This window comes from Inconstantimicrobium porci (assembly GCF_009696465.1).
In the GTDB taxonomy this organism is placed as follows: domain Bacteria; phylum Bacillota; class Clostridia; order Clostridiales; family Clostridiaceae; genus Inconstantimicrobium; species Inconstantimicrobium porci.
On the sequence record NZ_VULX01000004.1, the window covers coordinates 115343 to 165087 of the forward strand.

Annotated in this window: 36 protein-coding genes, 8 tRNA genes, 1 rRNA gene, 3 pseudogenes and 1 other annotated feature (1 of these 49 cut by a window edge); of the genes and pseudogenes, 44 read left to right on the forward strand and 4 right to left on the reverse strand. The window is 32.8% G+C overall.

All coding sequences use genetic code 11. From position 1 onward, the window contains the following. A protein-coding gene (locus FYJ33_RS05050; RefSeq protein WP_154530679.1) for an ABC transporter ATP-binding protein crosses the window boundary here: on the reverse strand, window positions 1-1613 show its 5' portion. It extends 127 nt beyond the left edge of the window; 1613 of the gene's 1740 nt are visible here — the first part of the coding sequence; it begins with the start codon at window positions 1611-1613; the stop codon falls past the left edge of the window. Between the two features lie 517 nt (window positions 1614-2130). On the opposite strand from FYJ33_RS05050, the gene FYJ33_RS05055 reads away from it, so the two are divergent. After that, window positions 2131-2703 carry a YdcF family protein gene (locus FYJ33_RS05055; protein ID WP_154530680.1) on the forward strand — a complete coding sequence of 191 codons (573 nt, stop codon included), beginning with the start codon at window positions 2131-2133 and terminating at the stop codon, window positions 2701-2703. 215 nt (window positions 2704-2918) lie between these two features. Here the strand turns inward: FYJ33_RS05055 and murC are convergent, their stop codons facing one another. Next, window positions 2919-4292: a UDP-N-acetylmuramate--L-alanine ligase gene (murC, locus tag FYJ33_RS05060; protein ID WP_154530681.1), complete on the reverse strand. Its 1374-nt coding sequence runs from the start codon at window positions 4290-4292 to the stop codon at window positions 2919-2921. 96 nt (window positions 4293-4388) lie between these two features. Beyond that, entirely contained in the window at window positions 4389-5438 is a 1050-nt protein-coding gene (locus FYJ33_RS05065; protein ID WP_154530682.1) for an HD-GYP domain-containing protein, read from the reverse strand. A 207-nt stretch (window positions 5439-5645) separates the two neighbouring features. Here FYJ33_RS05065 and purR point away from each other — a divergent pair. The 42 genes and pseudogenes from purR to tnpA form a co-directional block, all read left to right on the forward strand. After that, window positions 5646-6463: pseudogene (gene purR / locus FYJ33_RS05070) on the forward strand (pur operon repressor). A 153-nt stretch (window positions 6464-6616) separates the two neighbouring features. Further along, the gene (gene spoVG, locus FYJ33_RS05075; protein ID WP_154530683.1) at window positions 6617-6895 is read left to right on the forward strand and encodes a septation regulator SpoVG; all 279 of its coding nucleotides are present in this window, start codon (window positions 6617-6619) and stop codon (window positions 6893-6895) included. A 150-nt stretch (window positions 6896-7045) separates the two neighbouring features. After that, window positions 7046-8413 (forward strand): bifunctional UDP-N-acetylglucosamine diphosphorylase/glucosamine-1-phosphate N-acetyltransferase GlmU, encoded by a 1368-nt coding sequence (glmU, locus tag FYJ33_RS05080; RefSeq protein WP_154530684.1) that lies wholly within the window; start codon window positions 7046-7048, stop codon window positions 8411-8413. 48 nt (window positions 8414-8461) lie between these two features. Beyond that, complete coding sequence (locus FYJ33_RS05085; protein WP_154530685.1) at window positions 8462-9424, forward strand: ribose-phosphate diphosphokinase; 963 nt, start codon at window positions 8462-8464, stop codon at window positions 9422-9424. A gap of 410 nt (window positions 9425-9834) precedes the next feature. After that, a complete protein-coding gene (locus FYJ33_RS05090; RefSeq protein ID WP_154530686.1) occupies window positions 9835-10521 on the forward strand; it encodes a response regulator transcription factor in 687 nt (228 codons plus the stop codon). Continuing rightward, a complete protein-coding gene (locus FYJ33_RS05095) occupies window positions 10522-11946 on the forward strand; it encodes a HAMP domain-containing sensor histidine kinase (protein ID WP_154530687.1) in 1425 nt (474 codons plus the stop codon). 27 nt (window positions 11947-11973) lie between these two features. Continuing rightward, window positions 11974-13116, forward strand: a complete 1143-nt coding sequence (locus tag FYJ33_RS05100) for a S1C family serine protease (RefSeq protein ID WP_154530688.1) — start codon at window positions 11974-11976, stop codon at window positions 13114-13116. Between the two features lie 266 nt (window positions 13117-13382). Next, window positions 13383-13952 carry an aminoacyl-tRNA hydrolase gene (pth, locus tag FYJ33_RS05105; RefSeq protein WP_154530689.1) on the forward strand — a complete coding sequence of 190 codons (570 nt, stop codon included), beginning with the start codon at window positions 13383-13385 and terminating at the stop codon, window positions 13950-13952. Window positions 13953-13970: 18 nt separating this feature from the next. Then, window positions 13971-17492 carry a transcription-repair coupling factor gene (gene mfd, locus FYJ33_RS05110; RefSeq protein WP_277643199.1) on the forward strand — a complete coding sequence of 1174 codons (3522 nt, stop codon included), beginning with the start codon at window positions 13971-13973 and terminating at the stop codon, window positions 17490-17492. Between the two features lie 234 nt (window positions 17493-17726). Continuing rightward, window positions 17727-18740, forward strand: a complete 1014-nt coding sequence (locus tag FYJ33_RS05115) for a peptidylprolyl isomerase (protein WP_154530690.1) — start codon at window positions 17727-17729, stop codon at window positions 18738-18740. 372 nt (window positions 18741-19112) lie between these two features. Beyond that, a complete protein-coding gene (locus tag FYJ33_RS05120) occupies window positions 19113-20126 on the forward strand; it encodes a peptidylprolyl isomerase (protein ID WP_154530691.1) in 1014 nt (337 codons plus the stop codon). 415 nt (window positions 20127-20541) lie between these two features. Next, window positions 20542-21096: a stage V sporulation protein T gene (spoVT, locus tag FYJ33_RS05125; RefSeq protein WP_154530692.1), complete on the forward strand. Its 555-nt coding sequence runs from the start codon at window positions 20542-20544 to the stop codon at window positions 21094-21096. A gap of 82 nt (window positions 21097-21178) precedes the next feature. Continuing rightward, the gene (locus FYJ33_RS05130; RefSeq protein WP_154530693.1) at window positions 21179-22714 is read left to right on the forward strand and encodes a putative polysaccharide biosynthesis protein; all 1536 of its coding nucleotides are present in this window, start codon (window positions 21179-21181) and stop codon (window positions 22712-22714) included. Window positions 22715-22881: 167 nt separating this feature from the next. Next, the gene (gene yabN / locus FYJ33_RS05135; protein ID WP_277643202.1) at window positions 22882-24330 is read left to right on the forward strand and encodes a bifunctional methyltransferase/pyrophosphohydrolase YabN; all 1449 of its coding nucleotides are present in this window, start codon (window positions 22882-22884) and stop codon (window positions 24328-24330) included. A 182-nt stretch (window positions 24331-24512) separates the two neighbouring features. Then, on the forward strand, window positions 24513-24788 hold the full coding sequence (locus FYJ33_RS05140; protein WP_277643203.1) for an HU family DNA-binding protein: 276 nt from the start codon (window positions 24513-24515) through the stop codon (window positions 24786-24788). Window positions 24789-24865: 77 nt separating this feature from the next. Then, complete coding sequence (locus tag FYJ33_RS05145; RefSeq protein WP_154530694.1) at window positions 24866-25126, forward strand: RNA-binding S4 domain-containing protein; 261 nt, start codon at window positions 24866-24868, stop codon at window positions 25124-25126. 123 nt (window positions 25127-25249) lie between these two features. Further along, entirely contained in the window at window positions 25250-25543 is a 294-nt protein-coding gene (gene yabP / locus FYJ33_RS05150; protein WP_154530695.1) for a sporulation protein YabP, read from the forward strand. Between the two features lie 10 nt (window positions 25544-25553). Next, on the forward strand, window positions 25554-25946 hold the full coding sequence (gene yabQ / locus FYJ33_RS05155; protein WP_154530696.1) for a spore cortex biosynthesis protein YabQ: 393 nt from the start codon (window positions 25554-25556) through the stop codon (window positions 25944-25946). A 65-nt stretch (window positions 25947-26011) separates the two neighbouring features. Further along, the gene (gene ftsL, locus FYJ33_RS05160) at window positions 26012-26293 is read left to right on the forward strand and encodes a cell division protein FtsL (RefSeq protein WP_154530697.1); all 282 of its coding nucleotides are present in this window, start codon (window positions 26012-26014) and stop codon (window positions 26291-26293) included. 80 nt (window positions 26294-26373) lie between these two features. Continuing rightward, a complete protein-coding gene (locus FYJ33_RS05165) occupies window positions 26374-26781 on the forward strand; it encodes a S1 domain-containing RNA-binding protein (RefSeq protein WP_154530698.1) in 408 nt (135 codons plus the stop codon). Between the two features lie 173 nt (window positions 26782-26954). Beyond that, a tRNA-Leu gene (locus FYJ33_RS05170) sits at window positions 26955-27043 on the forward strand. A gap of 7 nt (window positions 27044-27050) precedes the next feature. After that, window positions 27051-27126 (forward strand) — tRNA-Met (locus tag FYJ33_RS05175). Window positions 27127-27129: 3 nt separating this feature from the next. After that, window positions 27130-27206: transfer RNA gene (locus FYJ33_RS05180), tRNA-Met, on the forward strand. 18 nt (window positions 27207-27224) lie between these two features. Beyond that, window positions 27225-27313, forward strand: a tRNA-Leu gene (locus tag FYJ33_RS05185). 7 nt (window positions 27314-27320) lie between these two features. Beyond that, a tRNA-Met gene (locus tag FYJ33_RS05190) sits at window positions 27321-27396 on the forward strand. 3 nt (window positions 27397-27399) lie between these two features. After that, window positions 27400-27476 (forward strand) — tRNA-Met (locus FYJ33_RS05195). Window positions 27477-27494: 18 nt separating this feature from the next. Continuing rightward, window positions 27495-27583: transfer RNA gene (locus FYJ33_RS05200), tRNA-Leu, on the forward strand. A 447-nt stretch (window positions 27584-28030) separates the two neighbouring features. After that, the gene (spoIIE, locus tag FYJ33_RS05205; protein ID WP_206046614.1) at window positions 28031-30424 is read left to right on the forward strand and encodes a stage II sporulation protein E; all 2394 of its coding nucleotides are present in this window, start codon (window positions 28031-28033) and stop codon (window positions 30422-30424) included. Window positions 30425-30765: 341 nt separating this feature from the next. Beyond that, window positions 30766-32169: a tRNA lysidine(34) synthetase TilS gene (gene tilS, locus FYJ33_RS05210; RefSeq protein ID WP_154530700.1), complete on the forward strand. Its 1404-nt coding sequence runs from the start codon at window positions 30766-30768 to the stop codon at window positions 32167-32169. A 4-nt stretch (window positions 32170-32173) separates the two neighbouring features. Further along, on the forward strand, window positions 32174-32713 hold the full coding sequence (gene hpt / locus FYJ33_RS05215) for a hypoxanthine phosphoribosyltransferase (RefSeq protein WP_154530701.1): 540 nt from the start codon (window positions 32174-32176) through the stop codon (window positions 32711-32713). A gap of 45 nt (window positions 32714-32758) precedes the next feature. Further along, window positions 32759-34560 (forward strand): annotated as a pseudogene (gene ftsH / locus FYJ33_RS05220) (ATP-dependent zinc metalloprotease FtsH). A gap of 303 nt (window positions 34561-34863) precedes the next feature. Continuing rightward, window positions 34864-36534 carry a formate--tetrahydrofolate ligase gene (locus tag FYJ33_RS05225; RefSeq protein WP_154530717.1) on the forward strand — a complete coding sequence of 557 codons (1671 nt, stop codon included), beginning with the start codon at window positions 34864-34866 and terminating at the stop codon, window positions 36532-36534. Window positions 36535-36650: 116 nt separating this feature from the next. Then, window positions 36651-37430, forward strand: coding sequence for a type III pantothenate kinase (locus FYJ33_RS05230; RefSeq protein ID WP_277643206.1), 780 nt, complete (start codon window positions 36651-36653; stop codon window positions 37428-37430). An 8-nt stretch (window positions 37431-37438) separates the two neighbouring features. After that, complete coding sequence (dusB, locus tag FYJ33_RS05235) at window positions 37439-38425, forward strand: tRNA dihydrouridine synthase DusB (RefSeq protein ID WP_154530702.1); 987 nt, start codon at window positions 37439-37441, stop codon at window positions 38423-38425. Window positions 38426-38596: 171 nt separating this feature from the next. Next, window positions 38597-39079, forward strand: a complete 483-nt coding sequence (gene greA / locus FYJ33_RS05240; protein WP_154530703.1) for a transcription elongation factor GreA — start codon at window positions 38597-38599, stop codon at window positions 39077-39079. 21 nt (window positions 39080-39100) lie between these two features. Next, window positions 39101-40609, forward strand: a complete 1509-nt coding sequence (gene lysS / locus FYJ33_RS05245; RefSeq protein WP_154530704.1) for a lysine--tRNA ligase — start codon at window positions 39101-39103, stop codon at window positions 40607-40609. A gap of 143 nt (window positions 40610-40752) precedes the next feature. Continuing rightward, a complete protein-coding gene (locus FYJ33_RS05250; RefSeq protein ID WP_154530705.1) occupies window positions 40753-40941 on the forward strand; it encodes a hypothetical protein in 189 nt (62 codons plus the stop codon). A gap of 147 nt (window positions 40942-41088) precedes the next feature. After that, window positions 41089-41163 (forward strand) — tRNA-Asn (locus tag FYJ33_RS05255). 234 nt (window positions 41164-41397) lie between these two features. Then, on the forward strand, window positions 41398-42474 hold the full coding sequence (locus tag FYJ33_RS05260) for an NAD/NADP octopine/nopaline dehydrogenase family protein (protein WP_206046615.1): 1077 nt from the start codon (window positions 41398-41400) through the stop codon (window positions 42472-42474). Window positions 42475-42642: 168 nt separating this feature from the next. Next, window positions 42643-42810 (forward strand) — a binding site (T-box leader). 91 nt (window positions 42811-42901) lie between these two features. Then, on the forward strand, window positions 42902-44293 hold the full coding sequence (locus FYJ33_RS05265; protein WP_154530707.1) for a glycine--tRNA ligase: 1392 nt from the start codon (window positions 42902-42904) through the stop codon (window positions 44291-44293). A 208-nt stretch (window positions 44294-44501) separates the two neighbouring features. After that, window positions 44502-45875 carry a UDP-N-acetylmuramoyl-L-alanine--D-glutamate ligase gene (murD, locus tag FYJ33_RS05270; protein WP_154530708.1) on the forward strand — a complete coding sequence of 458 codons (1374 nt, stop codon included), beginning with the start codon at window positions 44502-44504 and terminating at the stop codon, window positions 45873-45875. 140 nt (window positions 45876-46015) lie between these two features. Further along, window positions 46016-46428, forward strand: a pseudogene (tnpA, locus tag FYJ33_RS05275) (IS200/IS605 family transposase); the annotation flags it as partial. Window positions 46429-46555: 127 nt separating this feature from the next. On the opposite strand, the gene FYJ33_RS05280 reads toward tnpA, so the two are convergent. After that, window positions 46556-47596, reverse strand: coding sequence for a DUF5050 domain-containing protein (locus tag FYJ33_RS05280; protein WP_206046616.1), 1041 nt, complete (start codon window positions 47594-47596; stop codon window positions 46556-46558). A 729-nt stretch (window positions 47597-48325) separates the two neighbouring features. On the opposite strand from FYJ33_RS05280, the gene FYJ33_RS05285 reads away from it, so the two are divergent. Continuing rightward, window positions 48326-49745, forward strand: a 16S ribosomal RNA gene (locus FYJ33_RS05285); the annotation flags it as partial.

Here is a 49745-nt window from a genome sequence, read left to right on the forward strand (position 1 = left end):
AAAAGAATTATATCAGCATCTTTGACAGCTGAAATTCTATGTCCAACTATGAAAGTAGTAGCTTCTGAGTTCTTATTCTCTTTAAGGTTTTTAAGCAGTGTAAATTCTGTTTCCATATCAAGTGCTGAAGTTGCATCATCAAGAATAAGAATATTAGACTTTCTTGCAAGAGCTCTTGCTATGGCAAGTCTTTGTTTCTGTCCTCCTGAAAGACCAAGTCCTCTTTCGCCTATAAGAGTATCGAAGCCGTCATTTAAGGATGTGATAAAGTTATAAGCACAGGCCTCTTTGCTGACTTTAACAAGCTCTTCATCAGAAATTTCTTCATTTGAAAATCTGATATTGTTGGCTATTGTATCAGAGAATAGGAAAGTATCCTGGAAGACAACAGACATATTGCTTCTAAGAGTGTTAAGATCCCATTTTTTGATGTTTACTCCGTCAACAAGAACTTCACCATCAAGAACATCATAATATCTGCCTATAAGATTTAGTAATGAAGTCTTTCCTGATCCTGTTGTACCCATAATGGCGACAGTACTACCAGCAGGAATATCAATATTTATATTGTTAAGAACAACTTCATTATTATATTTAAGACTGACATTCTTAAATTCTATATGACCTTTAACTGTTTTAGGTTTATAACAGTCGTTATTAGATACTATATTTGAATCTCTGTTTAATATAGTAAATATCTTCTTTGCAGAGGCTTTGTTCTGAGCAAGAAGAGTTGTAAGGTTTCCAAACATTTTCATACATCCTACAAGAGTAAGAATGTAGCTGCTAAATGCAAGCAGTGTACCTAAAGTGATATCTCCAACAATAGCAAGATATCCTCCGAAAATTACCATTACAGCAAGTGACAGATTAGTAAGGAAATCTATTAGAGGAAGAAAGTTGCTGTTTGTTCTGGCAAGCTTCATATTTAATGAGTAATACTCTTTGTTAGTGTTTAAAAATTTCAATATTTCATGTTTTTCACGTGCAAAAGCTTTTACAAGTCTTACACCAGCTATATTCTGCTGTGCAGTAGAGTTTATCTCTGCAGTCTGATCACTTAAAGCTTCGTAGTTAGGTGACAGCTTTTTCTGAAGAACTATTGTCAGATAAGCAATAGGAATAAGAGCAACGATGCAAGCAAGTGCTAACTTCCAGCTTAAATAAAACATTACTATGGAGCTTAATAGGAAATATATTAAGTTTTCAATAAAAAGCCTTAAGCCGAAAGAAATTGTCTGCCATACTATATCAGCATCTTCACTTATTCTTGACATAAGTTCTCCTGTATTCATGTTGTCGAAGTAGGAAAATTCAAAAGTCTGTATTTTTTTGAATAAGTCACTTCTTATTGAACGTGTAATATCTGCGGATATAATATCGAAAAGATATTCTTTATAGTATGCGAATATAGCTTTTACTGCAGATATTATAAAAAGTAATAATAAAAGTTTCCCAAGTAAAGAAGCATTTCCTTTTGAAAAGACATTATCAAGAAGTAATTTCTGAATATATGGCGATAAAGTATCGCCTATAATACAGATAATCATTGATAATATAGGAATTATAAAGGATTTATAATGTTTTCTTATATACTTGTTAAATAATTCCATTAAGATAACCCCCTTTGTTGTTTAATACCTTATATTTTCTGTAGATTCTTTGATTTAATAATAAGCCTTTGATAAATGAGTCTTCGTTCTCTATTCACTATTCGTTTCTCGAAAAGAGCACAAAAAAAGAGCATGTACATATATTTATGCCCATGCTCTGCTTAATCAAAATCAATCTTAGACATAAAAAAGCACTGAACGATAACGTTCAGTGCTTTTTCAATATCTTGTCGATAAATCAAAAGGAATCTAACGTTAAATCAGAGGTAGAGCCATAAATAAAAGCTGATTTAGTTTGTCTTAAAACCACACGGTTTTTAAATACATAATTAATCATTTTACTACCTCCTTTTCTAAAATAAGTATAATTAAAGTATAAATGGTAAATAATATATTGTCAATATGCAAAGATTAAAAGAATTAAATGAATTTTAATAAGTGTAATAAATTATTAATTTTACAATATAGTACAAGCATTATATAATAATGTTAACAAAGTGTAAAAAAGAGGTATATTATGATAAAGAAGAATATGAGGAAAAGAATATGTATGTTGCTATCTATAATAATTATCTTTATTGCAGCTTTCCAGGTGTATATTTGGACAGTGCCGGTTGATAATGTTAATAGAGCAGATGCGGCAGTTGTTTTAGGTTGTAGAATAAAAGGGAATTCTCCCACACCATTTCTTGAACAGAGGACTAAAAGAGCAGCGCAGCTGTATAAGGAGAATAAAGTAAGGTACATTATTGTTTCAGGTGGAAAAGGAAACGGAGAAGATATGTCAGAAGCACAGTGTATGAAGAATATACTTGTTGAAGAGGGAATTGAAGAAGATAAGATCCTGATGGAAGATAAATCTGAAAATACTCGTCAAAATATAAAGTTTTCAAATGATATTATTAAGAAAAATAATTTTAACAACGTAATAGTTGTTTCGAATTTATTCCATTTAAGAAGAGCATCAATTATTTGTAAGAAGAATGGTGTGAATGCATCATACTCAGGAACGTTCTCAAAAAAATATATGGAAACTGAAATATACGGAGGTCTTCGTGAAGTTCCAGCCATAATTAAAGATGTGTTTTAAAACTTAATAGATAAGAGATAAGAACTAAGAGAGAAGAGAAAAGGAAAAAACTCCCCTAAGGGAGTTTTAAAATAAGGGGACAAATTCCCCTTAAGATTTCTTTTTTGATAGAAGCAGAGATTTGGAGGTGAAACCTCCATTAGGATTTAGAAATTTATAAACTTAGTGAATAAATTTCGTCCAGTACTCATCTCTCTGATTTCATATCTCTTATCTTATTTTAGGAATAAATCTCCGACTTTAACTACGTCTCCAGCTCCGACTGTAAGAAGTAAGTCGCCTGCTTTGATATGTTCTTTTACGTAATTATATGCTTCTTCATGTGAGTGGACATTAACACATTTTTGTCCATTTGCACGGATTGCATCTCCAAGCTGATCTGAGCTTACAAGACCTGTGTCCTTTTCACGGGCAGCATAGATGTCCATAAGAATAAGTTCATCACAGTCATTAAAAGCACTAGCAAATTCATCGAACAATGATTTTGTTCTAGTATAAGTATGTGGTTGGAATACACAGAAAATCTTATCGTGCTTTGTATTCTTTGCTGTACTTAAAGTTGCTTTTATTTCTGTTGGGTGATGGGCATAGTCATCAATTACAGTAACTCCGTCTTTAACACCCTTGTATTCAAAACGTTTGTGAGCTCCTCTGAATTCAGATAATCCATTAATCATGTTGTTAGCATTTATATTAAAGATTAAGCCAACGCATACTGAGGCAAGAGCGTTTAATACGTTATGCTTTCCTGGTGTATTTAAAGAAAGAGTAAATAGCTTTTTCTCTTTTCTGTATACATCAAATGATGCGCAGCCTCTTTCATCATAAGTGATATCCTGAGCAGTAACATCAGCATTTTCGAAACCAAAGCTTAATACATGACATTTAGCAGATTTCATTACTCTTACTACACGTTCATCCTCTGCATTTCCTATTAAGAAGCCGTCTTCTGGAATAAGCATAGCAAACTTATGAAAAGCTTCTTCTATTGCATCTATATCTTTATAGTAATCAAGATGGTCAGCATCAATGTTTAAAATGATTCCTACATAAGGGAAGAACTTTAAGAATGATTCCTTATATTCGCATGCTTCTGTGATAAAATATTCACTGTTACCAATTTTGTAGTTTCCGCTAATTATATCAAGATCTCCACCAACAAGGATTGTAGGGTCAAGATTAGAATCAAGGGCTATATGTGAAACCATAGAAGTACATGTGGTTTTTCCATGAGTACCTGAGATTGCAACATTATATTTATGACCAAGCATTATTCTTCCTAAGAACTCAGCTCTGTTCATCATTGGAATATTCTGATTTTTTGCTGAGACAAGTTCAGGATTATCACTAGGTATTGCAGCTGTATATACTACAAGGTCAACATCTTTTAAATTTTCTGAGCGATGTCCTATGTATATTTCAGCACCTATTTTTTCTAATTTATCTGTAGTAGGAGATTGTTTGAAATCACTTCCAGATACTCTGTAGCCTTTATTTAGTAATACCGCAGCAAGTCCGCTCATACTTACGCCACCTATTCCGATAAAGTGGACCTTCTTGTGCTTATCTTTTATAAAATCAAAAGACAAAAATATCAACTCCTTTAAAGTCTAATAAATTCATATATCAATACATTATAATTATATACATTTTTTTTAAAATGAACACAATAAAAGAGATAATTATTATGAAAAATCTACAATTGATAGTTCATTCTGATTTGAAAGATCTATAACATCATTATCTAAACATATTATTGGCTTTGAATAATTATTCATATTCACCTTTAATATAGAAGCTGTTTTATCATTATTAAGAAGTACCTTCTGACCTTCATAAAATTTTGCAATGTTATGAATGAAGGTTGTACAAATTCTTGGATCAAGTTTTGAGAATGATTCCTCATAAACTTGCTTTAAAGCGTAAAGAGGACTTTCTTTAGTTGTGTAGCAGCGGTTTGAAGTTATTGCATCGAAGACATCTGCTACAGCGATTATTCTTGCAAATAGTGGAATTGTCTCCTCTTTTAAATGAGTAGGATAACCACTGCCGTCAAATCTTTCATGATGAAACAAGATTGCCTGAAGGACAGAAGAACTAATAAGAGAAATTCTTTTGGCTGTTTCGTAAGACATTAATGCATGATTCTTACATATTTTAAATTCATCAGATGTAAGATGACCTTTTTTATTGATAATTTTATCGGGTATATTCAGCTTGCCTATATCGTGCAGTATGCCTGCAGTAGCGAGATTGCTTAATGAGTTTTTAGGAATATTAAGCCATATACCAATCATCACTGATAAAATAGAAACATTCAAGCTGTGACCATACAGATATTCATCAGGTTTATATGAACGATTAAGTAGCTTTATTATATTTGTAGAATATTTTTTAGCATATTCAAGTATATTTGTAGTTATAGGACGTAAATCTGCAATGCTTACAGCATTTTTTTCTTTTAGTTTTGCGAATAAGTTCGTTATTAATGTTTGAGTAGATGCAAGATTTTTTTCTAATGCTTCAAGCTTGGAATTTTCTTGTTCGATAAAAGCTGTACCATCATTGTTATATATTGAAATGTAATACGAAGGATAGTTATCTTTAAGAGCATTTAAAATGCTTTCTGTAATAGTATAATCTTTATTAAGCAATTTTCTTCCGTTTATTACTAGGTCTTCGCTAGTAACCATATCTTTTTTTAAATTGTTAATGAGTATTTTTTTTGAGTACATAAGCAACACAACCCTTACTATAAGTGTAAAATATTGATTGTATTATATAATGTTTGCTATATAATGTGAAATAGAATTAAAAATATTATTAATGATTATTGCTATAAAAAAATATAGCTCTTTACTACAATATGAATAATATGTGATAATATTAATAATATAGTTCGTAAGATATTGGAATATTAAAATAAAAAGATAGGTGAAAATATGGAGAAGTTAACTAGAAATAACAGGATAGTTGTTGTAACCAAAATACTTACAGAAAACCCCAATAAAGTTATAGGGTTAAGTACATTTGCAGAAAAATTAAATGCTGCAAAGTCAACTATAAGCGAAGATATACTTATTGTAAGAAAAGTAATGGAAAAACTAAACTTAGGAAGCATAGAAACAATAGCAGGGGCTGCTGGAGGAATAAAGTTTATACCGGGTATGAGTATGGATGAAAAGAAATCTTTTGCACTTGAATTGTGTGAAATGCTTAAAGATAAGAAGAGAATTGTTCCTGGAAATTATATATATATATGACTGATGTAATGTTTGATCCTCATGTTATAAGCAAGGCAGGAGTAATACTTGCATCTTCTTTTGCAGATAAAGATATTGACTATGTTGTGACAGTGGAAACTAAGGGGATTCCTTTAGCATATGAAGTTGCTAAAAACTTAGGTGTTCAGCTTATCACAGCTAGAAGAGATACTAAAATAACTGAAGGTTCTACAGTGACAATAAATTATGTATCAGGAACATCAGGAAGAATACAACAGATGTCATTATCTAAGAAGACATTAAAGCCACACAGCAGATGTATCTTTATAGATGACTTTATGAAGGGCGGAGGAACTGCTAAGGGGATAGTAGACTTATTAGGCGAATTTGAATCCGAACTTATAGGTATCGGAATACTAATTGATAACATAGGAAGCGAAAAGAAGCTTGTTACAGATTATACAGCTATAGTTGATTTTTTAGGTGTAAATGATGATGGAGAAATTAGTATGATTCCATCAGAAAAATTTAGATAAGTTTATTGTATTTGATATTTTCTTGCCCAATATGCAATGTTATGCTTAATTCTGCAAAAAATCAAAAAAAATTATAAAAAAAATAATAAATAGAAGGAATTTCCTTTGTTGTGTAGAATATAGTATATAACAAGGCAACTGGAGGTGTGTCAAATGCAAATAACAGATGTAAGAATAAGAAAAATTACTGCAGAGGGAAAGATGAAAGCTATTGTTTCAGTAACTTTTGACAATGAATTTGTTGTTCATGATATAAAAGTTATTGAAGGACAAAATGGTCTTTTTATCGCTATGCCTAGCAGAAAAACACCAGATGGAGAGTTTAAAGATATAGCTCATCCAATTAATACTGAAACAAGAGAAAAAATTCAGAAAGCTATTTTAGGCGAGTATGAAAAAGTTAAAAACGAAGAACAACCAGTAGAAGAATAAGAAAAAGTAAAAGGAAGCTAGTCTTCCTTTTACTTTTTTCCTTGTTCAAATTTTTTAAAACGATTACCATGCTTGAAATAGTTCACTTAATAAAATATAATTAAATCTAGGTTTAAATTTATGAATTGTTTATCACAAAGAGGTGTTTAAATGGATAAGTGTGTTATCATCTTGGCTGCAGGCCAGGGAACAAGAATAAAGTCTAAATTTCCAAAAGTTACGCATAAAGTATGTGGAAAAGAAATGGTTAATCATGTAATAGATACAATGAGACAGGCAGAACTTAATGACATAAATGTAGTAATAGGTAAGGGAGCAGATATTGTAAAGAATATAACAGCATCAAGAAATGTATCTTATTCTATGCAAAATGAACAGCTTGGAACTGGTCATGCTGTTAAATGCGCAAAGGATTTTTTAAGAGGTAAAAAAGGTGTTGTGGCTATTTTTGCAGGTGATGCTCCTCTTATTATGCCAGAGACTGTAAAAAGTCTTATAGACACACATATTAATAATAAAAATATAGGAACAGTACTTACTGCAATGATCGATGATCCTACTGGCTATGGAAGAATAGTTAGAAAAGATGGCGAAGTTCTAAAGATTGTAGAACAAAAGGACTGCAATGCAGAAGAAAAAGAAATTAAAGAAGTAAATTCAGGAGTTTACTGCTTTGATATAGAAAATTTATTAGATGCATTAGACAAACTTACAAATGATAATGCACAGAATGAATATTATTTAACAGACGTAATAGAAATATTTAAATGTGAAAACAAAAAAGTTGGTGCATTTGTTACTGATTTTGAAGAAACAGTAGGCGTGAACTCAAGAATTCATCTTGCTGAAGCAGAAAAAATTATGAGACTTAGAACTAACAGAATTCATATGGCTAATGGTGTTACAATCATCAATCCCGAAAACACTTATATAGGAACTGATGTTAAGATAGGCAAGGATACCATAATTTATCCTGGAACTATTTTGGAAGGAAACACTGAAATAGGAGAAGACTGCATAATTTATGAAAATTGCAGAATAAAAAATGGTATTATAGGGAATAAATCTACAGTAGAGAGTTCTGTAATTATAGATAGTAGAGTTGGCTCTGATACTCATGTGGGTCCATTTGCATATATAAGACCAGAATCTTCTATTGGAGATAATGTTAAAATAGGAGATTTTGTAGAGGTTAAAAAATCTTCAATAGGTAATGGAACTAAAGTTGCGCATCTTACATACATAGGAGATGCAAAGGTAGGCGAACATTGTAATTTCGGATGTGGTACTGTTGTTGTTAATTATGACGGTAAGAAAAAACATCAGACTATTATAGGTAATCATTCATTTATAGGATGTAATACAAATCTTGTTTCTCCTGTAGAAGTTAAAGATAATACTTATATAGCTGCAGGTTCAACAATAACTAACGAAGTTCCAGAAAACAGTCTTGCAATAGCAAGAGCCAGACAGACTAACATAGAAAACTGGGTAATAAAGAAAAATTTTAATAAGTAAATATATTTATATATATTAGTCTAAAATTTTAAGGAGGTCTTCGACGACATGATAACTAATGGGAACAACATCAAGGTATTTGCTGGAAATTCAAATCCTAAATTAGCTCAGGAGATAGCTGATATCTTAGGAGTTAAAATGGGAAGTGCTAAGGTTTCAACTTTTAGTGATGGAGAAATTTCTATAGATATTAATGAAACAGTAAGAGGTGAAGATGTATTTATAGTACAATCTACATGTAGCCCTGTTAACAATAACTTAATGGAACTATTAATAATGATAGATGCATTTAAGAGAGCATCAGCAGGAAGCATTACAGCTGTAATACCTTACTATGGATATGCTAGACAGGACAGAAAAGTTAAATCAAGAGATCCAATAACTGCAAAACTTGTAGCAGATCTTATTACTGCAGCAGGTGCTGACAGAGTTCTTACAATGGATTTACATGCTGCTCAGATTCAAGGATACTTCAACATACCTGTTGATCATCTTTTAGGATCACCAATACTTGCAAAATACTTTGTAGACAAAGGATTAGCTGATCAGGAAGATGTAGTTGTAGTTTCACCAGACCTTGGAAGCGTAACTAGAGCTAGAAAATTTGCAGATAAATTAAATGCACCAATTGCAATTATCGATAAGAGAAGACCAAAGGCTAATGTTTCTGAAATAATGAACATAATAGGCGATATAAAAGATAAGAGATGTATCCTTATAGATGATATGATTGATACAGCAGGTACTATATCTAATGCAGCTAATGCATTAAGAGATTTAGGAGCTAAGAATGTTTATGCATGCTGTACTCACGGAGTGTTATCAGGTCCTGCGTTCGAGAGAATCCATAATTCAGCTATTGAAGAATTAGTAATGCTTAATACAATTGCTCTTCCAGAAGGTAAAGAAGATACTTCTAAATTTAAGTCTCTATCAGTAGCACAATTAATATCAGACGCTATAAAGAGAATCCACGAAGAAGAACCACTAAGCAAATTATTCGAAGTTTAATCTTAAATAATTTTTTAAAAAAGGTTTCTGCAGAGATGCAGGAGCCTTTTTTTATTGAGCAGGATATCAAAAATAATTCAAAATTTAGATTTTAAAATTTAAAATTATGGATTGAACTACCCGGAGGGAGTTCCCAAAAGAGAGCATATTTCTCTTTAAAACTTTCTATATTGAATAATTAAAGAGGTTTGGAGGCATAGCCTCCATTAATGATGTAGAAATCAGCTTGCTGATTTCATCATCAATTCTAAATTCTAAAGTTTAAATTCTAAATTATCTTAACAAATTCTCAATTTGGTATTATGAATTAAACGAAAAGTGAACTAATTGTAACATTTTGAAAAAAATATGTAATAGTGACTTAAGGTATGGTAAATTATAAATTAGATAGTAAGTTGGGAGTGATATGTATGGATGGTCAGTTAGGAAAGATACTCATCGTTGATGATGATGAAAATATATGTGAAGTTATAAAGATGTATCTGCAGAGTTCAAATTATGATACGAAAGTCGTAAATAACGGAAAAATTGCAGAGGAAGTATTCCTTGATTATAAACCTGATTTAGTGCTTCTTGATGTTATGCTTCCTGGAGTTGACGGAATAGATGTATTAAAGTGGATTAGAAAAGAGAAGGAAACACCAGTTATTATGCTAACAGCAAGAGGTGAAACCTTTGATAAGGTTCTTGCACTTGAACTTGGAGCGGATGATTATGTGGTAAAACCTTTTGAGCCCAAAGAACTAGTAGCAAGAGTAAAAGCAGTAATGAGAAGATATAATGCTGATACTGCTGTTAAGGAGACTTTGGTATTTTCGGATTTATCAATAGATGTAAATTCATATAAAGTAATATATAAAGATGAAGAGATAAAAATGCCACCTAAGGAATTTGAACTTCTTTATTATCTTGCTTCAAACAAAAACAGAGTCTTTACAAGAGAACAGCTTTTATGTGAAGTGTGGGGCTATGATTATCCAGGAGATTCAAGAACAGTTGATGTTCATGTTAAGAGACTTAGAGAAAAACTTCAAAATGGAGAAGGCTGGGATTTACAGACAGTCTGGGGTGTAGGATATAAGTTTGAGGTGAAATAGATGAAAAAAAGCAGCCTGGTTTCAAAATTATTATTAACATTCAGTGCTATAATTGGAGTAAGTTTTATAATAATAGCAGCAATAGTATCAGTGTGGCTTAACAGATATGTATTTCAGGAGAAGAGAAATTTATTTGATAAACAGGCAGAACTTATTTCAGAAGCAGCTATATCCCATCAAAATGTAGAGGATAATTCCAGAGATTTAAATGGTGTTATTGATATGGCTAGCAACTCCACAGATACACAGATAATTCTTACAGATTCTGTGGGGTATGTTTATAATATAAGTAATTCTGCAAATGATGAATATTCTAAGCTTTTGTATACTCAGTTAAATATTAAGAATGCAGATACTTTACGTCAGGGCTATGCAGTAGAAGACAAAAATGCTAAAAGCAGAGTGAGTGGAGAATCAAAGTATGTATATTATAAGCCGATTGTATCAAATGATATATTTAAAGGCGTAATAATTATGGAGACACCACTTGCGAACATAAAAAAGCCTCTTGATAAGATATATCTGATTATATGGCTTACAGCCATACTTGCACTTATCTTTTCTAATATAGTAATATATTATTTCTCTGAAAAAATTCTGATAAAACCTCTTGATAAGATTAATAACGGAGCAAAGAAGCTTACAAAAGGTGATATAGAAAACAGAGTAGAGATTCAATCTAATGATGAGATAGGAGAACTTGCGCAGTCTTTTAATATTATGGCTGATTCCCTTGAGGAGGTTGAAAAAAATAGAAGAGAATTTATATCAAATGTATCACATGAATTAAGATCACCGATAACATCAATAAGAGGATTTATTTCAGGAATACTTGATGGTGTAATTCCTAAAGATAAGGAAAATTATTATTTAAATATAGTTAATGATGAAATACAAAGACTTACACGACTTATAAATGATCTTCTTGATCTTTCTGTAATTCAGGCAGGAAAATTTAAGCTGAAAATTACTGAGGTAAATATAAATGAAATAATCAAAGTGTGTGTAATGAACTGCGAACAGAAAATTAAGGATAAAAATCTTAATGTAGAGGTTACTTTATCAGGTCAGCACTTAGATGTACTTGCAGATAGAGACAGAATGCTGCAGGTAGTTACAAACCTTCTTGATAATGCAGTGAAGTATTGCGGCGAGGGCGGCAATATTAAGATAAATACAAGATGGAGAGTTAACAAGGTATATGTAAGTATTTATAATGATGGACCGGCAATAGCAGAAAATGAGATTCCGTACATCTGGGATAGATTCTATAAGTCAGATAAATCAAGAACTAATAAAGTAAGTACTGGACTGGGACTGCCAATAGTAAGAAATATACTTGTTCAGCATGGCGAAGATATATGGGTTGAGAATAAGACGCCACAGAGGGGAGTTATGTTCACATTTACTTTAAAGAAGGCATAATGTTAGACAAATCTTTGGAGGTTAACAATGGACAAAAAAAGTATAGCTGATAAAAAATCAGAAGCTGCAAAGGGAGGAATAAAAATAAAGCAGTCCACAAAAAGAAGTAAGGCCATATTCTGTTGTAAGCTTGTTGTTGTTGCGGCAGTTTCTGCTTTTTTTGGTACTATGTCAGCAGCTTATTATATACGCAATGCATATGACAGTAAGGGAACAGGTCAGACTATATTAAAAGTTATTGATGATAATAACGATACTATAAGGCAGACTAGTATATCTAAAGTTTCAGGTTCTATTGTAAGTATAAGTGACGATAAAGATGGATTTAAAACAAGAAAATCATGTAATACTACAGGTGTAATATTACGCGAAAATGGATATATAGTTACAAGCTATAATGATATAGTGAAAATGAATAAGTATGTTGTTAAGATTCCATCACTTGGCATAAAGAGCACATTTGATGCCAAGCTTATAGGATATGATATACTTACTGATATAGCAGTGCTTAAAATAGATAAGAAAAATTTGCCTGTAATTGAATTCGGTAACTCTAATTCCTTGAAGGAGGGCGATAAAGTCATTAGCATCGGAAACTGTATAGGTGACGATTATGTTGGATTTGTTACTACAGGTATTGTAAATTCGTTAAATAATTATATTGAACTTCCGGCAGAAAAAGATGCTGATAAGATGAAGTATAGAGTTATCGAGACAAGTGCTCTTATCAATAATGAAAATTCAGGTGGGGTTTTGATTAATGTTAATGGAGAAGTGGTGGGCTTTAATAGTGCCTATATTGGGAAGAAATATTCAAAAGCTCCTCTTAACTATGTTATAGCAGTAAATGAAATTAAGAACATTGTGGATTCGATAATTAATTATGGTAGGGTTAAAAGGACTATACTTGGTTTTGATGGTGTTGACCTTGTATCAGCAGGTGATAGTTCAACAGCTGGTGTTTATGTTCAGAACATAACAGCAAATGCTACTGCAGCTAAAGCAGGAATAAGACCTACAGATATAATAATTGAGTTCGATAATTCAAAGGTAACATGTCTTGAAGATATAATGAAGCTTATGAAGGAGCATAAGACAGGTGATAAAATAAAGTGCAAGATCTTGAGAGATGGCAGAAAGAAAGATGTAGAACTTGTTCTTCAGGAATAAAAGTGAGTATTATATAAATAATAAATATTCGAAACTCCTGCAGGGGAGTTTCGAATTTTTTAAAGTTACAGAGAGTATAAGTATTCTTAATGCATACAAGCTAGTATATATAAATATTATCTATGCTTTATGCATTATTTGATTGTTGCTAAAATTATATCAATGTAATGGCTCTTGCATTGATGATTTAAGCTTAAAATATTATAATTAAAATAAGTTTGTGAAAAAATGGAACAATAGAAATAAAATATATTTTGGAGGCAGTAATGAGATTAGTAGTTGGGCTTGGAAATATAGGAAAGGAATATGATAATACAAGGCATAATATAGGTTTTGCCTTTATTGATTATATCTCAAAAAAGTATAACACAGAGGTAAACAGGGTAAAATTTAAAGGTGTATATGGCGAAATATTTATTAAAAATGAAAAGGTTATTTTATTGAAGCCGTCTACATATATGAACTTAAGCGGTGAAAGTATACGAGAAGCAATGGCATTCTATAAGCTTACTGAAGAAGATGTGATTGTTGTTTACGATGATATAAGTCTTCCAGTTGGTAGAATAAGAATCAGAGATAAAGGAAGTGCTGGTGGACATAATGGTATAAAAAGTATAATTCAAAATATAGGTACCGAAGTTTTTCCGAGAGTTAAAATTGGAGTTGGACAGCCTGCACATGACCTTGTATCTCATGTGCTTGGCAAGTTTTCGAAGGAAGACAGCGATGTTTTACAGAAGGTAATGCCTGCTGTAGAAGAAGCCGTTGAGACAATAATAAAAGTAGATTCAAAAGAAGCTATGAATAGATATAATGGTTTTAATGCTATTCAGTAGTAATAGGAGGAGAATTTTGTGAGACTAGATGGATTAATGACTCCATTACAAGAGTCTGATGAATTTAAAAAGACCCAGTCTAAAATAAAAGATGGTAGATTTCCAATAGGAGTTACAGGTTTATCAGAATCAGGAAAGTCATATTTTATTAATGCAGTTTATAATGAAAACAGCAGGTCTATAGTTGTTATAACTCATAGTGATATTGAAGCGAGAAATATATATGAAGATTTATCTCTTTATATAAATGATGTATATTATTTTCCGGCAAAAGAGGTTGTATTTTATAATATTGATGCTATTTCTGGAGATTTAAGATGGGCAAGACTTAAAGTCTTAAATGACATGTTTACCAACAGTGCAAAGAAGGTAGTTGTAACATCAATAGAAAGTTTTGTTAACAATTACATACCTGTAGAAATGATAAAATCTCATATATTTACTGTTTCCGTTGGACAGAGTGTTGATTTTAATAATATCACGCAGACACTTATGGAGTGTGGATATGAAAGAATGGAAATAGTAGATGGTAAAGGTCAGTTTTCATTAAGGGGAGGTATACTTGATATATATCCTCCTACAAGTGCGCTTCCATATAGAATAGAGCTTTTTGGTGATGAAGTAGATTCAATAAGAACATTTAATGTTGAATCACAGAGAAGTATTGAAAAAGTAAAAGAGTGCAATATATTCCCAGCTAAAGAAATGATTCTTGATGAGGAAAGTATTAAAGAAGCTGTAAGAAAAATGAATGATCAGATGGAAGAGTATATAGCTTCTAAGGGTAAATCTGAAACAGAAGCTATAAATAGAATTACATCTACAATTAAAGAAAATATAGAATCATTGAGAGAAACATGGACTTTTGAAACTATTGACAGCTATCTGCCATTTTTCTATAAAAAACTTTCTAACTTCTTTGAATACTGCAGTGATTATCTGTTTATAATCGATGATGCAGAAAGATGCAGAGGGAAAGTTGAAAGTGTTGAGCTTGAATTTAAAGAAAACTTTACTGCATTCCTTGAGAGAGGAAATATTCTTCCTGAGCAGGGAAGACTTATTATGAGTGCTGAAGAAGTTAAAGATAATTTAGCATCGAAGGACTGCATAGCATTAAGCGTATTTAATAAAGCAGGAAACTTTATAGAGGCTGATTATGACGTTGCATTTAATCAGAGCATCCTTAGTGATTATCATGGACAACTTGATATTCTTATTCAAGATATTAAGGAAAAGAAAGAAAAAGGATATAGGACAGTTATTTTATCAGGTACAAGACCTAGAGGAGAAAGACTTGTTGCTACTTTAAGAGACAGAGGCATTGAAAGCTCATATAAAGACGTGATTACTGAAATTCAATGTGGTGAGGTAGTAATAACTTTTGGTAATCAACTTAAAGGATTTGAGTATCCTGATTTAAAAGTATGTGTTATTTCAGATAAAGAAGTTTTTGGAGAAGCAAAGAGAAAGCTTTCAAGAGGAAAGGCATCTAATAGAAAAGGCGTAGCAAAGATAACAAGCTTTAGTGAACTTAAACCAGGTGATTATGTAGTTCATGCAAGTAATGGTATTGGTGTATATAAAGGTATAAAGCAAATTGAAATCAATGGTGCTAAGAAGGATTATCTTGACATAGAATATGCAAAATCTGATAAGCTTTATGTGCCAGTAGAACAGCTTGATCTTGTGCAGAAATATATTGGTGGAGAAGGAAAGTCACCTAAAGTCAACAAGCTGGGCAGTGCAGAGTGGCAGAAAGCAAAAGCAAAAGTTAGAAAGTCAATTAATGAAATTGCAAAGGAACTTGTTAAGCTTTATGCAATAAGAACAACAGTCAAAGGACATAAATACAGTAAGGATACTGAGTGGCAGAGACAGTTTGAAGATGAATTCCCTTATGAGGAAACTCCAGACCAGATTACTTCGCTTGAAGAAATAAAGTCAGACATGGAATCTGATAAGCCTATGGACAGACTATTATGTGGTGATGTTGGCTATGGTAAAACAGAAGTTGCATTAAGAGCTGCATTTAAAGCTGTCATGGACGGCAAGCAGGTTGCATTCCTTGTACCGACAACAATCTTAGCCGATCAGCATTACAAAACAATGAAATCAAGATTTTCTGATTTCCCTGTTACTATTGATATGATAAGCAGATTTAAGACTTCAAAGGAACAGAAAGCAACAATTCAGGCTGTTAAGGAAGGCAATGTAGATATTCTTATAGGAACACACAGACTTGTGTCTAAAGATATAAACTTTAAGGACTTGGGGCTTCTTATAATAGATGAGGAACAGCGTTTCGGCGTAACTCAGAAAGAAAAGATTAAAAACTTAAAAAAGAATGTTGATGTACTTACTTTAAGTGCAACTCCTATTCCAAGAACACTTCATATGTCGCTTACAGGTGTAAGAGATATATCAGTAATTGAAACTCCTCCTGAAGATAGATATCCTATTCAAACATATGTTATTGAACAGAACGATCAGCTAATCAGGGATGCAATACTAAGAGAGATGAACAGAGACGGACAGGTATTTTTTGTCTATAACAGGGTAGAGGATATTCAGAGCATCGGTGATTATATAAAGAATCTTGTGCCTGAATGCAGAGTTACTATTATTCATGGACAGATGACTGAAAGACAGCTTGAAGATGAAATGGTTGCCTTTATGAACAAGGAATATGATGTACTATTATGTACAACAATAATTGAAACAGGTATAGATCTTCCTAATGTAAATACTATGATTGTATATAATGCAGATAAGATGGGATTATCACAGCTTTATCAGCTTAGAGGAAGAGTTGGAAGGTCTAATAAGATAGCTTACGCTTATTTTGTTTATAAGAAGGATAAGATTCTTACAGAAGTTGCTGAAAAGAGACTTAAGGCTCTTAAGGACTTTACTGAACTTGGATCAGGATTCAAGATTGCCATGAGAGACCTTGAAATAAGAGGTGCAGGTAATATGATGGGTTCTGCACAGCATGGACATATGTCATCTGTAGGATATGATTTATACTGCAGAATGCTTGAAGACACTATAAAGCTTATCAAGGGAGATATTGACGAAGAACCAATAGAAACATCTATAGAAGTAAGAGTGGATGCTTATATTCCTGCAGAATACATTGAAGATGAGATTCAGAAGATTGCAATATATAAGAAGATTGCAAGTATTGAAAATCTTGATGAATATATGGATATTAAGGAAGAGCTTGAAGACAGGTTCGCTGAGATTCCACAGCCTGTATACAATCTTATGGATATAGCTTATATAAAGAGTATGGCTAACTCTGTCGGTATTGAAGAAATTAAAGAAAAGAATGAAGAGATAACATTCAGGTTTGCAAAGGATGACGATAGTAGAAAGTATGTAATTCTTAAGTTGATAGAAAAATATAAGAGAAAACTATACGTTTCATTTAATTCTAAGTCATCTCTTATTTATAGGATAAGAGATGTAAAAAGAGAAGAGTTATTACCATCCTTAAAAGAAATGCTGAAATTTGCAGTTGAAAGTAAAAGGTGATATTTTCTATAAATAATTGAAATTAAGATAGTAAAAAAGGGCATAAGCCCTTTTTTGCATTTGTAGAATAAAACTATTTAGTAATACGGATAAATTGTTAGAAAATATATTATTTAATAATATATTCTTAACAGGATGTATAATTGTTGAAAATTACATTTTTAGTTGATATACTTAAAATAGTGCATTCAAGGAAAAAATAATAATTAGATTTTATAAAGAGAGGTAACAACAATGGGAAAGGTTAAACGATTATTACAAATCTTAATTTGTGGAAGCTTGATTTTTAGTTTATCAGGTTGTGATATGATACAAAAAACACCAGAAGCAAAAAAGAAGACTGTTGTAGCAAAAGTTCAGAATGATGAAATAACATTAAAAGATGTTGATGCTCAGCTTGGAAGCTATATTTCACAGATTAAGCAACAATATAAGGTAGATGATATATCAAAGAGTGCAGAAGGTCTTAAGGCACTTCAGCAATATAGAGAAAATGTGCTTGATTCTCTTGTTCACCAGGAGATGTTTATTAAGAAAGCAAAAGAATTAAAGGTTATTCCCTCAGAAGCAGATCTTAAGAAAGAGATTGATGAGCAGTTAAAAACTATTAAATCTGCATATAGTAAAGAAGATGATTTTAAAGCTGCATTAAAGAAGGAAAATATGACTGAAAGCAAGCTTAATGAAGAAATTAAAAAGATGGTTATATCTAGGAAGGTAAGCGATTATATAATCAAGGATGTTAAAGTAACTGAAAAAGAACAAAAAGATTACTATAACAGTCATAAAAAGTCAAATTATACAAAGGCTGCTGGAGCAAATATGTATCACATTCTAGTTCCAACTGAAGACAAGGCAAAAGAAATAAAGACTAAGCTTAATGGTGGAGCTAAGTTTGAAGATTTAGCTAAGGAATATGGAACTGATGGAACTAAGACAACAGGTGGTTCATTAGGATATGTAGAATATACTACTACAAGTATGGATCAGGACTTTTTAAAGGCTGCTAAGGCTTTAAAAGATGGACAGATCTCAGATCCTGTTAAGACTCAGTTTGGATATCATATTATTATGGTTAAGAACGTTCAGAAGGACAATTATGTACAGCCGTTTGATGAGGTTAAAAAGGACATAGAATCTAATCTTCTTAAGACAAAACAACAGGATACTGTTAATAAGAAGATAGAAGAATGGAAGAAAGAATATAACGTAAAAGAAAATAAAGATAAGTTAACATTAACTTATTAATTTGCAAAGGGCTAATGGCCCTTTTTGTTTTATACGGAATTTTTGATTAAACAGAAATCTTAGACCTTTACTGACGAAACATCCATTTTGAAACTAATTATTAGTTTCAAAATGGATGTTTTGTGCTTTTGACTTATGACATTCTACGTATATATTTTTAATTTATCTAAAAGTATATCTGGATTTTATAAATAAACCTTATAAAACGAATTAAAATGGTTGCTTAAGGTAAAAATAGGATAGTGAAACAAAATAATAAAGAAAAAATAATATAAAAAAATATAAATTGAAAATGGTATATTTAGTTGATATACTTATTGCAGTGCATTCAAAAGATAAAAATTATATCATTTTATAAGAGAGGTAATCACAATGAAAAAATCAAAAAAATTACTTCAAGTCTTGATATGCGGAAGCATTATCTTCAGCTTATCAGGATGTAGTATGATTCAAAAAACACCAGAAGCAAAAAAGAAAACAGTTGTTGCTAAAGTGGGAGATGACAAGATAACTCTAAAAGATGTTGATGATCAGCTTGGAAGCTATATTACTCAAATAAAAGAGCAGTATGGTGTAAAAAATATTGCTGATAATGAAGAAGCTCTTTCAGCTCTTAAGCAATATAGGGAGAGCTTACTAGATGCTTTAGTACAACAGGCTGTATTTATAAAGAAGGCAGATCAGTTAAAGCTTAAGCCATCAGATGCAGAACTTAACAAAGAACTTGAAAGTAGAATGAAGACTATTAAAGGTATGTACAGTAGCGACAGCGATTATCAGTTAGCATTAAAGAACGAAAATATCACAGAAGATCAGTTAAAGAACGAAATAAAAAAGAGCATAATCACAGAAAAGGTTAAAGATTATATAACTAAAGATGTAAAAATTACAGAAGCTGATGCTAAGAAGTATTATGATGAAAATAAGGCAACCAGCTATACAAAGAATGCTGGAGCAGATATGTATCATATACTTGTGGCAGATGAAGCTAAGGCAAAGGAAATAAAGACTAAACTTGATAATGGTTCTAATTTCGGCGATTTAGCTAAGGAATATGGAACTGATGGAACTAAAACAACAGGTGGCTCATTAGGTTACGTCGAATATGATACACAAAATATGGATTCTGATTTCATGGCAGCTGCTAAGAAGCTTAAAGATGGTGAAATTTCAGGACCTGTAAAGACACAGTTTGGATATCACATAATAATGGTTAAAAACGTACATAATGACAAATATGTTCAACCGTTTGATGATGTTAAGAGCGAAATAGAAAGCACACTTGCTCAAACTAAGCAGCAGGAAGCTATCCAGAAAAAGACAGAAGAATGGGAAAAAGAATATAAAGTGAAAGAAAATAAAAAAGCGTTAGAGTTAACATATTAAAAAAAGGACCATATGGTCTTTTTTTTAATGTTTAGGAAATTGCATTGAAAAAGGTAAATTTTAAATACTGTAAGTCTTAGAAAACAAAGGATACACAGGTGATACAAAAAATGGTGCAGTTTTTCTTTTTAATCATAGTGAACACTTTTGCTCTGGCAGTTATACGCTTAATTTCCTCTTACCTCAATAAGTCCCATAGTAAACAGTTTTGTAATACAAGTTTGAGTAAATAAAAAGTTAAAATCAAGGGAAATAATATAAATAAATATATAAATAGTTAGTCATATATAACCCAAGAATGGCAGTACTAAATTATGTCTTCAAATTATAACCATGAAGTGAATAAAATATATATTTTGATAAATACTATTAGCGTGAAGTTAACTAATGATAATTTTAAGGAGGACTTAATAGAATGAAAGCAACAGGAATTGTTAGAAGAATTGATGACTTAGGAAGAGTGGTAATACCAAAAGAGATAAGAAGAACTTTGAGAATAAGAGAAGGAGATCCGTTAGAAATTTTTACTGATAGAGAAGGTGGCGTAATATTAAAGAAGTATTCACCAATAGGAGAACTTACAGATTTTTCAAAGGAATATGCAGAAAGTCTTCAGCAGTCAATAGGTCATACAATATTAATTGCAGATAAAGATACATTTGTTTCAGTAAGTGGTTCACCTAAGAAAGATTTCATAGATAAAAAGGTAAGCAATGAACTTGAAAAAATCATGGATGATAGAAAGACAGTAATTCTAGGTGAAGGCACAGAAAAAGTTATACCTTTATATGTAGAAGATATGGAAGAAGGAAAATATTCATGTCAGGTTATTGCTCCAATAATTGCAGAAGGTGATGCTATCGGCGCTGTAATAATATTATCAACAGAAAGTGGTCAAAGCTTTGGAGAACTTGAAATGAAGGTTATTGAGACTGCAGCTGCATTTCTTGGAAAGCAGATGGAACAGTAATTTAAGATTATTGAAAAATTATTGTAATAATACCTCTAAATTAGAAATAAAGATTAGTAAGTATTGTAATTTGGAGGTATTTATGAAAAAGCAGTCTTTAATTAAAGGTAGTATAGTATTAGGAGTGGCTGGGATATTTGCCAAGTTTTTGGGATTGTTTTTCAGATGGCCACTCATAATGTTGATTGGTGATGAAGGTGTAGGATATTATCAAATGTCATACCCTTTATATATGTTTTTTGTTGCATTTGCATCAGGAATGCCTATAGCAATATCTAAAATAGTCTCAGAAAGAATTGCCGTAGATGATATTGATGGGGCTTTTGAGACAAGCAGAACATCAATGAGATTTATGATTATTTTTGGCGCATGTATGTCAGCATTTCTTTTCATAGGAGCTCCATTCATAGTAAGACTTTTAAAATGGGACCCTAAGTCATATTATTCTGTTCTTGGTATATCATTTGCACCAATATCAGTATGTGTAATGTTTGCTCTAAGAGGATTCTTTCAAGGATTTCAGAATATGAATTCAACTGCTGTTTCTCAGATAATTGAACAGTTAGGACGAGTAGTAGTTGGAGTTGGACTAGCATTTCTTTTCTTTAGAAGAGGGATTGAATTCTCAGCAGGTGGAGCTGCATTTGGAGCAGCGGCTGGAGGAATTGCAGGTAGCATATATTTATTAATAAAGTATGATGGTATAAAAAGAGAATACCACATAAAAAAAATTAAAAAAAATCTGCAGGTTATGTCAAGATTCCTTGATATAGCATTCCCGATAGCCATAGGAACATCTGTAGGGTCTGTAATGAACCTTATAGATTCCATACTGGTGCCTCAGAAACTGCTTTTATGTGGGTTTGATTATAAGACGTCAACTATTCTATATGCACAGCTTACAGGCAAGGCTAGCGTACTTATAAATATACCAATGACATTATCAATGGCACTGGGCATGTCTTTAATTCCTATAATTTCAAGTAATTATGCAATTAAGAATATGGATGAGGTTAACAGTAAGATATCTCTTTCAATGAAACTGTCTGCTATGATAGCCTTGCCATGCTTTTTAGGATTTTATTTTATGTCTGAACCTATTATGAAACTTATTTTTCCAGGCAAGTATGATGGATTTGTTATTTTAAAATATCTTTCCATAGCTATACCATTTATAATCTTTACACAGACTACAACTTCAATTCTGCAGGCATTAGATCACTATAAGATACCTGTAGTTAATATGCTTATAGGCTGCCTGGTTAAAATCTTTCTTACAAGCACACTTGTTCCGTTAAAGCAGTTTAATATATATGGAGCTGTTATTGCTTCAATATCTGCTTATGTTATATCAGCTTTACTTAATTATATTTATCTGCTGATAAAAACAAGCTACAGGCCATCTGTATTTGATAATATAATCAAACCATGTTTATCTTCTGTGGTAATGATTATAGTGGTGTTATTTGTGTATTTTAGAATGATGGTGTGTATTAGAATAAACTCATTAAGTTGCTTGATTTCTATATTTGCAGGTATTATTATATATGTATTACTATTACTGGCTTTAGGAGTTGTCAGCGTAGATTTCATTAAAGAAAAGTTAGTAAAGAAATAAAAAATAAGATAGAACTGTATGATGCTTAAGAGAATATACAAACTGCAGACCGTACATGTGAGAATTGTCAGTGATAATTGGTGACTGATCATTGATCCTGCAGGCTGTTTGAGTCTATTAAGTTAATGTTTATTTGTAGGTTCTATTAAAAATCGGGAGGATTACAGGTGATAAAGATTGTTGGTTTAGGACCGGGTTCAGAGTTATCTTTAACAGTAGGAACAATAAATGCACTTAAGAATTGTGAAGATGTATATTTCAGAACAAAAATACATCCTACTGTAGACTATATAGAAAAACAGGGTATAAAGTTTGAAACTTATGATTTTGAATATGAAACTAAGCAGGATTTTGACAGTGTATATATGTCTATTGCAGAGGATTTGGTAGAGAAGGCAAAGGAAAAGGACATTGTATATGCAGTGCCAGGACATCCGCTTGTTGCTGAAAAATCAGTTGTGAATCTAATATCGTTATGCGAAAAAGAACATATCAAGTATGAGATTCTTCCAGCTGTAAGCTTTATAGATGCTATTATGGAAAGCCTTAAGATTGATCCAGTTGAAGGATTAAAAGTAATTGATGCTTTTGATATGAAAAATCAGATTATGGATAAGAGAATAGGAACTATAATAACACAGGTATATAATCAGTTTATAGCTTCAGAAGTTAAGCTTAGTCTGCTTGATTATTATAATGATGAAACTGAAATATACTTTATAAGAGCTGCGGGAATACCAGGACTTGAGTCAATAAGAAAGATACCTTTATATGAACTTGATAGACAGGAAGATATAGATTATCTGACATCTGTATATATACCTAAGAACCTTGATAATAAGAAGGATATATATGACCTTGTTGATCTTGTGGAGATTTTAAGAGGTGAAAATGGCTGTCCTTGGGACAGAGAACAGACTCATAAGAGTGTAAGAAATGCACTTATTGAAGAAAGCTATGAAGCAGCAGATGCTATCGATAATGAAGATGACGATGCAATGGTAGAGGAACTTGGAGATGTATTGTTCCAGGTTATATTCCATGCTGTAATAGGTCATGAGGATGCTTACTTTGATTTAAGCGATATAATTGATGGTGTATACAATAAAATGGTTTATAGACATCCACACGTGTTTGGAGACGACAAAGCTAAAGATACTGAGGAAGTACTTGATAAATGGAATGAACTAAAGAAAAAGGAAAAGTCACTAAATACTGTGACAGATGAATTAAAAGCCGTTGCTAAAGCATTACCTGGACTTACAAGAGCACAAAAGATTCAGAAGAAGGCTTCTAAGGTTGGATTTGATTGGGATAATGTCTTTGGAGCTATGTCAAAAGTAGAAGAAGAATTAAATGAATTAAAAGAAGTATATAATGGCTCAAATAAGGCAAGAATACTTGATGAAGTGGGAGATTTGATCTTTGCTTGTGTAAATGTATCAAGATTCTTAGGAGTTGATAGTGAAGATGCAGTGAACAATACATGTGAAAAATTCATTAAAAGATTTCAGTTTATAGAAGAAAAGGCAACCGAAAAAGGCATGAAGTTAGAGAACATGTCTTTGGAACAAATGGATGAATTGTGGGAAAGTGCTAAGCTTACTGAAAAATAAAGCATAAAATAAAAGGAATTTTGGCATTTATGGAGAATATATAAAAATAATTCGAAAATTATCATTGTATATTCATCAAAAATAAAAAAACATTTACTAAGACATTGATAAGATATATAATATGGTAATGTGAGGATTAGTACATAGTACTAAATAAGGCTAAATTTAAGGAGGATGTAATCGTGAATAAAGCAGAATTAATTACAAGCATGTCAGAAAAGAGTGGTCTTACTAAGAAGGATGCAGAAGTAGCAGTAAAAGCTTTTATTGAAAGCGTACAGGAAGCATTAGAAGGCGGAGACAAAGTTCAATTAGTTGGATTTGGTACTTTCGAAACTAGAGAAAGAGCTGCAAGAGAAGGAAGAAACCCTAGAACTAAGGAAACTATCCAGATTCCAGCTTCAAAAGCTCCTGTATTTAAAGCAGGTAAAGAATTTAAAGAAAGAGTTAATAAATAGTTTATATATACTCGCAAAGAACCCGAGATGCTCTCGGGTTTTTTTGTATAATTTTATGTATATACCTGGAGGGCAGAATGAGATTAGATAAGTATTTAAAAGTTTCAAGAATAATAAAGAGAAGGACAGTTGCTAAGGAAGCATGCGAGGGTGGCAGAGTTTCTATAAATGATAAAGTAGCAAAACCTTCAACAGATGTTAAAGAAGGAGATATAATTATAATTAATTTTGCTAATAGAACATTAAAAGCTGAAATAGTAAACATTACTGAGCATGTTAGAAAAGATGATGCAAAGGATATGTATAGAATAATAGAAGGTGTTGAAAATCAGGAATAATTTTTTGCTATGAGTTACAAATAACAAACTTTAATTGAATATACCATTACAATTCCTCATATATTTAAGTGTATATAAGAATATAGATTAAATAACTATAAATACATGTTATGGAGGATTAAGATGGAGTCAAATAAAAATAGTGTTCAGGAAAAGAAAAGTAATTTAACTTTAGATAGCAGGAAAAAATTGATTTTAACAGGAGTTATTGAAGTATTAAGTTTTGATGATGAAAAGATACTGCTTAATACATGCCTTGGGATGCTTACAATAAGAGGACAGAATTTAAAGATGAATAAGCTTGATGTTCAAAACGGTGATGTTGTTATAGTTGGCATGATAGCATCACTTGTATATTCTGGTGGTGGTACAGGCTCACAGAAAAAAGACGGAATACTTGCAAAGTTGTTTAGGTAGGTGAAAAAGTATGCTTTTACCTATAGGAGAACAATTTAGGATAGTTTTAGTAGGAATTGCAGCGGGCATTATTATTGGAATGCTGTATGATTTGTATAGAGTAGTAAGAGGAAATAATGTTCCAAAGGTGATAAAAATCATAGAGGATACCTTGTTTTGGATTCTATGTGCTATTGTTGTATTTCTATTTTTATTGTATGGAAACTACGCAATAATGGGGACATATATCTATGCACTTATTTTTATTGGATTTATAATATACTTAAAGGCATTTTCTAAGTTTGTACTGAAAGTTTTAAGAAAAATAATTTCTGGTTTCGCGAGAGCTTTAAGGGTTACTGCAAATAATTTAAGCTATAGTTTTAGAGTGATATTTAGAAGAAATAAATCATATAAAAAATAACTTGAATATAAGGGGAATAATTATTAAAATATAATTGAAAGTATATTTTAATTGTGAGGAAATTCATGAAAAGTAAGATTACAAATAAAACTATAAAATATATAGTTATAGCAGTGCTGATTTGTATATTAGGGGTAAGCATTGTAAGACAAATTGTTACTATGAATAAAATCCAAGAGCAAATAACTCAAAAACAAGAACAGATAGATAAACTAAAAAAGGACAATGAAGCCCTGAAAGATGAAGTAAGTAAAAGTACTTCTGATGACTTTATTGAAAAGCAGGCGAGGGAAAGACTTAACATGATAAAGCCGGGCGAAAAAGTTGTTGTACAGAAAAAGAATTAACGGTTTTAAAGTGGCAACAATATTAAAAGATGGTTATTATATAATAACATATATTTATTTTAAGGAGGATTCTTTTTAACATGACCTTAGAGGCAGGAAGTATAGTAGAAGGAACAGTGATTAATATCACAAATTTTGGAGCTTTTGTGGAAGTAGAAGGAAAAACAGGTCTGGTTCATATATCAGAAGTAGCAGATTCTTTCGTAAAGGACATAAAAGAACACCTAAAAGAGCAGGATAAAGTTAAGGTAAAGATACTCTCAATAGAACCTAACGGTAAAATTAGTTTATCTATAAAGCAAGCTAACCCTGTAAAGAAAAGTGCAAAACCAGCTGAAATAGACTGGAATTCAGAAAAGAAAAAACAACAAAATTCAGCTAATTTTGAAGATATAATGTCAAAGTTCTTAAAGGACAGTGAAGAAAGATTAGCAGATGTTAAAAAACATCAGGATTTTAAATCAAAAAATAGTAAGAGAAATTTCTAAATTGAAATTTTAGATATAGGGACAATTGGTTTTAATGATTAATTGTCCTTTTATTTTGCATAAATATTTAAGTGACTTTAATTAACAATTCAAAAATATAAAAAAAGTGTTGACAGTAAAAGAAGTATAACTTATAATAAAACATGTCGCAAATGAGCGATGTAAAAAAATGTGCCGAAGTGGCGGAACTGGCAGACGCACAGGACTTAAAATCCTGCGATGCTAACACATCGTACCGGTTCGATTCCGGTCTTCGGCACCAATAATATCGCGGGGTGGAGCAGTTGGCAGCTCGTCGGGCTCATAACCCGAAGGTCGTAGGTTCAAGTCCTGCCCCCGCAACCATGTGGCGGAATAGCTCAGTTGGCTAGAGCATTCGGTTCATACCCGAAGGGTCGTAGGTTCAAGTCCTATTTCCGCTACCATTTAATTAAATAACTTATGCCGAAGTGGCGGAACTGGCAGACGCACAGGACTTAAAATCCTGCGATGCTAACACATCGTACCGGTTCGATTCCGGTCTTCGGCACCAATAATATCGCGGGGTGGAGCAGTTGGCAGCTCGTCGGGCTCATAACCCGAAGGTCGTAGGTTCAAGTCCTGCCCCCGCAACCATGTGGCGGAATAGCTCAGTTGGCTAGAGCATTCGGTTCATACCCGAAGGGTCGTAGGTTCAAGTCCTATTTCCGCTACCATTTAATTAAATAATTTATGCCGAAGTGGCGGAACTGGCAGACGCACAGGACTTAAAATCCTGCGATGCTAACACATCGTACCGGTTCGATTCCGGTCTTCGGCACCAAAAGAGACTATAATAATAGTCTCTTTTTTGTTTGAAAAGTTATTTTATAATTTATTCATTTTGAGAAAATAAGATCTAAATAAATACTATTAAAAAGTAAACCTAAAATATTTATATAAAAATATGACAAAATCAACCATTAATAAAATTATTACAAAAACTTATTTTTATAAATCCCTAATACATAATTAAAAATGACAAAAAGTTAAAATGATTTTTTATCCCTTTAAATAAAGGCAATTCTAAACATAAGCTTTTCTTATCAAGAATAAAAGAATATCCAGTCTGCTAAATAAAATTAAATTTTAATGAGACAATAAGTTAAAAAAAATAGAAGTCTTAAGAAAAAAGTCATACGAAAAATTTTTGAAAACTGTTTTAATGACAATTATTTCCAGTAAACTCTGCTATAATGTATTTACATTTAGAGCAAGGGGGAATACAGCAATGCAGTATGGAGCTAATGTGGAATCATTTAAAAGAATAAAAAATAGTAAGGAAGAAAATGAAGATAAGGCAGTGAATTCACCTGTTATATTATTATTAAAGATATTGTGTGTATTTTTAATAAGCAGGGTTGTTATAACACTTGATATAACAAGTATAGATAATATAGCTCCCTTTGGAATTACAATTGTAATGACGATGCTTGAGAAGAATACTAAAAGGGATGGAGTTGTAATATGTCTTGGAGCTATAATAGGATATCTTTCATTATACAAGAGTAACAGCGAAGTTATGATGTATATAGTAATAGTATCAGTGTTGATGACAACTCGCTTTATAACGATAAAAGGACTGAAGTCAAGGATAGAAATGCTTATAAAGTTTGCTATAATTTTTGCGGCAATGTGCTTTTACAGAATGATTATAAATAACTTTTCAATAGGAACTACAGTTACTATATCAATGATACAGACTGTTTTAATGTATCCAATTTATTATATTTTTAAATTTTCATTAAATTGTTTTGATGATATTAATACAAATCATTATTTCACCAATGAAGAAATAATAAGCATGATGCTTATTTTTTGCCTGGCGCTAGCAGGTATTGGCACAGTGAGTGTATATGGTGTGGGAATAAGAAATGTTCTTGCACTTGCAGGAATACTTGTTATTGCGTATGCGCTTGGAGGTCCGCTAGGAGCTGCGGCAGGTGTGATAATCGGAGTAATAATCGGTATATCTACAAATAACATGATGCAGATAATTGGAATTTATGGCCTTTGTGCTCTTACAACAGGAATATTCAAAGATACTGGAAAATTATTTGCTTCTATAGCATGTTTTATTATGTATCTTATTCTTAATATTTATAGTAAAACGCTTAATATACAGGTTATCGGAGAAATTTCTGCAGCGGTAGCTATTTTCTATATAGTTCCAAGAGATTTTCTTGGAACTATCACTAAAGAACTTGATAATACGGTAAAGGAAGATAATTTTAATATATTTCATTTTAATAAATTAAAGGAGGAGTTTTCAGGTAGACTTAATGATTTTACAGAGGTAATATCATCAATGTCTATGATTATTGATGAGCTGCAGGATAATAAGAAGCTGTTAATGCAGAATAAAGGTGCAGCACTTGTTGAACAGCTTGGTGACAGGGTATGTGATAACTGTGATATGAAAAATATGTGCTGGAAAAGAGAATTCAGGGAGACATATGCTGATTTTTCTGAACTTATACAAAATTATGAGGAGGGGAATAAAAGATTTCCAGCTGGACTAGAAAAGAGATGTATTAAGAAATTCAATCTTATAAAGAATACTGATGAAATTGTTGAAAGTCATATATTAAATGAAGTATGGAAGAACAGGCTTGAAGAAGGCAGAAGAATGCTGGCATCTCAGCTGAACAGCATGGCTGTTACTATGGGAGAACTTGTAGATGATTTTAACAATGATATAGTTATATGTAGTGATATAGAAAGGGATGTTTTTAAAGCGCTCAACAGATACAATATTAAATATGATGATGTATTATGCTATAACGATAAAAATGGCAGACTTAATATTAAGATTATCTTGGATGAGTGTGGAGGATGCCAGTATTGCGTAAAGAGTATATTGCCAGTAATTAATCAGGCTATAGGAGCTGAAATGGCTATTGGCGGTGATGGATGTGTTATAGATCCAGTAACAAAGAAGTGTACAGTTCTGATAGAGGAATCTCCTAAGTTTTATGTATCTTCTTATTGTGCTTCTGCATGCAAGGATGATGAGAATTATACAGGAGACAGTTTTACATTTGGAAAATCCAAGGATGGCAGATATACTATAGCAATAAGCGATGGTATGGGTTCGGGTCCTGAAGCTGGCAATGAGAGCAAGGCAATTGTTGATCTTATAGAGAAGTTTACGAAGGCAGGTTTCTCAGATCTGACTGCCATAGATGCAGTAAATTCTATAATGAGTATGAAATTTTCAGAGGATGAGAAATTTGCAACTCTTGATATGCAGGATATTGATCTTTACTCTGGTGAAATTACTTTTATAAAAATAGGTGCCGTTGAGACATTTGTTAAAAAGGCTAAAAGTATTCAGGTTATTAATTCTAAGACTCTTCCTTTTGGAATACTTGATAAACCTGATGTTGATATTGTAGAAAAGAAAGTAAGCGGAGGTGATATAATAGTAACAGTAAGTGATGGTATTCTTGACGTTGGGGAAACAAAGAATAATTTCCAGTGGCTTAGCAGATATCTGATGGAAACAGATATAAAAGATCCAAAACAGCTTTCAAGAGAGATTCTTGAAAGAGCAAAAGAGATGAACGGCGGGAAAGTCAAAGACGATATGACAGTCGTTGTATCGAAGGTCTATAGTATTTAAAGCTGTATTATAGTATTTGCTGCTTAGTAAGTGTGAATTTATTATTTAATTTAGAATTTAGAATTATGGATTGAACTACCTTTGTGGGAGTTCCAAAAAGAGAGCTCCGCCCTCTTTAAATCTCCTGATTAAATAATTCAGAGGTTTGGAGGTGAGACCTTCATTGCAATTAAGAAATCAGTTTACTGATTTCATCCTGTAATTTTAAATTTTAAAATCTAAATTCTAAATTTTTATTTAGTTTATATTTATCTGGCGGTTTATTTTTTATAAAGTTATACATTGCCTTACTGTTGGGTTATAATTTACTTATAAATTTTTATAGTGGGATGTGTTTTATATTGATTACTAAAGTTGAAGCTTTTGCAAAAGAATATAATATGTTTAAGAAAAACGACAAGATACTTATTGCATTGTCTGGAGGACCAGATTCTATATGTCTTATGCATATACTTGTTAAATTAAGAGAAAAGTATAATTTTAAACTTTATGCTGCACACATTAATCATATGCTTAGAGGTGAAGAAGCTGATAAGGATGAAGAATATGTAGAGAAGATGTGCAATAAATATGATATTAAACTTTATATAAAGAGAGTTGATATAAATAAAATAGTCATAGAAGAAGGGCTTTCGTCTGAACTTGCTGGGAGAAGGGAAAGATATAAGTTCTTTGACGAGATTTTTGAAAAAGAAAATATAGACAGGATAGCTATTGCTCATAATGCAAATGACCAGGCGGAGACAATTCTTATGAGGCTTATTAGAGGAAGCGGGACTCATGGAATTTCAGGAATAAAACCTATAAGAGATAATAAATTCATAAGACCTATACTTTGCCTAAACAGGGCTGACATTGAAAAATACTGTGAAGATAATGAGTTGAATCCAAGAATTGATAAGACTAATCTTGAGACTATATATAGTAGAAACAAGATAAGGCTTAAGCTTTTACCATACATAAAAGAGAATTTTAATGAAGATATAGTCAATACAATAAACAGATTTGGTGTTATTTCTTCAATTGATAATGATTATATGGAAAGCGAAGCAAGGACTACACTTAAAGAAAATTTTGAGAATAAGTGTAATGAAGGTGTTTTAAAAAAAGAAATCTTTAGCAAGCATGAAGCTGTTCTTTCAAGAAGCATCAAGATGGCATTAGAAATTGTTGCAAAAGTAAATAGGAATTTTGAAATGAAACATATTTATGCTGTTATTAATCTTCAGAAAGGTGAAACAGGAAAGAGCATACAGCTTCCTAATAATATTTTAGTAAGTAATGTTTATGGAGATATAAAAATAGCAAATTGTGTCAATAATCTTGCTGGGGAAACAAAATGTAAAGAGATAGAAATAAAAAATATTTTAAATACAAATGTAAATGAAGGAATTAATATTGATTTTTATAAATACAGTATAAGTATGAGAGTTATAAAAGATAAAAATGTTAATTTTAAGGCTAATCACTTAATAAAGTATTTTGATTGTGATAAGATAAATGATGTGAAGATAAGGTTTCGGCAAAACGGTGATAGGATTGTTCCTATTGGGATGAAAAGCCCTAAGAAGCTTAAAGATATATTTATTGATAAAAAGGTGCCAAAGGATGAGAGAGACTTGATACCAATATTTGAATTTAATGATGATATTGCGTGGGTTATGGGCATAAAAACAAGTGATATATTTAAAGTTACAAGGGATACAAAAAATATTCTTCAAGTAAAAGTACAAGAAAGGATTTAATAAGATGAGAGAGGATATTAAGGAAATTTTATTATCAGAAGAGGAAATTAAATCAAAAGTTAAGGAACTAGGAGCAGAAATTAGCAGGGATTACGAAGGAAAAGAACTTGTAGTTGTTGGAGTGCTTAAGGGATCTGTAATATTTGCAGCAGAACTTTTAAAGAATATAACAACAGATTGTGAACTAGATTTTATGGCAGTTTCAAGTTATGGAAATTCTACAGAAAGTTCAGGAATTGTAAGAATACTTAAAGATCTTGATAATGATATAGAAGGAAAGCATGTTTTAATAGTTGAAGATATTGTTGATACAGGAATCACATTAAGCTATCTTCTAAAATATTTAAAGCAGAGACATGCAGCATCAATAGAGATAGTTACACTTCTTAATAAACCTGCAAGAAGAGTTGCAGATATAAATGTTAAATATCATGGATTTGAAGTTCCAGATGAATTTATAGTTGGATATGGAATTGATTATGCAGAGAAATACAGAAATCTTCCATACATAGGAATATTAAAAAGAGAAGTTTATGAAAAATAAATTAAAATAAATACAATGTGTTAATCAGAAAGGGGGTCTATCCCAATGAAGAAGAGTTCTACATTAATTACATGGATTATTGCTATGATACTTATTGTGTTAATGGCTACATTCGTAAGCAAGACTCTTGATACAGGTGTAACTATTCCATATAATGATTTTCAACAGAAATGGATTGAAGATAAAGTTAAGAGTATAGAGGTGAAAGAAGATAAGTTACAGATACATGGTGTGTTGAATGATAACACTTCATTTGTAACATATGCACCTATTGATACGCTTAATATACTTATGAAGGAAAATCCTAAGAGCAATGTTAGGGTTGAATTTAATCCTCCAAGCAGTGCCGGAGTATGGCTTCAGATAATACCACTTGTGCTTATACTTGTCATGTGTATTGTTACATTTTTTATGTTTACACAACAAGCTCAGGGTGGCGGTGGAAACCGTGGAGTTATGAACTTTGGCAAAAGCAGGGCAAGGATGGCATCACCTGACAGCAAGAGAGTTACATTTAATGATGTTGCTGGTGCAGATGAAGAAAAAGCTGAACTTGTTGAACTTGTAGATTTTCTAAAGGAACCCAAAAAATATATTGTTATGGGAGCAAGAATTCCAAAAGGAGTTTTACTTGTAGGCCCCCTGGAACAGGAAAAACACTGCTTGCAAAAGCAATAGCAGGAGAAGCTGGCGTGCCATTTTTCACAATATCAGGTTCTGATTTTGTTGAGATGTTTGTTGGTGTCGGAGCTTCAAGAGTAAGAGATTTATTTGAGCAGGCAAAGAAGAATTCGCCATGTATAGTCTTTATAGATGAAATTGATGCTGTAGGTAGACAGAGGGGTGCAGGTTTTGGTGGCGGTCATGATGAAAGAGAGCAGACTCTTAACCAGCTACTTGTTGAAATGGATGGTTTCGGAGTTAATGAAGGAATCATCATGATTGCTGCTACTAACAGACCTGATGTACTTGATCCTGCACTTTTAAGACCAGGCAGATTCGACAGACAGATTGTTGTTGGAGCTCCTGATGTTAAGGGCAGAGAAGAAATACTAAAGGTTCATACAAAGAATAAGCCACTTGCAGAAGATATTAACCTTAAAACTATTGCCAAGATAACTCCAGGATTTACAGGTGCTGATCTTGAAAATCTTGCAAATGAATCTGCACTTCTTGCAGTCAAGAGAGGGCTTAACCAGATAACAATGCATGAAATGGAAGATGCCATCACAAGAGTTGCAGTAGGTACAGAAAAGAAGAGCAGGGTTATCAGTGAGAAGGATAAGAAGCTTACAGCTTATCATGAAGCAGGTCACGCTGTTATTATGAAGGTACTTCCTAATACAGATCCAGTTCATGAAATAAGTATTATTCCAAGAGGAATGGCAGGTGGATATACAATGCCACTGCCAACAGAGGATAAGTCTTATACATCAAAGTCAGATCTTCTTGATGAAATGACAAGTCTTTTAGGTGGAAGAGTAGCTGAGAAATTAGTAATCGGCGATATCAGTACAGGAGCAAAAAATGATATCGACAGAGCCAGCAACATAGCCAGAAAGATGGTTATGGAATATGGAATGAGTGAAGAAATAGGTACAATTTCTTTTGATACTGGCAATGATGAAGTTTTCCTTGGAAGGGATTTGGGGAAAAGTAGAAACTTCAGTGAAGAGGTCAGTGCAAAGATTGATAATGAAGTTAAAAAGCTTATCGATAATGCATACCGTGAAGCTGAAGAAGTTCTTAAGAGCAATATGAATAAGCTTAGAGCAGTTGCAGAAGCTCTTATTGAAAAAGAAAAGCTTCAGGCAAATGAATTTGAAGAAATATTTAATAATGCTTAATATAAAAAAGCCCAACGCGCTTAGGTTTCTAAGTTCGTTGGGCTTTTTAAGTTAAGCAGAATGTATATGTAATATAGTATGGTTGACTATATATTTTTATATTGATAAACTATTTCAAACAAATAATATATAAATAGCAAAAGACGGAATAAAGGGTTTCAAGTTATGGAAATCTATATTATAGAAAGGAATAGTACGAATTTTAGAAGTTGATACTATTATTTATAAATGTTATAATTCGAATATAAAGAGTTTTGACATAAGTAACGTTCGTGAAATATAACAAAGAGGGGTGCTTTGATGATGAAAACAGATATAGAAATAGCTCAGAATGCTGACATAAAAAAGATAACTGAAATTGCAGAAAAGATAGGACTTACAGAAGATGATATTGAATTATACGGAAAGTATAAATGTAAAATAAATCTTGATGTTTTAAAAAAAAATAAATCTGGCAAAAAAGGAAAACTTGTTCTTGTTACAGCTATAAACCCTACAGCTGCAGGTGAAGGAAAATCTACAGTTACAATAGGTCTTGCTGACGCAATGTGGAAAGAAGGAAAAAAAGCTGTAATAGCGTTAAGAGAACCTTCATTAGGACCTGTTTTTGGTATAAAGGGAGGTGCTGCTGGCGGTGGATATGCTCAGGTTGTACCTATGGAAGATATAAATCTTCACTTTACTGGAGATATGCATGCAATAACATCTACAAACAATCTTCTTGCAGCAGCAATAGATAATCATATTCATCAAGGAAATACACTTGGAATTGACTCAAGAAGAATAATCTTCAAAAGAGTTATAGATATGAATGATAGAGCGCTAAGACATATAGTTGTAGGACTTGGTGGAAAAGCTAATGGTTTTGTAAGAGAAGATGGTTTTATGATAACTGTTGCTTCAGAAATAATGGCTATTTTATGTTTATCAACAAGTCTTCAGGATTTGAAGGAAAGAATGGGCAATATACTTGTTGCATATAACTATGAAGGAAAGCCTGTATATGCAAAAGATTTGAAGGTACAGGGAGCTATGGCATTACTTATGAAGGATGCAATAAAGCCTAACCTTGTTCAGACTTTAGAAGGAACGCCAGCTATAATTCATGGAGGCCCTTTTGCTAATATAGCTCATGGATGTAATTCGATTTTAGCAACTAAGATGGCTATGGAACTTGGAGAAATTGCAGTAACAGAAGCTGGATTCGGTGCAGACCTTGGAGCTGAAAAGTTCATGAATATCAAATGTAGATACGGAAACTTAAAGCCTGACTGCGTTGTAATAGTAGCAACAGTAAGAGCATTAAAGAATCATGGCGGAGTTGAAAAGGCTGATCTTAATAAGGAAAATATTGAAGCTGTATCTAAGGGAATTGTAAATCTTGAAAAGCAGATTGAAAATATTAAGAAGTTTAATGTACCGGTAGTTGTCGCTATAAACAAATTTGTAAGTGACACAGATGCAGAGATTAAGGTTGTTAAGGATTTCTGTGATAAGATGGGTGTTAAAGCTGCATTAAGCGAAGGATGGGAAAAAGGCGGAGAAGGTGGAAGAGAACTTGCTCGTGAAGTCTTAAGTACTATGGAAGAAGAAAAATCAGAATTCAAAGTTTTATATGATGAAAAAGACAGCATAAAGAATAAGATAGAGACGATTGCTAAAGAAATATATGGTGCTGATGGTGTGGATTATAGTATTGCAGCATTAAAACAGATAAAGGAAATAGAAAGTTTTGAACTTGATAAGCTGCCAATATGTATGGCAAAAACACAGTATTCATTATCTGATAATCCAAAACTTCTTGCAAGACCAAATGGATTTAAGATTACTGTTCAGGAAGTAAGAGTATCAAATGGTGCGGGATTCATAGTAGTACTTACTGGGAATGTGATGACAATGCCAGGATTACCTAAAGTGCCGGCAGCAAATAACATGGATATATTAGAAAGTGGAGAGATAGTGGGATTATTCTAAATTACCTTGACAAAAGTGTCTAAACTGATAAAATTAAAATGTTAAAATTCGCTTTATGTCATAAAAAAATAGCAGCCTTTTTGGCTGCTTTTAAGCTATATTAAGGTGGTGTAATCGTGGTTCTGTTAATTGATGTGGGAAATACTAACATAGTATTAGGGGTATATGAAAATAATAAATACGTAACAAGCTGGAGAATTTCAACTGATGCAAAGAAGACATCAGACGAGTATTCTATTCAGACTATGCAGCTTTTTAGAAATGCAAAGTTAAATCCTGATAATATTGAGGGTGTTATTATTTCTTCAGTTGTACCTAATATCATGTATTCATTAGAACATATGATAAGAAAATGTTTTAAGAAGGAACCTATTGTTGTAGGACCTGGAGTTAGAACAGGAATAAATATAAAGTATGATAATCCCAAAGAAGTTGGTGCAGACAGAATAGTAAATGCTGTTGCTGTTCATGAAGTATATAAAAAATCTGCAATAATAATTGATTTTGGAACGGCTACAACTTTTTGTGCCTTAGCACAGAATGGTAATTATCTTGGTGGAAGCATATGTCCTGGAATAAGAATATCTTCTGATGCATTATTTGAAAAAGCGGCAAAACTTCCAAGAGTAGAACTCGAAAATCCTGGACATGTAATATGCAAGACAACAATAAGCAGCATGCAATCCGGTATAATATATGGTTACATCGGCCAAGTTGAATATATAGTAAAAAAAATGAAGCAGGAAATGATAAGCTTAGGAGAAGATGAACCAATTGTAATAGCTACTGGTGGGCTTGCTAATTTAATAGCCAGTGAAACAGATGCTATAGATAAAGTTGATTCAAATCTTACTCTTAAAGGGCTTAATATTTTATTTCAAAAGAATAAGGAGTAAGTATTACTATGGAAATAGGTAATATACAGCTTGAGAATAATGTGTTTTTAGCACCTATGGCGGGGGTTACAGACATATCCTTCAGAGGACTCTGCAAAGAAATGGGATGTGGGCTTGTATATACTGAAATGGTAAGTGCTAAGGCGCTATATTACGAAAGCGAAAAAACATTAGACTTAATGAGAATAGCAGAAGAGGAAAGACCTGTTGCTGTGCAGATGTTTGGTAATGATCCAGAGATAATGGCACATGTAACAGAAAAGTATTTCAATACAAATGATGATTTCTGTATTGTAGATATTAACATGGGATGTCCTGTTCATAAGATCACAAAAAATGGTGAAGGATCTGCACTTATGAAAAATCCTGCTCTTGCTTATGATATTGTTTCAGCAGTGAAAAAAGTTTCTAACAAACCTGTCACTGTAAAATTTAGAAAAGGATTCAGTAATGACAATGTCAATGCTGTAGAATTTGCAAAGGTTCTTGAAGAAGCAGGGGCAGATGCAATTGCTGTTCATGGAAGAACAAAAGAACAGATGTATGAAGGTAAGGCTGACTGGGATATAATAAGACAGGTGAAGGATGCAGTTAAGATACCTGTAATAGGCAATGGAGATGTATTTACTGCAGAGGATGCCTTAAATATGAAGAAGCAGACTAACTGTGACGGCATAATGATTGCTAGAGGAAGCATGGGAAATCCATGGATATTTAAACAGATAGTACAGAAATTAAATGGAGAAGAAGTTATATATCCTGAAGATTGGGAGAAGATAGATATGGCGTTAAGACATTATGATTTATCTCTTAAATATGATGGAGAATATAAAGCTGTCAGGGAAATGAGAAAGCATACATCATGGTATATCAAAGGACTTAGAAATTGTGCTGAGATAAAAAATGCCATTAATGTTCAAAATGACAGTAATATAGTAAAACAAATATTAATAGAATACAGAGAAACATTAAAATGCAATGATAAACAATCATAGAATATGTATATTGTTATAGATAATTAATATGGGTGGTATAGTTAGTTGACATATAAAATGCACTGTTCTATAATATTAAAAATAGTTTACATTTAGGAAAATACTACATTTAATGTTGATTATTTATACAAAGTATATTTATTATATATGATTGGCGAAGGGGAGAATAATATGAGCGAACAAAAAAAATACGTAATGACTTATGATGGTGTTAAAAAGTTAGAACAGGAATTAGAATACTTAAAAACTACTAGAAGAAAAGAAATAACTGAAAAGATTAAAGTTGCACTTGGTTATGGAGATTTAAGTGAAAACTCAGAATATGATGAAGCTAAAAATGACCAGGCATTTAATGAAGGAAGAATTCTTCAGATAGAAAATACATTAAAAAATGCTACAGTAGTTGATGAAGCTGAAATTTCAACTGATACTGTAACTGTAGGATGTAAAGTTAAAGTATACGATTATGATTTCGAAGAAGAAGTTATTTATTCAATAGTAGGTTCTGCAGAAGCTGACCCAACTGAATTCAAGATTTCAAATGAATCACCAGTAGGAAGTGGACTTCTTGGTAAAAAGGTTGATGATGAAGTAGAAATAAGTGTTCCAGGAGGAATGGCTAAATTTAAGATACTTGCAATAAGCAGAGAGTAAAAGTGGAGGGATAAACTGAAAATGGCTAATGAAGAGATAAACAATAATGAATTAGAAGCTAATCTTAGTGAACAGGAAGGAATCAGAAGAGATAAACTTGCAGCTTTACAGCAAGCAGGAAAAGATCCTTTTGACGTTTACAAAGTAAACAAGACTCACAATTCAGAAACAATTAAAAATAACTATGATGAATTAGAAGGAAAAACTGTAACTGTTGCAGGAAGACTTATGTCTAAAAGAGGACAGGGAAAAGTTGTATTCGCTGATTTACAGGATAGAGATGGAAGAATCCAGTTATTTTTAAAGATTAATGATGTTGGAGAAGAAAATCTTAAGGAATTTAAGACTTATGACCTTGGTGACTGGGTAAGTGCTGAAGGTACAGTATTTAAGACTAGAATGGGAGAAGTAACAGTTCACGTAACTTCATTCCAGCTAATTTGTAAATCATTAAAACCATTACCAGAAAAATTCCATGGATTAAAAGACCCTGATCTAAGATATAGACAAAGAGAAGTTGATTTAATCACAAATCCAGAAGTTAAGGATACTTTTTATAAGAGATTCAAGATAATTCAAGGAATCAGAGAATACCTTGATCAGAGAGGATTTATAGAAATAGAAACTCCAATGCTTCAGACTATAGCTGGTGGTGCTGCTGCTAGACCATTTATCACTCACCACAACACTTTAGATATGGATATGTACTTAAGAATAGCTACAGAATTACATTTAAAGAGATGTATAGTTGGTGGCTTTGAAAAGGTATATGAAATAGGCAAGAACTTTAGAAATGAAGGAATGGACGTTAGACATAATCCAGAATTTACTGCTATCGAGTTATATCAGGCATTTACTGATTATAATGACATGATGGATATCATGGAAAACATAGCTGCATACTGCTGTGAAAAAGTAAATGGTACAACTAAGATATCATACCAGGGAACTGAAATAGATATGACTCCACCTTGGAGAAGAGTAACTATGGTTGACATAGTTAAGGAATGTTCAGGTGTGGATTACAATGCAATCAAAGACAATGCTGAAGCTCAGGCTATAGCTAAGGAAAAGGGACTTGAATTCAAGAAAGATTTAAGTGAAGTAACTAAGGGCGAAGTTCTTAACGCATTATTTGAAGAATTCTGCGAAGAAAAGTTAATTCAGCCTACATTTGTAGTTGATTACCCAGTTGAAATTTCACCTCTTACAAAGAAGAAGAGAGGAAATGAAGAGTTTACTGAAAGATTTGAAGGATTCATTTACGGAAGAGAATTATGTAATGCATACTCAGAATTAAATGATCCAATCGTTCAGAGAAGCAGATTTGCTCAACAGGAAAAAGAAAGAGAACTTGGTGATGATGAAGCTTATGAAATAGATGAAGACTTCATGTCAGCACTTGAAACAGGTATGCCTCCAACAGGTGGACTTGGATTTGGTGTTGATAGATTAATAATGTTCTTAACAGATTCAGCATCTATAAGAGACGTTATCCTATTCCCGACAATGAAATCATTAGACAAATAAATACAGTAAAATCAAGTATTTAGACAACATTGACCCTCCCAAATTCGTATACGAAAAGGAGGGTTTTTTTATGGCTGAAAAGGTAAAGCGTACGAAGACAAAACATGTAAATATATATTTAAAGGCTAATTATAGAGAATCCTTTGCATACAAATAAGTTTTATAATAAAAAAGCTGAGAAGCCCACTGAGTATACAGAAGATGATGCAAAACAACGTGCATATTTAGCCGAAAAATACGGATTTAGTGATATATCCTATAGAATAAGAGAGCTTAGTGTTAAAGAATATGTGGATCTATTAGGAACATATTCAGATCATAATAGTCTATAAAGCATTGAAATAAAGGATTTATATTTTGACCTGACCTTGAAATATTAAACAAATTTAAATAGAAAAATAAAAATGAGGAAAATACTAAAAATGATAAAAATTGGTTGCAATAGAAAATAATCGTGCTATAATAAGAATTGTGGATGTTCCGCGATAGCTCAATGGTGGAGCACTCGGCTGTTAACCGATAGGTTGGAGGTTCGAGCCCTCTTCGCGGAGCCATTTTTATTTTCTGTATGTGTTTAGTTGAAAGGTTGATGTAAGTTTTCATTAGTGAAATTTTACATCAATTTTTTTGTTTATTTTAAAAAAATATAAACAAGTGTTACGAAATTGTAGTAAGTAATATATTTTGTAATAATTTTGTTACTTTCACATAGAATTCACACGAAAAACTGATATAATATATAGTATACGAATTAAAGAAAAATTCAGATAATGCTGGGAGGATTCCATATGAATGTGACAATTATAGGTGGAGGCAACATAGGAACTTTGATTGCTGCGGAACTTGCAAAGAAAAATCATAAAGTAACGATATATACTTCAAAACCTGAAATGTGGCACCATGAAATCACGGTGTATAAAGGTTCTACAGAAGAAGAACCTTTATTTACAAGCAGAATTTCAAAGTTTACTAACGATATAGAAGAAGCACTTAAAGATGCTGAAATGGTATGGATAACGCATCCCTCATTTGAATTCTCAAAACTTAATGATCTTATGAAGCCATTTGTGAAAAAAGGTATGATTGTAGTAGTTGTACCAGGAAGTGGTGGAGCTGAATTTTCATTTAGTGATCTTATAAAACGTGGAGCTGTATTATTTGGACTTCAACGTGTGCATAGTATAGCTAGACTTGAGGAGTACGGAAAATCTGTTCATATGCTTGGGCGTAAGAGTAGATTATATGGAGCGGCGATTCCTTATGATATGACAAATAAGATATGCGAATTGATTGCTGATATGTTTGATATGCCATGTGTTCCATTAAAGAATTATCTGAGCGTCACAATGACACCATCAAATCCTATACTACATACATCAAGATTATATACAATGTTTAAAAATTACAGAAAAGGCTATTATTACAACAGAAATATACTTTTCTACGAGGAATGGACACTGGAATCTTCAGAAATGCTTATAGCTTGCGATGATGAACTGCAGAAGGTATGCGAGAAAAGCGGTCTAGATTTAAAAGCCGTAAAATCTCTTAAGGTTCATTATGAAAGTGACACTGCAGAGAAGATGACTGATAAAATAAGCAGCATCAAAGCATTTGAAGGGCTTAAATCACCTATGATCCAGAAGGATGGCGGCTGGATTCCTGACTTTTCATCAAGATATTTCACAGCAGATTTTTCTTATGGACTGAAAATACTTGTAGATATTGCAGACTTATATAACGTAGATGTACCTAATATGAAAAAGTCATGGAACTGGTATTTAGAAACTGCTAAACCTGATAATTATTTTTCACTCTCTGAATACATAAAAACAGTAGAAGAATTCGAGGGACTTTATTCTTAGGAATAACTAATAAATCTTTATGGAGTATTATTCTTGAAACTTCTTTTTGAAAACTCCTTTAACGGAGTTTTCTACTTTCTAATAGTTATTGTGTATTAACTGTTCATTTCTGTTTAAATTGTCGTTGACATATAAAAGTAGTTGATTTACAATAAATGATATAATTAAATAAGCACATTGAAGAAGAATAAGTAGTAATAGTGTTCTTTTAAGAAAGATGGTGGTTGATGCGAACCATTAAGAAATTATTATGAATGGCGCTTCTGAGTGAATTTGTTAAAGATGGGCTGATGCCAAGAAGGGTGGAACCGCGGAAAAAGAATTTTCGTCCCTTTAAGGTATAAGGCTTTTTTTTATTGTTAAAAATAAAAATTCTGTTTATTTTATTTTGGAAATAAACGGAAATGAATAAATGGAGGTATGAAAAATGGCAGTAGAAAAGACTATGGATAAAATAGTAGCTCTATGCAAGAACAGAGGATTTATATTCCCTGGATCTGATATATACGGAGGTCTTGCAAACTCATGGGATTACGGTCCTCTTGGAGTTGAATTTAAAAACAATGTTAAAAAGGCATGGTGGAGAAAGTTTATACAGGAAAGTCCTTATAATGTTGGACTTGATGCTGCAATTCTTATGAATCCAGAAACTTGGGTCGCTACAGGACACGTTGGTGGATTCTCAGACCCATTAATGGACTGTAAGGAATGTAAGACAAGATATAGAGCTGATAAACTTGTTGAAGATCACATGACTGAAAGTGGTGCGGAAGTTGCTTCTGCTGATGGTTGGACAAATGAACAGCTTAAGAACTACATAGAAGAACATAATATCGTATGTCCTAACTGTGGAAAGATGAACTACACAGATATAAGACAGTTCAACTTAATGTTCAAGACTTTTGCTGGTGTAACTGAAGATGCTAAGTCAGAAATATACTTGAGACCAGAAACTGCTCAGGGTATATTTGTTAATTTCAAACAGGTACAGAGAAGCTCAAGAAAGAAAGTTCCATTTGGTATAGGACAGATTGGTAAGTCGTTTAGAAATGAAATAACACCAGGAAACTTTACATTTAGAACAAGAGAATTTGAACAGATGGAACTTGAATTCTTCTGTAAGCCAGGAACAGATCTTGAATGGTTTGAATACTGGAGAAATTATTGTGAAAAATTCTTACTAAGCTTAGGAGTACAGAAAGATAACTTAAGATTAAGAGATCATGCTAAGGAAGAATTATCATTCTACTCAAAAGCAACAACAGATATAGAATATTTATTCCCATTTGGTTGGGGAGAACTTTGGGGTATAGCAGATAGAACTGACTATGACTTAAAGAGACATATGGAGCATTCAGGAAAAGATTTAAGCTACAGTGATCCTGTAACTAATGAAAAGTATGTACCATATTGTATAGAACCATCACTAGGAGCAGACAGAGTTACTTTAGCATTCCTTATAGATGCATATGATGAAGAAGAGCTTGAAGGTGGAAATGTAAGAACAGTATTACATTTACATCCAGCTCTAGCTCCATTTAAGGCTGCTATATTACCATTTTCTAAGAAGCTTTCAGAACAGGCTGGAGAAGTTTATGCTAAGTTAAGCAAGAAGTTCAACTTAGATTACGATGAAACAGGATCAATTGGAAAGAGATATAGAAGACAGGATGAAATAGGAACTCCGTTCTGTATAACTTATGACTCTGATTCATTAGAAGATCAGTCTGTAACTATTAGAGACAGAGATACAATGGCACAGGTTAGAGTTAAGATAGATGAACTTGAAAATTATATAGAAAGCAGATTAGATTTCTAATTTTAATTTAATGTTAGATTTATTTTCTTAAGTACTGGAGGCTGATGCATAATTGTAGCAGCCTTCTGTGTATTAATAGTAAAAATAGTCAATAATATATTTGGAATTATGCTAAAAGCAATGTGCATCAATGTTTAGGAATACAAGAGTAAATAAGAACATGGTATAATTATTAATATATTTAGATGCGGTTTTTTGGAGGATAGATATGAAGAAGGATTTTAGCGAATTTAAGAAGTTTGTAAATGGCAGAAAAATTGCCGTAGTAGGAATTGGTATAAGCAATATTCCACTTATAAAGTTCCTTGTTGAGCTTGGTGCACATGTTACTGCCTTTGATAAAAAGGATAGAGAAAAGCTTGGAGAAAAAGCTGATGAATTTGAAAAGATGGGTGTAAAGCTTGAACTTGGAGAAAGTTATCTTGATAACCTTACAGGCTTTGATATTGTATTCAAAACACCTTCTATGAGAATTGACTGCGATGCTTTAGTTAAAGCAGCTAGGGAAGGCGCATATATTACTTCTGAGATGGAGGAATTCACAAAGTACTGCAAAGCAAAAATCTTTGCTGTAACAGGCAGTGATGGAAAGACTACAACTACTACAATTATCTCTAAGCTTTTAATGCAGCAGGGACATAAGGTATGGGTAGGAGGAAACATAGGAACTCCTTTATTTGCTCACATAGAAGAGATTGGACAAGATGATATGGTTGTCCTTGAATTATCAAGTTTCCAGCTTATGACTATGGATACAGAAATGGACGTTGCTGTTGTTACGAACTTAAGCCCTAATCACTTAGATATTCATAAGGATATGAAGGAATATATTGAAGCTAAGAAAAACATATTTACACATCAAACAGAAGCAGATCTTCTTGTAGTAAATAGGGAAAACGAAATTACTTATGGTTTTGAAAAAGAAGCCAAAGGAAAAGTGGTTGAATTCAGCTCGAAGAGAAAGATAAAAAATGGAGCATACTATGAGGACGGTAAGCTTTATGTACATGGAGAATATGTATGTGATGCTAAGGATATAGTCATTAAGGGAATGCATAATGTAGAAAACTATCTAGCAGCCTTTAATGCTGTTTATGGAACTGTATCTGTTGAAAACATGAAGAAAGTAGCTGAAACTTTTGGAGGAGTTGAACATAGATGTGAATTTATAAGAGAATTAAAGGGAGTAAGATACTATAATGACTCAATAGCATCATCACCAACAAGAACTCTTGCAGGACTTAAAGCATTTGACCAGAAGGTTATCTTAATAGCTGGAGGGTATGATAAGCATTTATCATTTGAACCTTTAGCAAGAGAAGGATACAGCAAGATAAAACATTTAGTTCTTGTAGGACTGACAAAGGAAAAGATAAAACATGAATTCGATCTTTTAAAGAATGAAGGTATAAATGTACCAATAACTATGGCAGATTCATTTGAAGATGCTGTTACTAAGGCAGAAAGCATTGCGGAGAAAGGCGATATAGTAACTCTATCACCAGCGTGTGCAAGCTTTGATATGTTCCCTAACTTTGAAGTAAGAGGGAATAAGTTTAAAGAGCTTGTTAACAGTTTATAAGATATAATTGATACTTAAATAAAGATATATAGGAAAAGCACCTGATCATACTGCATCAGGTGCTTTTTTTGTATTTATGAATACCACAAGTTTGACTTGTGGTTCCGGAAAGCTTTTAGCTATGAGTAGAAAAAAATAGACCTCAATATAGAAGACAAATTATATATGGCAGATAAAGGCTGATATAGGAAGAATACTTAGATTATTGTGTGAAAGAAAAGGAGTAGAGATTATAGAAGCTAACGCTTGTCCGGATCACATACATATGCTTGTAAGTATACCGCCTAAATTGAGTGTAGCTCAATTTATGGGATATCTCAAAGGTAAGAGCTCTTTGATGATTTTTGATAGACATGCAAACATGAAATATAAGTATGGTAATAGGCAATTTTGGTGTAAGGGATATTATGTAGATACAGTAGGAAGAAATAAAAAAGTAATAGAAGAATATATTAAGAATCAAATACAAGAAGATATTGCTTATGAACAAATGAGTTTGAAGGAGTATATAGACCCGTTTACGGGTGAGCCGGTAAAAAACAGCAGAAAATAAAGCACCTTTAGGTGCAGCCGGTAAAGGTTTTGCGGTCGGCAGACCATTCAACGTGCGAGTAGCACGGCCAGCAACAAAGCCTTACAGGCGCAGAGCAAGCCACCCGTTTCACGGGTGGTCATGATTGCTATTGTATTGTTTTGCCCATGATTCTGTTTGTTTCTGTGCTTGGCGAAAAGAATATAGCGTTATCTGCAAAGTTGTAATCATTAATAGGATATTCTGTTACTGTGCTTGCAGTATAAGTTTCAGGATCTCCTGATGGTGAAGACAGTACGCTTAAGTAATTTGAATTATTTTTATTAATAAAATAAACCTTGTTCTTGTATGCTTTAAGTTTTTCACAATGATAGTCATTTATTTTTCTTGTTTCATATGATGCAGTATCTACTGTATACAATGAATCGGAATCTGATGAGTTAACTACATATAGCTTTTTTTCATTAAAACAGAAGCTTTCTACAGCGAAGTCTGTAATCTTTGTAGAGGTCTTTGTTGTAAGAGAATATGCATAAAGCTTGAAATTATCATCCGCATTCTGATAAAGTATGTATCCCTTTGATAATATGAACTTTCCTGTCTTGCTGAAAATTAGTGTTTCCTGCTTCTTTCCATCAGCAGAAACCATACATACCTTTTTGTTATTACTTTCATCTATATAGTATATATTGTTATCTGCAAAGATAAGGTTTGAAGAAGACGTATTATTGATTTTTGTCTTTTCGGAATTCTCTATATTATAAGAATAAATTTTATAGCTATCTGCAAAGTTTGAATATAAAATGTTGTTTCCATTAAGAATCATTTCTTTAGACTGTATATCCAGTGTTTTGATTATTTTATTGTAATCCATAATAGAAGATGCATCTGACCATTTATAGGTTGATACTTTAAAGTTATCTAATTCTTTTGCTGCTGCAAGGTTTTCGTTAAATTTTATAACTTCTGAAGAAGGTGTTCCAGATTCTTCTAATACAAGAGAGACTTTTGTTTGTGAGTTTTTTAAAGCATTAACGTCATTGCTATTATTAGTGGTGCTGTAAGCTGAAACTTTTGGATTTGTGTTTGTATTAACTTGAGTATTATCCTGTGGATCTGATGATGAAGCTGTTCCACAACCAGTTAATAATAAAGATAAAAGTATCAATGATAGTGATAATTTTTTCAAAAATATACCTCCGTTATTTAAAAATTCAAAATTTATTTTAGACATTAGTGTGCCGAATAAAATAATAATCTATGTTAAAGTACATAATATATTTCGTATTAAGGTACACTAAATTTAATTACATAAATATATTTTAGAAGTAATTATAGAAAATCACAATGCACAAGAATAGGAAATAAATATACAATGAAAGTAGTATATACCATAAATATACTATAAACACTACCATGTGTGTCAATGTGAGATATATTTATATAATTAAAGAAAAATAGCTTGATTTATATTCTAATTTTATATAATAGGGTTTTAGTGATAAAATGAATGATGACATCATGATATTATAAAACACGTCGCTGATGCAGATAGTTAACAAAATGAAGATTGAAAGTTAAAAATTCAAATCAAAAAAATGTTGACAAGATCTATACGAGGTGATAAGATAATCAATGTCGCCGACAGGTAGACATGAAAAAGGAACTTCTCACAAGTGAGAAGTAAGCGAATGTGCCAAATGAAGATTTGGAACACCTGCTTATGATCTTTGAAAATTAAACAGAGGAAATTAATAGTTTATACAAACTTTTTATTAGACCAGCAATTCTTTTAGTAATTAAGCTAAGATTAAGCTAAGCAATTAAACTTCAAGGCTTACAAAGATAGTTTTCAAAAGGAAACTTCTTGTGCCAAGAAGTAAGCGAACATACCAAATTAAAATTTGGAATGCCTGCTTAAATTGAGAGTTTGATCCTGGCTCAGGACGAACGCTGGCGGCGTGCTTAACACATGCAAGTCGAGCGATGAAGTTCCCTTCGGGGAACGGATTAGCGGCGGACGGGTGAGTAACACGTGGGTAACCTGCCTCATAGAGAGGGATAGCCTTCCGAAAGGAAGATTAATACCTCATAACATCATTCTTTCGCATGTTAGAATGATCAAAGGAGCAATCCGCTATGAGATGGACCCGCGGCGCATTAGCTAGTTGGTGGGGTAACGGCCTACCAAGGCGACGATGCGTAGCCGACCTGAGAGGGTGATCGGCCACATTGGGACTGAGACACGGCCCAGACTCCTACGGGAGGCAGCAGTGGGGAATATTGCACAATGGGGGAAACCCTGATGCAGCAACGCCGCGTGAGTGATGACGGCCTTCGGGTTGTAAAGCTCTGTTTCCAGGGACGATAATGACGGTACCTGGGGAGGAAGCCACGGCTAACTACGTGCCAGCAGCCGCGGTAATACGTAGGTGGCAAGCGTTGTCCGGATTTACTGGGCGTAAAGGGAGCGTAGGCGGATTTTTAAGTGGGATGTGAAATCCCCGGGCTCAACCCGGGGGCTGCATTCCAAACTGGAAATCTAGAGTGTCGGAGAGGAAAGCAGAATTCCTAGTGTAGCGGTGAAATGCGTAGAGATTAGGAAGAATACCAGTGGCGAAGGCGGCTTTCTGGACGATAACTGACGCTGAGGCTCGAAAGCGTGGGGAGCAAACAGGATTAGATACCCTGGTAGTCCACGCCGTAAACGATGGATACTAGGTGTAGGAGGGTCCAACCTTCTGTGCCGCCGCAAACGCATTAAGTATCCCGCCTGGGGAGTACGGTCGCAAGATTAAAACTCAAAGGAATTGACGGGGGCCCGCACAAGTAGCGGAGCATGTGGTTTAATTCGAAGCAACGCGAAGAACCTTACCTAGACTTGACATATTCTGCATTACTCTTAATCGAGGAAGTCCCTTCGGGGACAGAAATACAGGTGGTGCATGGTTGTCGTCAGCTCGTGTCGTGAGATGTTGGGTTAAGTCCCGCAACGAGCGCAACCCCTATTGTTAGTTGCTACCATTAAGTTGAGCACTCTAGCGAGACTGCCTGGGTTAACCAGGAGGAAGGTGGGGATGACGTCAAATCATCATGCCCCTTATGTCTAGGGCTACACACGTGCTACAATGGCAAGTACAGAAAGATGCGAACTCGTGAGGGTGAGCTAAACTCAAAAACTTGTCTCAGTTCGGATTGTAGGCTGAAACTCGCCTACATGAAGCTGGAGTTACTAGTAATCGCGAATCAGAATGTCGCGGTGAATACGTTCCCGGGCCTTGTACACACCGCCCGTCACACCATGAGAGTTGGCAATACCCGAAGTCCGTGAGCTAACG

Bases quoted from the DNA above. Each gene is read 5' to 3' on its own strand.
- FYJ33_RS05090 (WP_154530686.1), top strand. From the start codon at position 9,835: ATGGATGGTCAGTTAGGAAAGATACTCATCGTTGATGATGATGAAAAT.
- FYJ33_RS05265 (WP_154530707.1), top strand. From the start codon at position 42,902: ATGGCAGTAGAAAAGACTATGGATAAAATAGTAGCTCTATGCAAGAAC.
- FYJ33_RS05065 (WP_154530682.1), bottom strand. From the start codon at position 5,438: ATGTACTCAAAAAAAATACTCATTAACAATTTAAAAAAAGATATGGTT.
- FYJ33_RS05225 (WP_154530717.1), top strand. From the start codon at position 34,864: ATGAAAACAGATATAGAAATAGCTCAGAATGCTGACATAAAAAAGATA.
- yabQ (WP_154530696.1), top strand. From the start codon at position 25,554: ATGCTTTTACCTATAGGAGAACAATTTAGGATAGTTTTAGTAGGAATT.
- lysS (WP_154530704.1), top strand. From the start codon at position 39,101: ATGGCTAATGAAGAGATAAACAATAATGAATTAGAAGCTAATCTTAGT.
- FYJ33_RS05115 (WP_154530690.1), top strand. From the start codon at position 17,727: ATGGGAAAGGTTAAACGATTATTACAAATCTTAATTTGTGGAAGCTTG.
- hpt (WP_154530701.1), top strand. From the start codon at position 32,174: ATGAGAGAGGATATTAAGGAAATTTTATTATCAGAAGAGGAAATTAAA.
- FYJ33_RS05085 (WP_154530685.1), top strand. From the start codon at position 8,462: ATGATAACTAATGGGAACAACATCAAGGTATTTGCTGGAAATTCAAAT.
- FYJ33_RS05145 (WP_154530694.1), top strand. From the start codon at position 24,866: ATGAGATTAGATAAGTATTTAAAAGTTTCAAGAATAATAAAGAGAAGG.
- murD (WP_154530708.1), top strand. From the start codon at position 44,502: ATGAAGAAGGATTTTAGCGAATTTAAGAAGTTTGTAAATGGCAGAAAA.
- dusB (WP_154530702.1), top strand. From the start codon at position 37,439: ATGGAAATAGGTAATATACAGCTTGAGAATAATGTGTTTTTAGCACCT.
- spoIIE (WP_206046614.1), top strand. From the start codon at position 28,031: ATGCAGTATGGAGCTAATGTGGAATCATTTAAAAGAATAAAAAATAGT.
- FYJ33_RS05095 (WP_154530687.1), top strand. From the start codon at position 10,522: ATGAAAAAAAGCAGCCTGGTTTCAAAATTATTATTAACATTCAGTGCT.
- FYJ33_RS05165 (WP_154530698.1), top strand. From the start codon at position 26,374: ATGACCTTAGAGGCAGGAAGTATAGTAGAAGGAACAGTGATTAATATC.
- yabP (WP_154530695.1), top strand. From the start codon at position 25,250: ATGGAGTCAAATAAAAATAGTGTTCAGGAAAAGAAAAGTAATTTAACT.
- spoVT (WP_154530692.1), top strand. From the start codon at position 20,542: ATGAAAGCAACAGGAATTGTTAGAAGAATTGATGACTTAGGAAGAGTG.
- spoVG (WP_154530683.1), top strand. From the start codon at position 6,617: ATGCAAATAACAGATGTAAGAATAAGAAAAATTACTGCAGAGGGAAAG.
- ftsL (WP_154530697.1), top strand. From the start codon at position 26,012: ATGAAAAGTAAGATTACAAATAAAACTATAAAATATATAGTTATAGCA.
- pth (WP_154530689.1), top strand. From the start codon at position 13,383: ATGAGATTAGTAGTTGGGCTTGGAAATATAGGAAAGGAATATGATAAT.
- glmU (WP_154530684.1), top strand. From the start codon at position 7,046: ATGGATAAGTGTGTTATCATCTTGGCTGCAGGCCAGGGAACAAGAATA.
- FYJ33_RS05120 (WP_154530691.1), top strand. From the start codon at position 19,113: ATGAAAAAATCAAAAAAATTACTTCAAGTCTTGATATGCGGAAGCATT.
- greA (WP_154530703.1), top strand. From the start codon at position 38,597: ATGAGCGAACAAAAAAAATACGTAATGACTTATGATGGTGTTAAAAAG.
- FYJ33_RS05260 (WP_206046615.1), top strand. From the start codon at position 41,398: ATGAATGTGACAATTATAGGTGGAGGCAACATAGGAACTTTGATTGCT.
- FYJ33_RS05055 (WP_154530680.1), top strand. From the start codon at position 2,131: ATGATAAAGAAGAATATGAGGAAAAGAATATGTATGTTGCTATCTATA.
- FYJ33_RS05130 (WP_154530693.1), top strand. From the start codon at position 21,179: ATGAAAAAGCAGTCTTTAATTAAAGGTAGTATAGTATTAGGAGTGGCT.
- FYJ33_RS05100 (WP_154530688.1), top strand. From the start codon at position 11,974: ATGGACAAAAAAAGTATAGCTGATAAAAAATCAGAAGCTGCAAAGGGA.